We start from the raw sequence: 43,697 nt of genomic DNA on the forward strand, positions 1-43,697 counted from the left end.
ACAACTCTCCGATATTTCGCTGGACACACCAAGTGATACATCAATACAGAAACATTGTGGCTTTTATGTATGTACTGACTCATTCCTCATCATATCAGATCGCAGCAGAGCTGCGGGGAATTAGACCCTAAGAGATTAAAAAACTGCTCAAAACGAACGAGCAAGAGGCAAAGTAGGAATAACTACTTATAAACCCTCTCAACCCTCTTTCCAATCGATGTAAGAACTTCATAAGGGATGGTGCCGATCTGGTCGGCGATGTCCTGCGCGGTGATCTTGTTTTTGCCTTTTGAACCTATCAGAATAACTTCGCTACAATAGGTCTTGAAAAATCCGGGTTGTCAGGCTAATATTACTACAAGGGGTTTGATAAATTTTTTGCAATATCGTTTCATACCCTTATAGACTTTAGAAACATCATGCTTTTTTAGTGGAGAAAATTATATATGCCAACCATTAGCATGTTTTATGGGATTCTGATTTTAATGTTTTTCAAAGACAACCGTCGTCATCACCTTCCGCATATTCACGTCCGTTACCAGGATAATAATGCGTCTGTTTCAATCGAAGACGGCAACATTCTTGAAGGTACGCTGCCTAATAAGCAACTCAAGATGGTTCAGGCATGGATAGAAATCCATAGAGAAGAGTTAATGGTTGACTGGCAGCTCGCGGTTAATGGCGAGGAGCCTTTCAGAATAGCGCCATTGCAATGAGGAGGAATAAATGCTGATTGATGTTGTGAGCGTCAAGCCCCAAAAGGATTTTTATCTGGAACTGGAGTTTAAAAACGGAGAGTTCAGACTTTTTGATATGCGTCCTCTTCTGGCGCTAAAGCCGTGGAACCGCATTGCAAATTTGCATTTATTCGAGTGTGCAAGGGTTGATTATGGGACTGTAGTTTGGCCGGGAGAAATTGATATTGCCCCCGAAACTCTCTATGACGATTCAACTCCGATAGAGAAATAAGGCCGGGATAGCATGGGGTTATTGACAAGGCAAGAACAACTACTTATAAACCCTCTCAACCCTCTTTCCAATCGATGTAAGGACTTCATAGGGAATAGTGCCGATATGGTCGGCAATGTCCTGCGCGGTGATCTTGTTTCTGCCTTTTGAACCTATCAGAATAACTTCGCTCTTCTGCGTAACATTCGGAATGCCGGTAACATCTGCCATGAATGAATCCATACAGACCCTTCCGGCAACCGGAGCGAATTTGCCGTTGATGATAACCTTGCCGATATTTGAGAGCCTTCTGTCATAGCCATCGGCATAACCGAAGGGTATAGTTGCAATGGTGCTTCTTCTCTTTGTGGTAAAAGTTCTGCTGTAACTTATCGGGGTTCCCTCAGGCACAGTTTTCACAAAGAGAACCTTGCTCCTGATGCCCATGACTGGCTTAAGCTTCTCATTCTCGCAGCAGCCGTATCCATAAAGCATGATGCCCGGACGAACCATATTGAAGTGAGATGACGGCAGCGTCAGAACAGCGGCGCTGTTTGCCATGTGAATGTATTTAAAAATTATGTGCTTCTCTTTAAGAGAGTTTATGACATGCTTGAAAAGTTTAATTTGTTGATTTGCAAACTGCTTGTCCTTAAGGTCTGCCTCAGAAAAGTGGCTCATGATACCTTCAAGCCTGATGTTGCTGAGGGCTGCGATCTTCGGGATATACTTCAGCGCGCTTTCCGGAGCAAAACCTACACGCCCCATGCCTGTGTCTATTTTGATATGGATCGGCACCAGCTTTTTCTTCCTTACTGCGGCAAGAGATATTTTTTTTGCAACGCTGAGGTCAAAGACGACAGGCCTGAGGTTATACTCAACAAACGCGTCAATGTTCTTTGTATCAAAGAAGACGACTATCGGCGCCCTTATTCCGGCCTCTCGTAATTCAACGCCCTCGCTTGCGCAGGCTACTCCGAGCATGGTGACTTTGTTCTTGAGGAGGTGTTTTGATACTTCCACCGCTCCGTGCCCGTAGGCGTCGGCTTTTACAACGGCAAGGATGTTTTGATCGCCTGTCTTCTCTCTGACAAGCTCTAAGTTACTGGAGAGGTTTTTGAGGCTTATTTCAGCAACGGCTTTTTGAAGCTTCACCTATTAATCTGTTTCCTCTTTTTTTGCGTCCTTGCTGTCTTTATCTTTTTTCGGTGTTACATCGATCTCATTAGGTTCGTTTACCGACTTTTTAAAGTTCCTTATCGCCTTGCCTATCCCTTCTCCCAATTGCGGCAGTTTTGCGCCGCCGAAGATCACAACGACTATAACCAGTATCACTATCAGTTCTGTTGCTCCAAGACCAAACATATTATCCTCCTTCTGACAATATCAATATTTGAGTTCAGTATATCCGATGATGTAAATAAAGGTTCACATCTTCAGGTGTATTAAGGTTAATAAATGACCTTGCTCCAGCGTCAAGCTTATTCACCTCATCGGAATTGATGTATTTTACCTTTTTGCCTGTTAAAAAATCTTTCAGCCCTTTTTTGCCGGTGAGAAGAGATTTCTCCATAGAAAACAGCAGGCTCCTCGAATAAAATGCAAATAGAGGCTCTGCGTAATTCCCCCCCTTAGCAAGGGGGGGATGGGGGGGGAAAGGAGATTCCGGCACCACGGCATCATGCTTCCCTCTCATCCCGGCCATGTATGTAATAAGCTCCCTGTTTATGAAAGGCATATCGCAGGCTGAGACAAATATCCATTGAGTTGATGAATTGAGCAGAGCCGTAAAGATGCCTGTCATCGGCCCTCTTATATCATAGATATCACCAAGCATGGGTGTGTCAAGATGCGCGTAGAATTCAGGCTGGTTAGTGACAATAAAATTCTTCTCAAAGAGCTTCCCGAGTGTCTGAATGTTTCCCTTAATAATAGTTTTCCCGTCAACCTCAATGAAGGACTTCAGAACAGGCATCCGGGTGTTCTCGCCGCCTGCGAGGATAACGCCTGTACAGTTATTGATAAATTCAGACAAAGGAGATCACTTTTTTAAGGCTTGTATTATATAGTGCGCAACTAAAGAGACTTTAGAGGTTTCACCGCTATCCATTGCTTTCAACTCGGCAATGCTGCTCTTTAGTTCATCTTCACCGATCACTATCACATTCTTTGCCTTGATGCGGTTGGCCTTTTTCATCTGGCTGCGGATTGAGGCTTGCTCGTAATTTATCTCGATCCATTTGCCCTTTTTTCGCAACTGATCAGCAAGCGCCAATGCTGCCTCAGCCGCTTCTCTGCCAAGTGTGCAGATGAATATATCAGGCCCTTCATGGGCTTCCATTGAATCTTTTATAAGTTGACCAATCCTCTCCATGCCTATGGCAAAACCAATGCCCGGAGTTGGGGGGCCGCCGAATTCCTTAACAAGCCCGTCATATCTTCCGCCAGCCGCGACGGCATTCTGGCTTCCGAGTGATTCGCTTGTTACCTCAAAGGCGGTCTTTGTGTAGTAGTCAAGCCCCCTTATAAGGTCAGGGTTGATCGTGTGCGGAACATTTAGCAGTTTCAGGTAATGTTTAAGATCCTTGAAATGTTCATTGCATCCCGCGCAGAGATGATCGATAACAGTAGGAGAACCTTCTCTCTCTTTTATACATGCCGGCACTTTACAGTCAAGGATCCTTAAGGGATTTTTATTAAAGCGCCTATTGCAGTCGTCACAGAAATTTTCCAATTTACCCTGTAGATGATCCTTCAGAGCTGCTATATAAGAAGGCCTGCATTGGGGGCAGCCTATGGAGTTAACCTGAAAATTCAGGTTTTTAAGGCCTATGCCTTCAAGTATCTGTGAGAGCATGGCGATTATCTCTGCATCTGCCTTCGGGTCCTCAACTCCGAGCGCCTCTGCCCCTATCTGGTAGAACTGCCTCTGCCTACCGGCCTGCGGGCGTTCATAACGGAACATCGGGCCCATGTAGTAATACTTTTGAGGAGCCGGCTCGTTGTAAAGATGGTGTTCAACATAAGCCCTGATAAACGGCGCTGTGCCTTCGGGCCTCAGCGTTACGCTCCGGCCTCCCTTGTCAGTAAAGGTGTACATCTCCTTCTCAACAATATCCGAAGTCTCGCCGATACTCCTTGTGAATATATCGGTCGGCTCGATTATCGGAAGCCTTATCTCGAAGAAGCCGTGGTTCTTAAATATGTCTCTGGATACAGCCTCTATCTTGTGCCAGATGAAGATGTCAGGCGGGCATACATCCAGAATGCCTTTAAGGCTTTTAAACTTCATCCGGCCTCTCTTCCTCGCGTTTCTTGTCAAATTCCAGCATGCTCATATGGCTTTCTATAAGCCGCCTGAGCTCTTCCTTAAAATGGGTCCTTACGCCTTTCAGGTCAGTGATATCCTCATGTATCTTTATTACGCCCTCCTGAGCCTTGTGAATCATCTCTTCCGCCCTCAGCTCAGCCTCTTTCCTTATCAGCTCAGCCTCTTTCCTGGCATTGTCCTGATAGTCTTCCACCATCTTCTGTGTTGCTATGAGAGTATCTTTAAGCGTGGTCTCAATGCTCTTATAATCTTTCAACTGCTTTTCATTTCTCTTTACATCTTCCCTCAGGTTGGCATTCTCCCTCAGAAGCTCTTCCATCTCTTCCCTTACATGTTCAAGAAATGCATCGACCTCTTCGATGTCAAAGCCCCTGAACTTTGTCGCGAACTGCTTTTGCTGAATATCAAGCGGTGTTATTCTCATCCAATTCCTCCGTAATTAAATCTCATATTATTTTTAACCTTTAAGCCTCATGGCTATATCAAAAAGCGATACTATCAGAAAACGCCTGATGAACATGATAACAAGTATTATGATCATCGGTGAAAGGTCTAAACCACCCATACCACCCATATGCCTTCTTATAGGATAGAGGACAGGTTCAGTTATTCTATACAAAAACCTGACAATAGGATTATACGGGTCAGGGTTTACCCAGCTCAAAAGCGCAGAGATAATTATCGCCCACATATAGAATCCCAGCGCTATGTCAGTAACATACGCTGCGGCATAAAGAAAGTTGCCTAATATAAACACCTAACTTTTCCTCCCGAGTTCTTCTGCCCTTTTAATCGCGGCATCGATCGCAGACTGCACGATGTCACGCAAGCCGCCGTCTTCAAAGACCTTCAGCCCGGCTGCGGTCGTCCCTCCGGGAGATGTGACCATCTCTCTTAATTTTGCAGGAGCCATTCCCGTTTCAAGCTGTCTGGCTGTGCCGAGAAGGGTCTGGTTCGCAAGTGTTGCGGCATCATCTTCGCTTAACCCGTTCCTGACCCCGGCTTGTATCATCGCTTCTGTGAATAGGGCGAAGAATGCAGGGCCGCTGCCTGAAAGCGCTGTGACCGCATTCATACGCTTTTCAGGTAAAGTGATGACCTTTCCGACAGACATGAAAATCTCCCTGACAATTGATATTTCATTGCCTGAAAAACATTCGCACATTGATAATACCGTCATCCCCTCCTGAACAAGCGCAGGCGTATTGGGCATCACTCTGATCAATTTTTCAGTCTTTAGTTTTGAAGCAAGGCAATCAAGCGTGATACCGGCTGCTATCGATACAACTGTTTTTGACCCGTCAATATCTCCGGCAACCTCATTCAGCACGCCTTCCATATTCTGAGGCTTTACCGCAAGGATGATTATATTAGAGGAAGCTGCGACTTCTCTGTTTGAAGATGAAGTAGTTATCCTGTATTTCTCTTCAAGGTACTTCCTTCTCTCTTCCCTCGGCTCTGATACGATTATATCCTTCATACCGCTGGAGGCCATTCCTTTTATCAGAGCTTCAGCCATATTCCCGCCGCCTATAAACCCGATCTTCATGTTATATCCTTAATAGTTCCTTTCCCCGAAAATTGCGGTACCCACACGAACCATTGTGGCTCCTTCTTCTATGGCAACCTCAAAGTCATTTGACATGCCCATAGAGAGATGATTGATGATGAAACCTCTTGCCCTTGCCTTTTCAGCAAGCCTTCTCAGCCTTGTGAAGTATGGCCTTGCCGCTTCAGGATCGTCAAAAAAAGGAGGTATGGCCATCAGTCCGTCCAGTCTAAGATAATCCATCCCGGATACTTTCTCAAGTAATCCCATTGCTTCTTCTTCCCTGATGCCGTGTTTGGCAGTCTCATCTGAAAGCTTAACCTGAACCAGCACCCTCTGAACCTTATTCATGCTGCCTGAATATTTATTTAGTTCCTCTGCGAGTGATACAGAGCCTACCGAATGAATAAGGTCGAATAATCCGACAGCGGCCTTTGCTTTGTTCTTCTGGAGGTTGCCGATAAAATGCCATTCTACCCCCCCTACTCCCTCCCTTAACAGGGGGGGGGTAGCTCTGAACTCTGTTATCTTGCCCGCAGCTTCCTGCACCTTGCTTTCACCGAGAATGGATACTCCGGCCCTCACCGCATCCATGATACTTTGTATGTCAACGGTCTTGGAGACCGCGACAAGCTTTATCTCATCAGGAGGCCTTCCGGCTTTGATCGCGGCATTAATGATTTTCTCCTGAACGTTATGCAGGGCATCAGCAATCCCCATGGTATAGAAGATTAGCATTTTCACCCTCTATTGGCAAGGCAGGCTTCATCTGGGAACTGCGTCATATTTGCAATATACGCAGAAAGTTTTTTCATAAATACTTCATAAGAAATGTGCTATTATTTGAACATGAAAAAGAGCAGGATACTGATAGTTGAGGATGAAAAAAAGATCGCCGAGATAGTGACCGCCTATCTGGAAAAAGACGGCTTTGACGTTACAGTTGCGGAATCAGGGCTGAAGGCCATCTCTTTACTGAAAAACGGCTATGACCTCGTTATCCTCGACCTTATGCTTCCTGACATGGACGGGGAAGAGATATGCAAGACAATAAGAAAAGACTCTGACCTGCCTATCATTATGCTTACCGCTAAAAGCGAAGAGGAAGACAGGATAAAGGGGCTTGGATTAGGGGCCGATGACTATGTTGTAAAGCCTTTCAGCACCAGGGAGTTGGTAGCAAGGGTGAAGGCGCTCCTGAGAAGGGCCGGAAGAAAGAATGTCCACAGATTTAATAACGGGAACCTTATTATTGACTCTGGAAAACTTCAGGTGACAAAGGACAATGCAAATGTAGTTCTCACACCTACGGAATTCAATCTCCTCAGGTGTCTTGCTGAAAGGCCTGAACAGGTATTTACACGGCTGCAGCTTGTAAATGTAATACTTGGATATGACTATGAAGGATATGACAGGACAATAGACGCGCATATCAAGAATATCCGGCACAAGATCGAGGACGACCAGAAAAACCCCTCCTACATAAAAACGGTCCATGGTGTAGGTTATAAATTTATCGGCCTGCCAGATGAGGACTAAACTTTTTCTCGCATTCACGCTTGTGATCTTTTTAGCCATTCTCTCCAATACCGTCTTCGAGAGGCTTATCATCAGTGATTTCAATAACTTTTTAAAAGGAACTGAGGAGGACAAGGTTTATTGGATGATGTCTTCTGTTGAAGGCAGTTATATGGATAACGACTGGAATATGGCTCACCTCAGTAATTCTATCCACTGGGGCATTATGTTAGGTTTTGAAACTTATGTGGAAGATATATCGGGCAGCAAGGTCATATCTTCCACTGATGTGCTCTCCCATCTGCCGCCCAACATGTCAAGGAGAATGAACTCATTTTTCAAACTGCCTGAAGGGACAGGCGAATTCATCTGGTATCCGCTTTACGTCGAGGGAAATGAGATAGGAAAGCTGTATATAAGGCCGCTGGAAAGGGTCGGCCTGCTTCCACATAAAGAGGAGATTTTCAGGGAAAGGGGAAAGAAGTTTCTTATCCTGTCATTTTTGATCGCGGGAGTGGGCGCGTTGTTCCTGTCCGTACTGCTTACTATTACACTTTCCAGGCCCATCAGACGTTTAACAAAATCTGCCGAGGATATCGCAAAGGGTGATTTCTCTGTAAAAGCGCCATACCGGCATAAAAAAGGGCTGCTCAGATACAACGATGAGATAGACAGGCTGACCGTCACATTCAACTATATGGCAGAGGCGCTGAAAAGAGAGGACGCATTGAGAAAGCACCTCACATCCAACATAGCCCATGAGTTGAGAACCCCGCTCACGATAATCAAGGGAAACCTGGAAGCGATTGAAGACGGCGTGATCTCTGACCCCCGTACAGTTATCAAAAACATCAATTCCGAGATACAAAGGCTCATCTCTCTTGTAGAAGGGATCAAGGATGTGACAAGCGCTGAAGCCAGCTTCTTTAAAAAGGGAGAGCTTCAGGAGGCCAACCTTAAGGAGATCATATCTTCAGTTACAGATGGAATGCGCAAGCTTATAGAAGGGAAAGGGCTTTATTTAGAGGTTGAGGGGCCTTCGATGACGGTCATGACATACCCTGACAAATTTCACATTATATTAAAAAACCTGTTAACTAATGCTTACAAATATACTGATAAAGGCGGCATTACTGTAAGCTGGGATCACTGTAAAGAGGCAGGCAAGTCCGGCTTTTACCTTACAGTTGAAGACACGGGCAGCGGTATCGCAGCGGATAAGGCCTCAAAAGTATTTGAGAGATTTTACAAAGGCAGGGATTCAGACGGAAGCGGACTCGGGCTCGCTATTGTTAAAGAGCTTACTGAGGTTATCGGAGGCAAGATAGAGCTTCAAAGCAGCCCCGGCATAGGTTCGCAGTTTACCATAAAATTTATCACCGGCTGAATATTCATATTTTATTCACCAACTTCATAGTATATATATACATGAATCTCGCACGTAAAAAAATTGTAATAGTATTTGCATCTGCTATAATTCTTTTGTCAGCCTGTTTCTCTTCTGCGTTTGCCTGGCATGAGGGGAAAGAGGTGACGCCTTATGGTGATTCCTGCCGGTTATGCACTGATTACGGCACATGCGACTCGCCAATGAGCAATGAAGGAGCAAAGAGGGCTATTATTGAGTACTACCATGCAAAAGGGCTCAACGTAATGATAGAGACGAACAGGGGACGGTTCATCAAGGCAAAGATAATTAATAAAAACGATGTAGTTGATGTAATAATCTTTGACCGCCGCACCGGCAGGGTCAGGTCTATTTATTAACAATATGCTTCAGTGATCCAGCCTATAAAAAATCTTTCTGTATCCCTGCCAGCTCAGCAGATGGTTTTGCAAACAGATAGCCCTGCCCGTACTCAACACCGATATCCAGCAGCATCTCATACTCTTCCTTCGTTTCAATGCCTTCTGCAATAAGCTGAGAGTTGATATTTTTGGCAAGATTGACGATGGCCTTGACTATCTCCTGCTTAATGTAGCTTTTATGGATAAGCCGGCTGAAAGAGATATCTATCTTAAGAAATCCGGGATTCAGCTCCATGATCCTCTCCAGTCCGGAGTACCCTGTTCCCATGTCATCGCCTGCATGGACGATACCGAGGTCTGAATAATCCTTCATCGCCTCCCTGAAGAGCGCGTAATTATCGATCGCCAGTTTTTCACTTACCTCAAATACCACATTTTCAGGTTTTAACTTCAGGTCATCAAGAAGGTCCTTAAGATAGACGCCGCGGAACTCAGGATCGTGAATGGTCATGCTAAGAGTGTTAATAAATATTTTTTTGTCAGTTTCGAGATGGCGCGCGCTCTGAAGTGCTATTTTCCGGCAGAGGCTGTCCAGTTCAAAAGAGAGCCCGCATTTTGTTGCCAGAAGAAAAAGGATAAGCGGGTTATAGAACTTTGAATTTTCCGGGCCCCTTGTAAGCGCTTCATAACCCAGAATATCCAGTGTCTTAAGATTTACGATAGGCTGAAAGACGGTTGAGAGGTTGTGCTCAACTATTATTTTCTGCAGTTCATACCTGCCTGTATAATCCTGCTTCATTGCCGTGAACTCGCCCATCTTCTTGGCGTTATTCACCAGCTGCATTATAAGGCGCATGTTATTGACCATGGGGTTCTGTATCTCAAGGGCATACCCGACCGTGGGGATGGAATATTCTTTAAGGTACGGGAAGAGCAGCGTAAAGACCGCCTCTTCCAATTTTATCCTGATCCGCTCCGCTATGTTCTCAAGATGGTATAAGAGATTGGTGCTGTCCTCGCGCGGAGAAGATAGGAAGATAACGAAAGTATCAACATCATATATATCAATAATGAATATGTCGGATTTCCGAAGTTCGCCTTCCCTAAGTTCTTTAAGAGTATTGGTAAGATGGTTGAAAGTATCGAGGTAGACGTTGCTCCCGTAGAGATGCTCTATCTTTCTGAGGTCCGGGATCTGAATTGTGATACAGGAGAGATACTTATATGCGACCAGCAGTTTCTCAATATTATCATATTCCTTGATGACCGTAGGAAGCGACAGTTTGCTGTTAAAATAAAAGTTCTCGTTTATCGAGACATTTATTTTTGAATTCTTAAAACCGCCATCATTATTGCCTGACAACTCTCTACCTCCGAAGATCAATCCCAATTGAATTCAAGGAATAGCTGATTGAGATTTTATATCTATTTGTAAAATCTGTCAATAAAAAACATTTGTTCTTTTATGCATCATATCTTCATTAAATATTCATGCTTCCTTCATCCTTTCTTCAAGTGTTTAAAGTAAATTATCAGTATGAAATCTGAAGAAACCAAAAAATGGAGGTGAAGAGTATGAAAAAACTTGTAGTTGGATTGGCATTAATATCATTACTTGCTGCCGGCGCTGTAGTTTATGCCCACGGCCCTGGTTCACGAGGCGGCCACATGATGGGACAGGGCTTTAATGGCGGAGATATGATGGGCAGAGGATGCGGCGGCGGCCAGTGCGGCGGTGAGAATGAAGAAAGCCGGAAGTTCCTTGATGAGACGTATTCGCTCAGGAAAGAGATGCATGACAAGAAGTTTGAGTACCGGGAAGCGCTGCGTAACCCGGACACGACTGTAGCAACCATCACAAAACTTGAAAGAGAGATACAGAGCCTCAAAGAAACTATCCGTGAAAAAGCGCCAAAAGATTCACATATGAAGATGGGCAGGGATGGAGGCTGCCGGCATTAATTACGCTGCAAAACAATAATCTTAAGGCAGCCGGAAGGTCCCGGCTGTCTTTTTTATAACATCTAATCTAAACCAGATATACAAAGTCAACCCTTTCTTAGAATATGTTATATTGACCTTATACCATATCTTTGTTAACATTCATACCCATGAAGAAAATAATTATAACAACATTGCTTTTATTGTCCTTTTACGGCAATGCTCATTCTGCCGCTGAGGAGTTACGCGATGATAACAGTGCAGGAGTGCACGAAGAAGTGCTTCAGAACGGGCTTAAGGTCTTTGCCATAAAAGATCCTAACGCTCCCCTTGCCGTCTTCCAGATCTGGTATGATGCCGGTTCTATTAATGAACAGGTCGGCAAGACAGGGCTGAGCCATCTGCTGGAGCATATGATGTTCAAGGGCACTCCTAAATACGGCGCCAAAGTATTTTCAAAAATAATACAAAGAGCGGGAGGGGTTGACAACGCCGGCACAAGCAAGGACTTTGTCTACTATTATCAGAAGCTTGCTCCTGACAGGCTTCACCTTTCCATTGAACTTGAAGCTGACAGGATGCGGAACCTGATCATGGAGCCGGAGGAGTTTCTTTCTGAAAGAGATGTTGTTATGGAAGAGCGGAGGATGCGCTATGATGACGACCCGCAGAACCTTGTTTATGAAGAAGTGCTGTCCGCTGCATTTAAGAACCATCCTTACAGATGGCCGGTCATAGGCTGGATGGAGGACCTGAAAACAGTAACGCGGGATGATCTCTGGGCATATTACAAAACACGTTATTCTCCTAATAACGCATTTATAATCGTCGCGGGCAATATTGATGTCGTATCCATACTGGAAAAGATAAGAAAAGAATTCGGAAGCATTACGAGAGGGACTGAGATCCCGGCTATGAATATAAATGAACCTGAACAGAGGGGTGAAAGGCGGGTATATGTTAAAAAGGAAGCAGAACTCCCTTACGTCATGAGCGCGTATAAAACGCCCAACATACTTAATGATGACAGTTATGCCCTTGATGTTCTTGCAGGAGTGCTTTCAGGAGGGAAGAGCGCAAGGATATACAGAAGCCTGATCGATGAACAGCGCATAGCGCTTTCTGCAGGCGCCGGTTACAGCAACCTGGATAAATTTCCTTTCTTGTTTTATCTGTACGGCACAGCATTGCCCGGGAAGAAGATAGAGGATGTTGAAAATGCATTATATGCAGAGGTCGGGAAGATAAAAGAAGCGCCTCCTACTGAACTGGAAATAATGAAGGCAAAGAACCAGATCGAATCGGATTTCATTATGAACCAGGATTCCATCTTTTATCAGGCGATGATCCTTGCGGAATTTGAAATGCTCGGAGACTGGAGATTGAAAGACAGGTATATTGAAGGGATCAGAAAAGTCAGCCCCGAAGATGTTCAGCGGGTCGCTAAAAAATATATTGTAGAAGACCAAAGGACGGTAGGTATATTGATACCGGTAAAGCGAGAAGTGAAGAATGAGAATTGAGAAATTGCGGAAAATAATTTTTATTGCATTAATTTTGTGTGTCTCATTATTGATCATCAGCCCTTCTTCGTTTGCCCTTGATGTCAAGAGAAAGATGCTTGAGAACGGCCTGACCCTGATGATCGTTGAAAGGCATAACCTCCCTGTTGTAAAGGTTTCCGTAGGCATCAGCGCAGGCAGTCTCTATGAGCCTGAAACAAAGGCCGGGCTTGCTGACCTGGTCGCGAACATGCTGAATGAAGGGACAAAGAACAGGACTGCTCAGCAAATCAGCGGAGAGATCGAGTTTGTAGGAGGATCGGTCGGCGCATCAGGCGGTGAAGATTATATAACAGTCAGCCTTTCTGTTCTAAAGAAAGATCTAAACCTTGGCTTTGACCTTCTTTCAGATATTATCCTGAATCCGGTCTTCCCGGAAGATGAACTGAAAAAGAAGATCGAACGTACCAAGGCCGGATTAATAGCACAGGAAGAGGATCCCGGATTTATCGCATCAAGGGATTTTAAAAAGGCGATCTTTGGCAGCCATCCTTACGGCAGGCTCGCTGCAGGTTCAGCTCAGACCCTTGATCATATCACCAGAGATGATCTCATTAGTTTTCACTCCGGATATTACGCCCCAAATAATGCGGTTATGGCTGTAGTTGGCGATGTTACACCTGAAGAAGCAGAAGCTATGATTAATAAATATTTCGCACAATGGAAAAACAGGAAGATAGCCCCCCCGTCTTTGCAGAGCATTGTTATGCAGACAGAACAAAAGATAATTACCGTAGACAAAGATCTCACGCAGGCAACTATTATTCTCGGGCATCTTGGAGTCAGCAGGGACAATCCGGATTATTATGTTTTATCAGTCATGAACTATATCCTGGGTGGAGGCGGTTTTGGCTCAAGGCTTATGCAGAACATACGCGAAGATAAAGGCCTTGTCTATGACATTCACAGTTTTTTTGAACCTGATAAATACAGCGGCAGTTTCCAGGTCGGCCTGCAGACAAAAAATGAATCAGCCAATACGGCTATCGAGGAAGTATTGAGAGAGATAGAAAAGATAAGGAAGGAACCGGTTTCTGATATGGAACTCTCTGATGCGCAGTCATTTCTTACCGGCAGCTTTCCGATGAAGATCGAGACAAGCTCACGCATAGCGGGCTTCCTCGTTGCTGTTGAATACTACGGCCTCGGGCTTGATTATATTGATAATTACCCTAACTTCATAAATAGTGTAACAAAAGAAGAAGTGCTGAGAGTCGCAAATAAATATCTCCATCCTGACAATTATACCCTTGTTGTAGTTGCGAAAGAGAAAGAAGCTGCAGTAAAGAAAAGGTTCGATAAATAACCCCACGCAGATAAATACCGTATTATCAAAAGGTTGTAATAATAATTTGAAATATCTTGCATATTATGATAATTATTAAACATGAAATGTCATATAAACAAATCACGCATTAAACACAACCTGCAAGCAGAAATCTTTCATGGCTAAGATAGATAAATATTTTAAAATCGTTCTACAGAATGAAGCCAGCGACCTGCACCTTGGTTCCGGCGCCAAGCCGACCATGAGGAAGGAAGGCGAGCTTATAGCGATAGAAGATGAAATATTGCTAAACGATATTCTTCAGGAAATGCTTTTTGAGATTATTACCGCAGGGCAAAAAGAGCTTTTTATTAAAAGAAAAGAGCTGGATTTTTCTTTTGAGGTGCCTTCAGGCCCAAGATTCAGGGTGAATTATTATATCGGAAACAAGGGAATTTGCGCGGCGTTCAGGATCGTGCCTGTACGCATACCTTCTGTCAAAGAGCTTGGGCTCCCTGAACATATCCTGAAGTTCGCGGACATGAGCAACGGCCTTGTGCTTGTAACAGGCCCCACAGGCTGCGGTAAATCCACTACACTCGCTTCAATAATAGACCATATAAATGAGACCAGAAAGGATCATGTTATTACCATTGAGGATCCTATTGAGTTTGCCTATAAAAACAAGAATTGCCTTATAAACCAGAGAGAACTTGGCGCCCATACAAATTCTTTTGCAAATGCGTTAAAGGCATCGCTGAGGGAGGATCCTGATGTTATCCTTGTCGGCGAGATGAGGGACCTTGAAACGATCGAGCTTGCGATAACAGCTGCAGAAACAGGACAACTGGTATTTGCTACCCTGCACACACCTTCCGCTGCGCAGAGCGTTGACAGGATCATTGATGTCTTTCCTGAAGGGAAGCAGGCACAGATACGCACAATGCTCGCAGATACACTCAAAGGTATAGTTGCTCAACAGCTCCTCAAGAAAGCTGATAAGACAGGAAGGATCGTTGCTGTTGAAGTGCTTTTTGTAAACTATGCGGTCTCAAACCTTATCAGGGAAGGCAAGACATACCAGATCCCTTCTGTCATGCAGACCTCAAAGCAGGAACAGATGCAGATAATGGACGAAGAGATAATGAAGTATTTACTGCATAAAATCATCACGCCTGAAGAGGCTTATCTGAAAGCAAATAATAAGAAGCTTTTTGCTCCATACCTCACCGGCGATAGCCATAGAGGAGGCGCACAATGAGAGAAAGAAGCTTTTATAATAACATCCTGTTTATCACGCTTTTTTTAGCATTATTTATTGCGATAGGCAGCAGTACGGCTAAGGCAATAGAGAATGATCCGGAGCTTAAGACAGTTTCCACCGGGCTTGATGATCAGGTTGGAATGTCCCTTACTGTTTATAACGTTAACCTGGGGCTTGTTAAAGATGTGAGGGAACTGACACTTGATAGGGTGATAGGAAATCTCAGGTTCATGGATGTGGCTTCAGGCATTATCCCGACAAGCGTATCAATAAGATCGCTGATAGACGCAAACAGCCTGGGCATACTTGAACAGAATTACGAATATGACCTGCTTAATCCGCAGAAGCTTCTGGATAAGTACGTCGGAAAGAAGGTGAAGATATTCAATGAAAACCCTTATACCGAAAGAGAGGAGATCATAGAAGCCACGCTTCTTTCAAATAACGGAGGAGCAATATATCAAATAGGTGATGAAATAACATTCAACTATCCCGGCAGGGTCATATTCCCGGAAGTACCCGATGACCTTATCTCAAAGCCAACACTGGTATGGATGTTTGAGAACACGCTCCCTTCAAAACAGAAGGTCGAGGCGTCCTATCTTACAAACGGCATCAACTGGCGCGCGGATTACGTGGTAACGCTTAATGATAAAGATGATATGGCTGACCTGTCAGGATGGGTAACGATAGAAAACATGAGCGGCACGACTTATAAAGATGCAAAGCTGAAGCTTGTTGCAGGTGATGTGAACAGGGTCAAAGATGAGCATGAATATGATGAAAGAATGATGTATGCGGCAAAGGCGATGGCAGCAGACGAACAGTTCAAGGAAGACGCGTTCTTTGAATATCACATATATACACTTCAGCGAAATTCAACTATCAAGAACAACCAGACAAAACAGATAAGCCTTATCACTGCTGATGATATCCCCGTGAAAAAAGAGTTCATTTTTCAGGGAGCGGCATATTACTACCGCACACAGTATGGGCAGCCTTTATCAAACCAGAAGGTAGGAGTTTACGTTGAGATAGCCAACATGGAAAAGAACAATCTTGGAATCCCTCTGCCTAAAGGCACGATCAGGATATACAAGAACGATAATGAAGGGAGCCTCCAGTTCGTTGGTGAGGACTCTATCGACCATACCCCGAAAGATGAGAAGATAAAAGTGAAGCTTGGGGATGCATTTGATATTGTCGGCAGCAGAAAGCAGACAAGCTGGGAAAAGACAGCTTATGATACTTATGAAGCCGGATATGAGATATCGCTCAGGAACCACCAGAAAGAAGATATTGTTGTAAAAGTTGTTGAACCTATTCAGGGGGACTGGAAGATGGTAAGCTCATCCCATGATTACAATAAGACAGAAGCATTCACTGCAGAATTCAATATCCCGGTTCCCAAAGATAAAGAGGTTAAGCTCAATTATAAGGCAAGAATGAAGTTCTGATAAATATTTTGCCGATTTTTTGGACTGCTGTTAAATTACCTCCCCTGTCAAAGGGGAGGTAATTTATTTTATCGGATGCTTATGTTATTTATTTGTAACGGTAATTGATTGCGCCGTATTGCTGTCTCCTGCTTCTTTATAGCTGGCGGTAACCTTGTCTCCGACCTTTATATCGCCGATTGACGCGCCTTCATTACATTGGGCGACCTTTGTTTTAGCGTCAGTATTTAGAATGATCAATGCGTCTTTCTTTTTTACCGTAACAGTGTTGTTAGCTGCATTGACTTCTGAAACACTTCCGGTGATCTGCTTTGCCGCGGAAGCCGATTTGTCAGAAGCATTGACTGAAGCTGTAAAAAACATTATTACAACCACTGTGATGAGTGCTGCCGTTAACTTTTTCATGCTGTGTTACCTCCATATGATTTTATGTTTGTTCGTCTTAAAGACGAATGAAGTCAGAATTAATCGAATGCAAGTTCACTTCCTTTTTATGATTAGATATATTGATCTCCTTTTTAACCCGAATAATGTTGCGATCCCGCTGAAAAACAAAACTGCTGAAGAAGGTTCAGGTGCCATTGAAGGTATAGAGTCGCCATCCCGCACTGCCCAGGCATATCGGTTCAACGCTTTACCACTTGTCCCCTGAGTGCCGTATTTGAAGCTGTAACGCCATGCCTGAGAAGGGTCTTGAACATACTCAGTTGACGACCAGTACATGAATGGCCTTACGTTTATAAAAGCTCCCGGAGAATCTGATGTAATACCATCTGATACGTATAAATGTCCCATCTCGCTGCCTGAACAACCGGAACCTGAACAACTGTCCGAATCAGGAAGTCTCCAGTCGTCAAAGCTTTGGAAGATAAGGCCTGCAGCCCAGGTGTTGGCCTCATCCCAGGTCAATGTTCGGCCTGAATAATTTGCATCCTGCAGCCAGGTTATATTAAGCGCATCATCGTAAATTAAGCCGTTCCCCCTGTCTCTAAGAGCTGCTTCAGATGAAACGGCAATGAACAGGAATGCTGCTGTCACAAATATAAATGAACTAATTGTCTGCATGATATTTCCTGGTTTTATTAGCCGGTTCTTGGTTCATTCTTTATTTAATAGTTTTTTTGACAGGGAGTAACCGGTCATTGCGTTAATATTAGCAGTAAGCTCTTCAAGTCTAAGGTTCTTTTCCATCTTCTCCCATACCAATGCAGGAGGATAAAGCAGTATTTCAATCTGGAGCCTGCGTCTTTCGTAATATAGCCTTGTTACATCGTTCAGTACATCATCTCTAAGCTGGGTCATCAATCTTGATCTCGTATCTATAGATGTTTGGTCGTTGTTCCATATCAGATCCCCTAATTCCCAGGTCATTGAGATCGACCACCCGTCGTCTTTTCCATCTGTGACATCATCGTCTTTGTACTTCTCAGTGGATGTGCTGTAAAAATATGTGCTGCTCTGCCAGTTTTGCCCTGTGCCATAATCTATTTTCAGATCAGGGAGCCAGGCTTTTTTTGCAGCAGCGGAACTCCATTCCGTTATCTTATCCGGATTTACCCCGGCATATTGGATTGCTGCTTTCTGAACCTCTTCTATGTCCGGCTCATTGTCAAAATAAGAAAGAAAGTTATCTGAGGTAAGATTTTTATCCTCATAAAACAAGTGTGCTTGTTTGCGTATGGTCTTATATACACCCTTATCAGTGGCTGCCCATAATGTCATGTAATCATTAGGGGAAGACGGGACAATCGCCAGATGATTTATAACAGTAGCCTTGATCCCTTTGTAAAGTTCTTCCCATCTGTCGGATTTTTTTGAGTATTGGAATACTCCTCTGCCAGTAGCAGAATAAATGATGTCTGCATCATAAGGGTCAATGATAATGTGGTTAATGTCTTCGCTTAATAGTCCAAATTTGCTAACATCGCTCCAAGTTTCTTCTTTATCATCGCTCTTCAGCAAGCCTTTTGAAGTGACAATATAGATCACATTTCTTTCATTAATGCTAAGTGCTACTGATTTAATCAATCTTGAATATAGAATATCTATCTCAATTGCATCGTCCTGACCTGATAATTCAAATTCGCCGCTGCTTTTTTCTGTGTAATAGCCGGTTCTGTAAATCAAATCCCAGTTTATGCCGCTGTCTTCACTTCTGTATAGGTCATTCCCTGATACGGCATATATGATATTTGGATCAATATTATGAATGGAGATGATTGATACGCCATTTCTGGATGGCAATGATACTATCTTCAACCAATCTTTCCCCTTATTATCAGTTCTGAAAAGGCCTGCTTCAGTCCCAATAAACATGATCTCATCATTGTCCGGATGGACGGCAACAGCTAAGACAGAATTTTCGAGAGTTCCGCCTCCTGTAAATAAGGTTTCCCAACTGTAACCTTCATTTTTGCTTCTATAAAGTCCATTATTTGTTCCTATATAAATGATCTGCGGATCTGCAGCGGATAGCGTGACAGAATTTATAGTATTGCCTGTACCTTTAAACGATAATATCTCTTTCCAACTCAACCCGTTGTCATGAGTTATGTAAATGGAATCATATGAACTGACAATGACTTTATTTGGATTGCCCGGCGCTATCAATATATTCAGCAGCTCGGTGTCGTTAATTCCATAACTTGAATATTCCCATATTACATCAGAGGTTATATCATCTCCAAAGCTTATCGGAGGTGATATAAATATGACAATAGATAAGAAAATTGAAAATATTATGTTAGCCATATAGTAATAAATTCACACTTTATTCACAAAAAAAACATACAATTTACACAAAGCATATTTGACTGCCTGATTGAATAGAACTAACATTTAACTTATAAAACAGCCGGTGAGAGGCGATAAATTGACACTCTCACCGTTTTGAAAAGAAACATCATAGACAATTCGAGTTGATATGATGCTTCTTACAAGGTATTAAAGTGATTATTAAAACGGATACTAATCATGCAGCCTTTTCGCTGTCAGGCCACAGTTCTTCCACTTTTTTACCTAATTCTTTAGCTATCGCCCATTTAATGCGCTTTGATTCGCAGGAGCCTTTTATGACATTGCAAACTGCAACATTTGACACCCCTAGTTTTCTTGCTATGTCTGCCTGTTTTATATCTTTCTGGATTAGTAGAATTTTTATTACTTTTTTCATGATTCCATTAACCTTAATTAACATAAATCATTTCAATGAAGTGATTATAATCGCATAGATATAATTTGTCAAGGTAAATAATCATATGGGAAAAGATTTAGGTCAAAGAATAAAAATAGCACGTAAAGGGATGAAGCTTACACAGGAGAAACTCGCCAAAAAATTGGGGATAGCTTATCCTACTCTGAACAAGTATGAAAATGGCCACAGAACTCCTGATGCGGAACTTCTGTCAAAAATTTCAACTATTCTTGATTGCGACCCCGGGTGGCTTTTATCCGGAGGAGAGTCGAATCTTGAGAACCTGCCTAAACCAAAAGGGGTATCTGTCTTCAGGACTCCTGTGCTTAACAAGATATCTGCTGATTTTCCCAGGGACGCTTCAAAGGAGACAGTAAGCTATATTTGTTTGGAGGATATCCCTGAGCACGCTTATTCTCTGATCATGAAGGGAGAAAGCATGTCTCCAACAATGCGGGAAGGCGATTATATAATATTTTTGCCCAATGAGAAGATCCAGGATGGAGATATTGTTGTGGTTCTGAATGAATGGGGAGAATCCATACTGAAAAGGTACAGAAAAAAAGAAGAAGAAATCTATCTTATAAGTGATAACGCTGAATATCCTAAGATCACATTACAAAAAGAGTGCAGGATAGTCGGTAAAGTAGTCGGAGTTTTGAGAAGGATCAGGATTTAATAATTTTACCGCACAAAACTACATAACGATCTCTGTTCCGATACCTTCTTCTGTAAATATCTCTAACAAAAGCGCGTGAGGCAGCCGGCCGTCAATTATGTGTGTCTTTTTAACCCCGCCGTCCAGTGCAATCTGGCATGACTGAGTTTTGGGAAGCATCCCTCCCTTGATGATCTTTTTGGAAACAAGTGATTTTATCTTCTTTTCATCCAAAGCAGAGATCAGCTTATTATTCTTGTCCATTACACCCTCTGTGTCTGTAAGCAGAATCAGCTTTTCTGCCTTCAGAGCAGCTGCTATCATCCCTGCGACATAATCGGCATTGATATTTAGTGTCTCATTCTTATGTCCTGCGCTGATGGGCGCAATGACAGGTATGAAATTGTCCCTTTCCATGGATAAAAGTATCTTCGGGTTAACCATCTCAACCTCACCGACAAGCCCGATATCTATTATCTCTGAAACTCCAGTTTCAGGCGATATCTTTTTAATGATCTTCTTTTTTGCCTTAATGAGATTTCCGTCTTTTCCGCTTAAACCTATCGCATTCCCGCCGTGACTGTTTATCAGAGTGACTATCTGCTTATTGATCAGCCCGCCTAACACCATCTCAACGATGTCAATGGTTTCTTCGTCAGTGACCCGCTGCCCATGAATAAATGAGGGTTCCTTGCCCATCTTCTTCATGATACTGTTTATCTTCGGCCCGCCTCCATGAACAATGACAGTCCGTATGCCTATGAAGTTCATAAGAACTATATCCCGGGCAAACGCGTCCTTAAGCTTTTCATCCACCATAGCAGCGCCGCCGTACTTAATAACAAATGTCTTCCCGTAAAACTTTTTTATATACGGCAGGGATTCGATAAGAATATTTGCTTTATCAATAAGTTTTTTCATAACATTCCCTCAGATTATGTTCATTATACCAAACATGCATTTAAGATGTTTTCCCAAGAAGTTCTCTGATCTTTGCCCCTATATCCTGAGACTTCATAAAAGCAGAGCCTATAAGCATCGCATCCGCTTTGCTTCTTTCTAAAGATTCGACATCAGCCCTTGTCTCAATGCCGCTCTCGCTGACTGTGATCTTATCATCAGGAATATCTTTAAGAATATCAAAAGTAGTATTCAGGTCTATATCCAATGTCTTTAAGTTTCTGTTATTTATGCCTATGATCTCAGAGTTACAATAAAGAGCAGCATCAAGTTCGTTAAAGTCATGCACCTCAACCAGGCAATCCAAAGAAAGCTCTTTTGCCAATCCCATCAGGTCATGAAGCTGGGATCTTTCAAGCGCAGCAACTATAAGCAGTATTGCATCTGCGCCGTATGCCTTTGCCTCGTAGATCTGATAATCATCAAAAATAAAATCTTTTCTAAGCAGCGGCTTGTCTGTCTCTCCCCTGACGCTCTTCAGATAATCAATCTTTCCCTGAAAATAACGTTCTTCAGTAAGCACTGAGATAGCTGCAACATTATTTTTGTCGTAAACAGAGACTATCTCATGAAGATTGAAATCTTCCCTTATGAGCCCTTTGGACGGTGATGCCTTCTTGATCTCAGCTATCAGATTTACAGGGCCGCCTTTCTTCCGCTTAACAGCAGACCTGAAAGACCTTGTCTTGCTGATATCATTTGCAATGGCCTTAAGCTCTGACACAGGAATGGCGCGCTTTGCCGCCTTTAAATCCTCGGCCTTATATTGGATAATTTCTTTAAGTATGCTCATTAAAAATTACTTTCTCTCAACCTTCTTTGCCTTCTCTAAAACCTCTTTGACCATCTTCTTTTTGTAAGCCTTAAGCGCTTTAGCCAGGCCGGCGTTATTAAACTGCATTATCTGTGCCGCAAAGATGGCGGCGTTCGTTGCGCCTGCATTGCCTACCGCCATGGTAGCCACCGGAATGCCCGGAGGCATCTGGACAGTTGAGTAGAGGGCATCAACGCCTTTAAGCGGTGAAGAGTCGATCGGCACACCAATGACAGGGAGAGTTGTATGAGCGGCTATGACACCTGCAAGATGCGCTGCGCTGCCTGCCCCTGCTATTATTACTTCTATGCCATTACCTTCTGCTTCAACAGCAAGTTTGACTGCACGCTCAGGAGTCCTGTGCGCAGATGCGACAGTCATATTAAAAGGTATCTTGAATTCCTTTAAGAGCTTGGCTGTCCTCTCCATTACCGGCAGGTCAGAATCACTTCCCATGATTATGAGTACTTTTGCTTTCATCTCTTCTCTCCTGTCTGTTATCTGTTTATCGCCTTATCGCCTATATCTTTCCTGTAGTGCATGCCTTCAAAATCAATTGCCTTTACCGCTCTGTAAGCGTTCTCTTTAGCAGTCTTTATATCACTGCCGAGCGCAGTCACTCCAAGCACCCTGCCACCTGATGTAATTATATCACCTTTATCATTGCGGCTGGTCCCGGAATGAAAGACAAAGACGTCATCACGCCCCTTTAAAGAATCAAGGCCGTTTATCACCCTGCCCTTCACATATGAATCAGGATAACCCTCGGCAGAGAGCACCACGCATATGGATGTATCATCCTTCCAGGCAATATCTATCTCATTAAGCCTGCCCTGTGCGGTGGCCTTCATCAGATCGTAAAGATCTGTCTCAAGCCGCATAAGTATCGGCTGTGCCTCAGGGTCTCCGAAACGGCAGTTATACTCAAGCACATACGGCTTGCCGTCGCACACCATTATCCCGGCATACAGAACTCCCCTGTAATCAATCTCCTCCCTAATGAGCCCTTCCATGAAAGGAGCCATCACTGTATCCATGATCTGCTTCTGAAGTTCTTCTGTAACTACAGGCGCGGGGCTGTACGCGCCCATCCCGCCTGTATTGGGCCCTGTGTCATTATCAAATATTCTCTTGTGATCCTGTGAAGATGCAAGAGGAAGAATGTTTTTGCCGTCTATTAAGACCATGAAAGATGCCTCTTCACCTCTTAAACACTGTTCAATGATCACCCTGTTGCCTGCCTTGCCGAACTTCCTGTCAAAGATGATCATCTTTAACGCATCCATAGCTTCATTGACCGTCTCTGCGATGATCACGCCTTTGCCTGCGGCAAGCCCGTCCGCCTTTATAACCAGCGGTGCGCCTTTCAATCTTACATAATCTTCGGCCTCCGTCAGAGTTGTAAATGTCTTGTATTCAGCAGTCGGTATCCCGTACTTTAGCATGAAGTCCTTTGCAAAGACCTTGCTGCCCTCAAACTGTGACGCCTTTTTATTGGTGCCGAAGATCAGCCTTCCCTCTTTCTCAAATGCATCCACTATCCCTTTTGTCAGAGGGTCCTCAGGCCCTACAACTGTGAGGTCGATGCCTTCATATTTCGCAAAATTAAGAAGCGAGTCGATGTCATCAGCTTTTATATTTATACACTTCGCCTGCTGAGCTATCCCTGCATTGCCAGGGGCGCAGAATATCTTGTCCACTCTTGTGCTCTGTTTAAGCTTCCAGACAAGGGCGTGCTCCCTGCCTCCGCTTCCTACTACAAGAACCTTCAAATTATTTCCTCCTGAATAGATAACATGTTAATGCCTGAAATGCCTCATGCCTGTAAATATCATCGCCACATTATGCTCGTCAGCCGCAGCAATGGTCTCGCTGTCCTTTATCGAACCGCCGGGCTGTATGATCGCGGTCGCGCCTGCCTGAGCTGCAACATCTATCCCGTCCCTTGCAGGGAAGAATGCGTCAGACGCGACAGCAGAACCTTTAAGCTGGATATTGTAATTGCCCGCCTTCATCACGGCAAGCCTTGCTGAGTCAACCCTGCTCGTCTGGCCGCAGCCGATGCCAAGCGTCCTGTCCTTTGATGCGTATATTATCGCATTGGATTTCATGTGCTTGCAGACCCTCCATGCAAATGCCATTGCCGCATACTCTTCGTCAGTCGGCGCCCTCTTTGTGACGACCTTGCAGGATTTGAGCTCATTGATCATGCCGTTGTCCTTCTCCTGAAGAAGGAGCCCGCCCTGTATCTTTCTCATCTCAAAGCCCGTGACATCCTTTGATATGTCAAGCTCAAGAAGCCTGATATTCGGCTTTGTGCTTATCAGTTTCAATGCAGCATCATCAAAGCCCGGAGCTATAATAATCTCGATAAAGAGACTGAGTATCTCTTTTGCCGTTGCCTCGTCAACTTTTTTGTTCAGCGATATTACGCCTCCGAACGCAGAGACAGGGTCTGTCTCAAACGCCTTTCTGTATGCCTCGCTGAGCGTGTCAGCGGATGCAACGCCGCAGGGGTTGTTGTGCTTCACTATCACAGCGGTCGGCCTTTCATTGAACTCCTTTGCAAGGTCTATGACAGCGCTTGAATCAAGGTAGTTGTTAAATGACATCTCCTTGCCCTGAAGTATCTTTGCGTCAACAAGCGAAAGCCCGCTGTAGAGCGGTTCCCTGTAAACAGCCGCCTTCTGGTGCGGGTTCTCACCGTATCTCACATCAGATATCTTTCTGTAGCTCTTATTGAAATTCTGCGGGAATGTCTCAGTTTGTTCGCCCTGGGTGTTAAGGTAATTGGAGATGAGAGTGTCATACTGTGCTGTGTGCGAGAACACTTTCTTGGCAAGATAAAATTTTGTTTCATAACTCACCGCACCTCCGCCTGACTTCATCTCATCAAGAACCTTTGCATAATCAGCCGGATCAACAATAACAGCGACATCCCTGAAATTCTTTGAAGCCGCCCTTATCATTGTGGGCCCGCCGATGTCTATATTCTCAATCGCGGTCTCAAGCGACACGCCGGGCTTTGACACCGTCTGCTCAAATGGATAGAGGTTGACAACGACCATGTCTATGGATGAGATGCCGTGCTTCTCGATCTCTTCCTTGTCCTTTGCATTATCCCTTCTCCAGAGCAGCCCGCCGTGTATCTTCGGATGGAGCGTCTTAAGCCTGCCGTCCATCATCTCAGGAAATCCTGTGTGCTCAGAGACATCCTTCACCTTTATCCCTGCGTCCTTTAAAGTCTTAGCCGTGCCGCCTGTTGAGAGTATCTCAACTCCGCGCGCGCTTAACTCCTTTGCAAATTCAACAATTCCATTCTTGTCCGAGACGCTTAAAAGCGCCCTCTTTATCGCTGCCATTTCTCCTCCGTGTTTTTATTTATTTGAATAAAATATATCTGGCAATACACCCCTGCACCCCTCTTTTTAGAGGGGAAAAGATAAAGCAACCTTCTTTGGAGCAAAGCATCCCCTCTATCAAGAGGGGATTAAGGGGTGTGTTTATTTTTTGTAAAGAAAATTCCATAGTTACCCGCTCACTACAAAAAGCCGTCATTTTGAATTTATATACCCTTGCTCAAACAGGCTCAGATACCCGCTGTCTGAAATAATTATATGATCCAGAACCTCTATGCCGACGATCTTTCCTGTCTGTACCAGCCTCTCGGTAATTGTTATGTCGTCCCTGCTCGGTGTCGTATCGCCGCTTGGATGATTATGCAAAAAGAGCACAGAAGCTGACGCCTCTTTTATCGCGCTCCTGAATACCTCTCTCGGATGAACAAGCGAAGATGTCAGCGTGCCTTCAGATACAACCGTCTCCTTGAATATCCTGTTCTTCGTATCAAGCAGCGCGCAGAGAAACCGCTCCTTCTTAAGGCCGTAAAATTTGGGACGATAGTAATCAAACACATCACTGCTCTTCTTAAATGAAGGCTTGCCGGAGCCGTCCTCTGCCTCGCTTGACATCAGCCGCCGTCCAAGCTCAAAAGCCGCCTTAAGCTGTGCGAGCTTTGCGCTGCCGATTCCTTTTATCTTTGAGAACTCGGCCAATGAAGCGCCTTCTATCTCCTTCACACTATTGAACTGTGTCAGGAGTTCCCTCGCAAGCTCAAGCGCGCTCTTCTTCCTGCCGCCGGTTCTTAGAATGATCGCCATCAGCTGCGCGGTGCTCAACTCATCAGCGCCGAATTTCAAAAGCCGCTCTCTGGGCCTCTCATCCTCAGGCCAGCTCTTTATGCTTTTGTATTCCATAGAGATTAAAGGTCAGTATCCGGTGAAAAGCATTGAATTATAACTTATCATCAGGCAAAAAAGTAACTGCGTTTGTGGATACTCCGCTCGGCAAGATAGGCTTTGACGAGCGCGGTGATGTAGTGGGTATCGGCTTCTCTATGTATAAGGTTAATAAATGGTTTTATGAAAAAGTGAAGTAAGGCGGGGGTTATCGGCTATAACAACAGGAGTTATAACTCTTGTTCTTCAATTTCTGCCATTTTCATAATGGCTCGAAGCATGCCAGTTTTTAAATCCTTGTTGCCGTGAACAGGTACACTTATCCGTTCTTTTCTGCCCGCTTTCATATAAACATGATGGCTGCCGTGTACCTTTTTCAATTGCCAGCCTTTTCTCTCCAAAATCCTGCAAAAATCTTTTCCTGAAACACTTTTCATACAGCTATTTCCAACACCCTGTCCTCAGAGTTTAATACTATTTCCTCCGTGTCAACAGACAAACATGCCTCAATAGCTTCATAAATATTCTGCAGCAGTTCTTCCCACGAGTCGCCCTGAGTATGACAGCCTGGTATGGCAGGAACCTCTGCCCAATATCCGCCTTCTTCGGCATTATGTACAACAACTTTTATCTTCATATTATTACCTCCTTTCCTGATTGTTTTTATTTTACCCCTTTCCCTATACAATGGCAATTTGTGGATTATTTGTGGATTATATTGAAAATTATATCATGTGAGTGCTAAAAGCCATTACGCCGACTTTTCATAAATTGACACAGGAATAATCTGTGTGCTATTTTCTATCAAAGGAGAAAGACCATGGCAACTCGTGAATTGACAATAACCCTGTCTGATACTATTTTTGAAGAAATTGAAAAGTATAAAAAAGCCTCGCACAAAAGAAGCACAAAAAATGCTGTTACTGAATTACTTAAGTACGCTTTAACATTGCCTCCATACTTCAGGGATTTTGACTGGAAAAAAGCCGAAGCAGAAGCTGACAAAGAAATAGCAGCCGGAAAAACCAGATCATTCAAGTCAGCAGAAGATCTCATTTCAGACCTCAAAAAATGAACATCCTCCGCACCGAAGGCTTCAAGGTGGATTTCAAACAACTCCCCAAACTTACGCAGGAAAAGTTTGCTGCCAAAATCAGGCTCTTCATAAACGACATTCATCATCCTTCCCTCAGGGTCAAAAAGATGAAAGGGCATAAAAACCGCTGGGAAGCAAGCATTGCCTTACACAAATTACTCCTGCAAATTCCTCCTCAGTTTTATCACAGTGCTTAAGTTGCAATGAGCTTCTCTCTTTCCTTCTTTACAAGTAGCTTGGCTCTCTCGCCGTTATCGATGTATTCCTGAGAGTTTTCAAAGATATTGAGCATTTTCTCGCGAGTTGAATCAAGTATCGAAAAAGGGCATTCGCTCCCAAGGGTCGTATGATTATCTCGCATCAACCGTAACAGATTGTCGCGCCTTGGCACTGGTAATACTTTCCATTCAGAAGGCGTGATAAACCAATGATCCGTCTGATAAACCATCCAACTTTCGATAGCAGAGATGAGATCTAAACGACTGCCGAGATACTTGCAAACATAATATTCCAACATTTTGGTATTGCCAAGATCAGTTGCCACAATAACCTGCGTACCCGTAGGTGAAGGGAGCACACCTAAGAACAAAGTAGCTTCAATCAATTCTTGCTTCTCCGTATGCGCTTGTAAAGTTCCAATCCCTGACAAACAGACTGGCAAGATATCAGGAATATCAATGTGGAATAAAGCCAGTTCAGAGACTTGTTGATCCATATGTAATTATCCGGGGTTCATCCCTTTCTTCTCCACAACTCCGGAATCAAGACGTCCCGATTTCCCGACAATCCCGAACAGCCGTAACAAGTGGCAAGTAATAACTCGTTATCCCCAACGCCTAAGACTTATCCTTCAGCGCCTTCTTCTGAATGGCAATTAGCTCGCTGATGCCGGAATTGGCGAGGTGGAGCATCTTCTGAAACTGTTTGTTGTCAAACGGCTGTGTCTCTGCCGTGCCCTGTACCTCTATGAACTTGCCTGAGCCTGTCATCACGATATTCATATCCACCTCTGCTGCTGAATCTTCAACATATGAAAGGTCGAGTCTCGGCTCTCCCTCGACTATCCCAACACTGACAGCGGCGACATAATCCTTTATCGGATTCTTCTCTATCAGCCCTGTCCTGATAGCAAACCTGACAGCGTCCTTGAGCGCCACAAACGCGCCTGTTATTGAAGCGGTTCTTGTGCCCCCGTCAGCCTGTATCACATCACAGTCAAGCCAGATCGTCATCTCTCCAAGCGCGTCAACGTCAACGACAGACCGCATAGACCTGCCTATCAGCCTCTGTATCTCATGTGTCCTGCCGCCGACCTTGCCTTTAGATGATTCCCTGTACGTCCTTGTGGATGTAGACCTCGGGAGCATTGCATACTCTGCGGTGACCCATCCCTTGCCCTTGCCTTTGAGAAAAGGCGGCACCTTCTTTTCAATAGAGGCGTTGCAGATGACCCTTGTGCCTCCCATCTCTATCAGCACAGAACCTTCAGCAGCCTTTATAAAGTGTCTCCTCAGTTTGATCTTCCGCAGTTCATCAGCAGCTCTGTTGTCCGGGCGCATAATTATCCTCCAAGTTCAATTTTTGAAATGTTAAGTATATCCTGCTGCAAAAACCGCTCCCCTACCTTTATGAACCTCTCAGGCGCGTCAGTGACGTAAAACATCCTCAGCGGCGCGGAAGAATTGTTCTCTATACCGTATTGTACCAGCGCCTTCTTCACTTCGATCACTGTCTCACAGGCTGAATCAATGAGGGTAACATCATCACCCATGACCTGGGAAATAACTCCCTTCAGTAAAGGATAATGCGTACATCCCAGCACAAGGGTATCAATCGGTTCTCTCTTAATGCCTTCAAGATAATGGCCTGCGGTAAGAAGAGCAACATCATTGGATGCCCACCCCTCCTCTGCAAGCGGCACAAAGAGAGGGCATGCCTTTGTAAATATCGTGAGGTCATCAAGGCTGACCTCAAAGTACCTGTCAAAGCGTATTGTGCCGTGCTCTTTAATGACGATCGGCTTATTGCCGTAAAGCGCGTTTATCGCATGCACATAAGAGCTGCTTTTTACCGTACCCTCAGTGCCTATTATGCCTATCTTCTTTGCCCTTGTCGTCTTTATCGCCCTCTTTGCGCCGGGCTCTATGACACCTATTACCGGGATGTCAAACCTCTCCTTTATTGCAGGCAATGCAAAAGCTGAAGCGGTGTTGCAGGCGACGATCAGAAGTTTGATCCCCTTATTTACGAGGAAGTCAATCATCTCAAGAGAATACCTCGTAACTGTTTCAGCCGACCTTATGCCGTAAGGGACACGGGCTGTATCGCCGACGTATATGATGTCCTCGCCGGGAAGTTCGCTCATCACCTCTTTCATGACGGTGAGGCCTCCGACACCGGAATCGAATATGCCTATGGGCATGCTACTTGACAGCGGCTGCAATTCCTTCTCCTATCGGTTTTGATATGTCAATATGGCCGCCGAGGCTGTCAGCCTCTTTGCCCTGAATAAGTATCTTCATAGCTGTAAAGCCCGGAACAGCGGCCTTAAGTTTGGCGTAAAGGCCTGCGATCATATTGAACTCATCCAGCGCATCCCCTTTGAAGTTCTTTTGCAACCCGTCGCTGAAGTCAATATATATGACTCCTGCCCTGTCCACATAAAGATCCAGAAGCTGAGTGTTGTAAGGCTTGATGTAATCCCTTATCACATCCTCTGCAATGACAATAGCTGAACCCTCCCTGCCCCCTTCTTCTGAAACAGCAGAGGAACTCCCATTGTAGAGATTGCCCGGATCGGTATTCTCTGTTTCTTCAGATGTCTTACTCTTGCCGGAAGTTATGTCTGATATAAACGACGACTCAAATGAGAATTTCGGCTTGAAATAGAGAAAGCTCGCCCCTGCGGTTATGAACAGAACCGCTATCATGAGAATGAAAAAGCGCCATGACCCGCCCTCTTTTTTGCTGCTTTTATTTTTTTGCGGTTTCTTCATAAATAGTTATGCCTTTATAGATAGCCCCGGCTATTTCAGCCTCAAATTCATTTATGTATGAAGCATCTTCAAATGAAGGCAGCTCAACCATAATGGCTGCCGCCTCCACGTTAGAGAGAATGCTGTACGGAAGATGCCTTACGACAACCATGTCGCTGCTGAATTTTTCTGTAAAAGAGCTCTGCATCGCGTCAAGCAGGGCATTGGTCTTTGCCTGATAATCATACTGCCCCTTGTGCGCAAGATAAGGAAGGATATTTTCAGCAGGGATATCTGTCACAACAGGCACATAAAGCACTATCTCCTTATGATTGCCGACATGCAGGCTAACAAAGACATCAGCATTTTCACTCTCAGCCGCGTTCACCCTGTCACTTACCGATATGAAATTATCACCGGCTCTCGTCAGGGAAGATTTTAATTTATTTCCCTGTGCGAGAAGATTAATTCTCTTTGCGATATCAAGAACAACGTTCTTCTCATTGAACCCGCCTTTCACAATGCCGTAATCAGGCCCTCCGTGGCCGGGGTCGATCACAACGGTTTTGGACTTGTGAGAAAGACCTTTCTCATTACTGACCTTAGCCCCAATTTCTTGAGAAATATCGATCACGAGCCTGTCAGGGGATTTGAGAATAAATGACTTGAAACCGGTAAAATCCCCGAGTGAAAAGAGTATCGCATCATCGCCGAGCTTCTTATATGAAACGTCAACATTCTCCTCGGATATTTCAAATGCAGTTCCGGGGAAAGCAACATGAATGTTGTTTGTCCTCTGGTTCACTATAGACTTTGCTATGAGATTTTCAGGCCCTTCCAGAACTATCCTCAGAAAATCAGAATGGCGGCTCGACCTGAGCTTTAAAATATTCAGGTCATCAGCGCCTGTGTAAGATGAAAATAAGAGGAGGAAGAGTAAGGTTAAGAGCTTTTTCATGATGGGAAATTTTAGCATTTATTCATCTTTATATGCCATATAGATATAACAGTCTTTATAATTTCCAAAATCTGGTGTAAAGTATAGAAATCTTATAAATTCGAGTCTGGTTATAAACCCAACTTTTTGTCATTCCCGCAAGCAAAGCGCGTCGGGAATCCTTACTGGAGAAAGATTCCGGACAAGCCGGAATGACAGAAACGGGCAATTCATAAACAGATCCTAATTATACTTGATAAATTCATTCAGCAAGATAATATTTCATTAAAATAATAAGGAGGAAGAGCAATGTCATCAATACTTGAGAAGGTAAAGGGATGTGTCTCTGTTTCAGGCGGAAAGGTGGAGGTTAAAGATGCCAAAGCCGTAAGGGATATTATGGACGGCCTTATTTATGAGGCTGTCTTTGCCGCTGATGATGCGCGGAAGAAAGACCTTTTGAGGCTTGTCATCGAGATAGCCAAGAAGATGGGAGCTGTGCCGTCTTCTATCCAGTCGATATATGAAGAGATGGGAAGAAGCTATCCCGGTTTTACCGTACCTGCCATAAATATAAGAGGGCTCACCTATGACGTCGCTAAAGTGATCTTCAGAAAGGCAAACCAGATGAATGTCGGAGCCATGATATTTGAGATCGCCCGTTCAGAGATAGGCTACACAAAACAGAAGCCTCTTGAGTATTCGGCTGTTGTGCTTGCCGCAGCGGTCAAAGAGGGATATACAGGCCCGGTATTCATTCAGGGCGACCACTTCCAGCTCATAAGAAAAAATTACCTTGCCGACCCCAAACCTGAGACAGAGTATGTTAAGGGTCTTATCAAGGAGGCGGTTGAGGCGGAATTCTACAACATAGACCTTGATACTTCCACACTTGTTGACCTTGACAAGAAAGACCTTAAGGAAGAGCAGAGGCCGAACTTTGAAGCTGCCGCTGACCTTGCGGCGCATATAAGAGGGATCGAGCCTGCCGGCGTTACAGTTTCAATAGGCGGCGAGATAGGAGAGATAGGCGGCAAGAACAGCACATCTGAAGAATTGAGGGCGTATCTTGACGGCTTCAAAGAGACGATGAAGGCAGGCAAAGGTGTAAGCAAGCTCAGCGTTCAGACAGGCACATCCCACGGCGGGGTCGTGCTTCCTGACGGATCGCTCGCGCAGGTAAAGATCGCTTTTGAAACACTGAGAGAGATGTCTGATGTCGCGAGAAAAGAGTACGGGCTTTCAGGCGCGGTTCAGCACGGCGCGTCAACACTGCCTGACGAAGCATTCCACATGTTCCCTGAGACAGGCACTTCAGAGGTCCACCTCGCAACAGGTTTCCAGAACATCATATACGACAGCCCTTCCCTTCCCGCTGCATTCAAGAATGATGTTTATGAATACCTGAAGACTGAATGCGCAAAGGAGAAGAAAGAGGGCCAGACAGAGGAGCAGTTCTTTTACAGCACCCGCAAGAAGGGATTCGGCACACTAAAGAAGAAGTGGTGGGACCTTCCCGCAGAAGTAAAAACACCCATCATGAAAGAGCTTGAGGAAAAGTTCGACCTTCTCTTTAATAAATTGAAAGTCGGAAACACTAAAGATTACGTTAACAAGAACATGAAGATTGTTGCTGTTGAAAAGAAAGTGGCTGATAATGTTTTAGGGTAATTATGATAGATATTCCAGGCGCACTTACAGAATATTTCAGAAACAAAGAAGATATCTTTCTCGCCTTTGTTTTCGGTTCTGCCGCAAGCGGCCGTTTAACAAAAGAGAGCGATGTTGATATCGCTGTTTTATGCAGAAGGATGCCTGATTTCCATGAGGTTTTAAATATAACAGGCGAAGTTTCAGAGATTGTAAACAAAGAAGTTGATGTAGTTATTTTGAATGATTCTTCGCCTGTTATCAGAATGCAGGTTCTTAAAAACGGAAGATTAATCAAACGCAAGGATGACGCCATCTACAACAATTTCTATGTAAGAACAGTAAAAGAGTACGATGACCTGAAATATATAAGGAAAGAAGCGGAAGATAAAATACTGAGGGGAAGCATATATGCCTGACAAGGACATTATTCTTGCAAAGACAGGCAATATACAGAGATGCCTAAGGCGAATTAAAGAGACAACTAATCTCAACCCTGAGAGCCTCAATGATATTGATAAACAGGATATTTTCATTCTTAATCTTCAAAGGGCGACAGAAGCTGCAATTGACATTGCGGCACACATAGCGGCTTCAGAGGGATTAGGGCTCGCATCCGCAATAAAAGACAATTTTAGATTTCTGAACGAAGCAGGCATAATTAATGAAAGCCTTTTGAAAAAGATGCAGTCAATGGTGGGCTTCAGAAATATTGCGGTTCATGATTACCAGTCAATAAATGTGGATATACTCAAGTCCATATTGACCGGAAATCTCAAGGATCTGGAAGAGTTTTATACTGCTGTTTTGAAAAGATTTCCTTTAACAGAAAGATAAATGCCCCACGGCAATAAACCGTAGGGCATCTAAAAAAGTTCATCTATAATAACTATCAGCCTTTAATGCATCCTTTCTATCTCGCCCTTCTCTTCTGATACTTCAGGATTGTAAGCTTCCGGCTTCCTGCCAAAACAGACGCCGAGCGTCTCATAGAAAGAGACGATATCAAGGCTGACATGCCTCTGCTTAATTACCTCTGCTGTTGGCTTGTAAGATATCTTTGTTCCATTTACTTTAACGACCGTATTTCCGCCGAGTCCTTTTGTAAGAAGTATCACAGCGGCGCCTCCTGCCTCTTTGCCGAAGTTGGTGTCGTAGGCTGATGACGCGCCCGAACGCACCAGATGCCCCGGCGTCACCTCACGCACTTCAGGTATTTTATAAACGCCCGGAACGAACATGCCCGTCCTCTTCATAAACTCCTTGATCTCAGGGTCTTCCTTCATCCTCTTCTCAATCTGCTGCCTCACATACTTGCCTGCGCCTGCGAGTTTTTTATGCCCGAAAGCGTCAACGCCTGCTGACTCGTCATAAAGCAATTCCCCTGAAGCGGTAGTCACACCTTCCGCAGCTACGATTGAATATGTGCCTGCCTTTACATCGCTGCGTTCTATCCTCGCAAGGAACCTCTTCTTCACATGCGCGTATACGATATCAAAATCAACCGGTATCTCAGGTATCAGGATACAGTCAGCATCACCGCCGATGCCGCCTCTGAAGGCTGTATGCCCGGCGTACCTGCCGAACGCCTCAAACACGATAACACGGTTATGCGTATTGCCCGTGGTCTTAAGCTCCCTTACAAATGTCGCGATCCTGTTGATAGCTGAATCGCCGCCTACGCTGTAGGTCTGCAGGTCAAGATCCATGGTCTTTGGAGCATGCACGCAGGCGATCCCCTGAGCAGCAAGGTCAACCATCACACTTCCTGAATCATCGCCCCCGCTTATGACAAGCCCGTCTATTTTGAATTTTTCCAGACCCTTTTTGATCCTCTCATACTTATGCTCATCTTCGATCTTCTTGACCTTCACCCTTGAGTTCCCGGCTTCAGAACCGGCCATATCCGCCTGGATCAGATCAAGCCTCTCAGGTGTGAGCACAACGACCTTATCCATATCTACGAGATTGTAGAGCCCGGCATATCCATTAGGAATAATGACCGCCTCGATGCCCATTGAATTTGCCATCTGCGCCGCGCCCTTGATAACTCCGTTAATGCCTCCGCAATCTCCACCGCTTGTAAGTATGCCTATTCTTTTAATGCTCATATTGATGCTCCTTTCTTTAAGAGATTAATTCTGAATAATGCGTAAATTTTACCACATTACATTATCGTCTGCCAGAATTAATTTTTCATTGACCACTCGTTGAATATGTGCTACTTTTACTCAGTGGTTCAGATAATACATGGTTGCGTTGTAAATGGAGGCGATTGTGAAGTCTGTAACATCATATGAGAATTTCCCTTTTTCGATGGTTCTCTTCGCGGTCCTGGTGAATGTTTCGATCTATGCACTTGGTGTTGTCATACTTGTCGGCTTCGGAAATATTATGGCTGCGCTCTATCTTCTTTACTGTCTCGGCGTCGAGATCCATGTTATGAAAATGAGCTGTGTTGATTGTTACTACTACGGTAAATGGTGCGCATTCGGCAGGAGCAAAGCGGTCCCGCTCCTTTTCAAGCAGGGAGAGCCAAAAAGGTTTACTTCCAAATGTATATCATGGAAAGAATTGCTGCCTGATATTCTTGTTTCACTTATTCCGCTTGTCGGAGGGACTGCACTCCTGATCCGGGGTTTCTCATTGAGCATGGCTATGATGCTCGCGGCGCTGGTGGCGTTATCTTTCGGAGGCAATTACATTGTTAGGAGCAAAATAGCCTGCAAATACTGTAAGCAGCGTGAACTCGGCTGTCCCGCGGAGCAGTTTTTCAACAAACAGCAATCATAGTGGTTTTGAAGATGACTTGTCGGTTTTCTTTACAGCGTCCCTTTGGTCGAAGGCACGCCCTTTGTCTTCGGATGTATCTTGACAGCGGTTAGCACAATTGATAACATTACAAAATGACTGATATAAAGTATAAACCCGTTTCACATGACCATGAGGCTTTCCTCAAAAAGGCCTCAAAACGGAAAGGGTTCAGAAAAGCATACGAAGACCTGGAAGAAGAGTATCTGCTTACCCGTGAAATGCTTGCTGCTCGTTCAAAATTCGGCCTTACGCAGGAAGCAGTTGCAAAGTTGATGGGAACGACAAAAAGCGCGGTATCACGTTTGGAAGCTGCGGGTAAGCATGCCCCGTCTCTGACTACGCTCAAGAAGTATGCACGGGCAGTCGGTTGTCACTTGGAGATCAAGCTCGTTCCTAACGCTCAACTAACCAAGCGCTCAACTCGGCCCGTCAAAAAACAGGCGGCAGGTTAACTTCTCATTATGATAAATTTAAGCAAAAAAGCAGCCGATAGATTTAAGATGAAATGGCAGAGTTTACCTGAGCGTTCCGGCGATAATTGGAAAATAGATATCATAATGATCGAGCGGACTCCTATGCTGCTGATCATACATGAGTACACCCTTTTCACATTGGTTCGCCGCAAATCAGAGTTTAAATCTATTCCGGATATCGCAGAAGAAATCCGCAAATGCTGTCCATGGTATCGCTATACAGGAGAAATATCGATAGGTAAAAACAATGACCGGAGATTAATCGGCAGTATAAATGAAATAAAATTTCAAATAGAAGGGGAATTTTTACCGAATCAAATTAACGCAATGGAAATGCAAATCAATGATTGTCTCTATTCTTACTTATCGCCTCGCAAGCGTGATTACGGCAAACCATTTGAAGCAGTTGAGGAATATTCAAAAGGGCTTTGGCCGGAACAAACACTTGATGTGTCTTAATCCCTATCAATGTTTCCGCTTGTACAATGTATAGAATTGACAACGGGTGACGTTTGTGTACATAATATGATACACAAACGGAGGATACAACCATGAAGTTTTTGAGCGTCCGGGATTTAAGAGGCAAATCAGCGCAGATATGGAAAGAGCTGCCTGATGAAAAAGAGATGATCGTTACCAGCAACGGCCGGCCGATAGCGATTCTTGCGGCAATAACCGAGGCAAATCTTGAGGAATCGCTGTCGGCATTCCGTAGGTCGCGCGCCGTTGAGGCTGTTGTTTCTCTCCAGCGGAGGTCTGTAGAGAAAGGAACTGACAAGATTTCGATGGATGAGATCAATGCTGAAATTAAATCTGTCCGTAAAAAGCGTGCATGACGGACATTGTCATTGACACCAATGTTCTCGTTGCGGGTCTTTTATCGCCGTTCGGAACCTGCGGCGAAATCGTGCGCATGGTCTCAGCCGGTGAACTGACCCTCTCCTATGATGCAAGGATACTGTCAGAATACGACGAGGTGCTGAGGCGACCGAGGTTTGGATTTGAAGAAGAAAAGGTTGCCGTATTTCTTGATTATATCGTGCATCGCGGCCGGGCTGTTGCGCCCTCCCCTTTGCCGCGTCCGCTTCCTGATCCGGATGATGAACCGTTTCTCGAAGCCGCTCTTGCGAGTCAAGCTTTATGTCTTGTTACAGGAAATCAAAAACATTTTCCTGCTGAAAGATGCCGTGGCGTTAACGTCATTTCACCAAATGAGTTTCTGATCTTCTTCAAAAAGCAACAGGCAAAAAAGAAACACATAACAAAGCGCTCAACCCTAAAGCGCAAAAAATAGAGCGCCTGCCACTTTTTCTTTACAGAGACCCTTTGGTCGAAGGCACGCCCTTTATCTTTGGATGTATCTTGACAGCAGACTGAAGCGACCTGCCGAAGCCTTTAAATATAGCTTCAAAGATGTGGTGAAGGTCGCGGCCGTAGCTGAGATTTATATGCAGGTTCATGCCTGCCGCATTTGAGACCGACCTGAAGAAGTCCTCGAACAGAGAGACATCTATATCCTTTATCTTCCTGCCGCCTTTCGGAAGCTTGACGTTGTATACAAGATAAGGCCTGCCGCTCAGGTCGATAGCTATCTGCGCGAGGCACTCATCCATCGGGGTAAGTGATTCGCCGTATCTCCTGATACTCTCTTTGTTTCCAAGCGCGTCTTTTATCGCAGCACCAAGAACAATTCCAAGGTCTTCTATGAGGTGATGATAATCAACATCAATGTCGCCTTTTGCCTCTACAGTGAGATCCAGATGGCCGTGCTTTGACATAAGGTTCAGCATGTGGTCAACAAAAGGGATCGATGTGTTTACTTTATAAGTGCCCTTGCCGTCAAGATTAATGCTCGCCTTGATATTCGTCTCTTTTGTCTTTCTCTCGACCTTTGCTTTTCTCGCCATTATATCCCCCTAATTAAATTCGTATATTCTCTGTTTTTATAATTCGTCATTCCGACTTGTTCGGAATCTTCCCCTCTAATAAGAGGGGTTAGGGGTGTGTTTATCTCAACATCCCCCTGTATCCCCCTTTTCTAAGGGGGAATTTCAAAAACTAATTTTATTGTGATAACTGCTTTAAATTTTTAAGAAAGAAATTATTCTCTTTTGGAGTCCCGACAGTCACCCTGAGACAGCCGTCAACAACGCCATGCATGTTCCTTATAAGTATGCCGCTTTTAAGAAGCATCCTGTGGACCGTATCTGAATCCTCAACCTTAAACAAAATGAAATTGGCATCAGAAGGAAAAGGCAGAACGCCGTCTATCTTCTGCATCTCTTTAAAAAGCCTCTTTCTCTCTGAGACGATCAGCTTTATCTTGGAGCCTGTGATCTTATCGCCCTTCAGCGTCTTGACCGCCATTTCCTGAGAGAGCGAGTTGAGGTTGAACGGAAGCCTGACCTTGTTCACCTCATTAATGATCTCTGTGTCAGCTATCATGAAGCCGACCCTTAGTCCTGCAAGTCCTATCTTGCTCAATGTCCGAAGGATGATAAGGTTTTTGTATTTATTGAGCAGAGGAATAAAACTTTTTTTGTCTGAGAAATTCCCGTATGCCTCATCAACAATGACAAGCCCTTTTGACTGCCGGATGATCTTTAATATCCTGTCGGATGAAAACGCATTGCCTGTCGGATTATTAGGTGAGCTTAGAAAGATGAGTTTCGGATTTATCTTCTTGACCGCTTTGAGCATCTCTTTTGTATCGAGGTCGAATTTATCATCAAGAGGAATACCCGCGCTCTTTTCTCCCTGCGCCTGAGAGATGATACGGTACATAGAGAATGTCGGCGTCGGGAACAAGACCGGGCCTCCGAAGGTTGTGATAAGGCACTGGATAAGTTCGTCAGAGCCGTTTCCGTGAAGGATGTTCTCAGGATTTACCTTGAACTGTTTTGCGAGAATATCTCTTAACGCCTTTGCCTCAGGGTCAGGATACCTGTTAGTCTTTACAGAATTTAAAACCTTTACGCCGTAGGGGCTCTCATTTGCGTCAAGCTTGACCCGGCATGGGATATCTTCTGCCTGATAAGCGCGGAGTGAACGGATGTTAGGTTTTACGAGTTTTTTGATATCCATTCTAAGGTATTACTTTGTTAAGCGGATATTCTATAATCCCTTCTGCTCCGGCAGATTTGAGCTTCGGTATAAGGTCGCGGACGGTCTTCTCTTCGATCATGACCTCAAGCGCGACCCAGCCCTCATCTGAAAGCAGCGACAACGTGGGGGAGTGCATGGCAGAGAGCAGGCTCATGACCTTCTTGAGCGACTTCTCAGGAACATTCATCTTCAGCCCCACCTTCTCCTCAGCCGCAAGGGCGCCTTTGACAAGAAGCACGATATTCTCCATCTTCTGCCTCTTCCATTTATCCTTCCAGGAATTTTTATTGGCAATGAACCTTGTGCTTGATTCAAGTATCGTCTCAATTATTCTAAGGTTGTTGGCTTTGAGCGAAGTGCCGGTCTCAGTAAGTTCGACAATAGCATCGCAAAGATGAGGAGGCTTCACCTCTGTAGCTCCCCATGAGAAATCTATTTTAGCCTTGATGCCTTTGGACTTAAGATATTTTGTAGTGTAGCCCACAAGCTCGGTGGCTATGCGCTTGCCCTGCAGGTCTTGAACCTTCTTTATCTTTGAATCATTAGGCACCGCAATGACCCATTTGACAGGCCTCAGCCCGCCCTTTGCATAGTTAAGCTCGGCAACCTCTTTTACATCAGCGCCCTGCTCAAGCACCCAGTCCAGGCCTGTAAGCCCAGCATCAAGCACGCCGTCATCAACATACTTTGCCATCTCCTGCGCCCTGATAAGAAGCGCCTCTATCTCAACATCATCAAAAACAGGATAATAAGAACGCGCATCGATGGAGATATTGTACCCCGCCTTTTTGAAGAGCTTAAGTGTTGATTCCTGTAGGCTGCCCTTTGGAAGCCCGAGTTTCAGTACCTTTTTCATTGCGATTTTTCCCTATTTAATAATCCATGATTAAATTTATAAAGTGATTTTCGTATTATAATACAGGCAATACAGTAAATATTCAAACCCCGGCAATCAAAAATAAAGTTTTCTAATTTATCTATTATTAATAATACCTTGACATAAAAGTCACCTGTTAATTTATAATTAGACCTATGTTTTATAAATACCGTAAGACTTGTAAGTCAATTTGTCATTCCCGAGGTTTTAATCGGGAATCTATATATTATTTGATTCCCGCTCAACAGACTGCGAGAATGACAGAGAACAGTTAATTTCACAAAAAATATTTAAAGGAGGATTAAAATGAAAAGAACTTTTTTACTCATCTTTTTCGCGGCTATTTTGCTGATGCCCTTTTCAGTATTTGCTGAACCGGCTGCGACAATAGATGAACTGGTAGCGCCGTATGATTCATCCAAGTGCGTTGACTGTCATGAAGACATCCATAACAACTGGGCGAACTCATGGCACGGCAAATCAATTGTAGACCCGAGGGTATTAAGGACTTTCAGGACCTTTATCCTAAGCGGCCTTGATAAATCACAGGGCTCAAGGAAGGATCTGAAAGATGTTTGCCTTCCATGTCATGCTCCTATGATACAGAATGCGTCTGAAGCACTCACGGTTCAGATCTCCAATCTGATAGTAACTGCTGTTGATGATGTAGACGTCACCAAGAGGGCCGCAGCAGTAAAAGAGCTCTCAAAACTTAACGTCAACTGCCTCGGCTGTCACAACCAGAAAGGCACGCCTGACGGCAAACCTGCTGATAAGACCATTTACGCACCGGGCATCTCGACAGATACACCTCCACACAAGGAAGAGTTCGGGTACGAGACGGTAAAGACCGACTTTCTGAAGAAACCGGAGTTCTGCGCAACCTGCCACCACGGATGCGGAGATCTTCCTTCATCACAATGTCCCACTCTCTATTCAAGCTATAAGGAAAAGTACCTGCCTCACGGCGGGGACAAGACCTGCCAGCAGTGTCATATGAAGGGCGTGGATGAGCAGAGCCACAAGTTCCCCGGCATATATGAAAAAGATTTCGCAAGCGAGGGCATAGATATAAAGCTCACAACAACACCTACACAGATGGTGAATCACCTCGATAACAAGTTCGTGCCTACTGTTGTGGTCAACGTCCAGTTGACCAATCTATCAGGGCACGGCATGCCGCATGGGTGAATATACATGCCAAAGACGGCACTGGATGTGACCGTTAAAGACGAAAAAGGCAATGTAATATTTTCAAAGAATGAAGAGTTCGCCATCTATGACCTGCACCTGCCTCAGAATAAAGACGGCTATCTCGGCCTGAATGACTGGGACATTACAGCCATGACGCATTTTGACCTCGGGCTGGAGCCGCGTGAAACAGAATCATATACATTTGTTGTGCCTGTAAATGAGGGCATTAATTCAGTGACCGTTGATGCCTCCTACAGCTACATCTACGAAGATGTCACAGGCAAATCTGCTGTCCTTAAATCAGTGACAAACAAGGTGGATTTCGCAAAGTAACGAATAGTTTTCCCAAGAGGGTTCCGGATGCAGATCCGGGGCCCTCTTTTTTTTATCTTCTAACGCCGTTTGAAAAGTATCGCCAAAAGATGTAAAATCTTCATCAGATGTATTCATGTTTTTTATAAGGGGAAAATGAAAAAGATATATTTATTACTGATGATCATGGCTCTTTTTACCGCAGGCTGCGGCAAAGATGAGGTTAAACCTTCCTATGACTCGGAAATTACACTGAACGCGCTTGAAGCTGTAAACAAGATCAAAGAGGCTTACATGGCAAAAGATACTGCAACCATCGGGGCAAGCATGAACAAGGATATCTATGACGAGATATCAGGCAAACTCGCTTTTGAGAAAGCCGAACTCTCCTTCTCAACCCCGCGAATAGTCAGGATAAGCGACCCTGATGTAAAAGTACTCCTGAACTGGCAGTGTGAATGGACGGTCGGAGGCACTATGCTTCGAGACAGGGGCGTAAGCACGTTGATTTTTAAGATTGATACAATGAAGCTTGACCGCATTGAAGGTGCAAGCCCTTTTAATACGCCGGGGATAAAATAATAGAAGTTAAAAGCCGAAGTGGTGGAATTGGTAGACGCGCCAGATTCAGAGTCTGGTAAGGTCAAACTTGTGGGGGTTCGAGTCCCCCCTTCGGCACCATTAACTTACCGATTTAATTTTGTTCTTTTCGTCTTAACAGTGCCTACAGTAAGCGACCCTATAATCCTGCTATTAACAATCAGGTTCCTTTACATTTTTTAGTTATTGAGAATTTTTTATTATCCGGCCAGTCTGATCTATGCCAGTAATATTTATCCGGTTCTTCAAACACTAAATTCCATACTGCAGTATTTCCGCTATCATCTTTTCTTGTTTCACCGATAAGACTCATTGTTAAAGTATCACCATTTATATTTATGATCTTATATTTATCAACAAGATTATTCGCATCCGCTGAGTAAACAGGTTTTTGAAAGATAAAAGCAGCTTCAGATTTATCACTATTAAATACGATACTATGAGAATTGTTATTGCAATCACTGTCAGAATATTCTATCCGGCTCCATACCCCGCCTGCTAACGTAGTGAAGAGGTTATCACTTTTCATTCTTCTGGCTAATTCCATAAAATCATGATACTTAATCTGTACATCAGGGAAGTCTTCAGCTTTAATTCTACTCATGTAAACAATTCCTGGAGATCCCCAACTTTTATCAATGAAGGTTCCTGTAATTTTATTTAAGCTTTCATCAATCTTATATATAAATTCATTTCCATTATTCGTTGTCCAACCAATGGATGAGTCATTAATAATTCTTGCTTTTAAGTGCCAATATAAGTTCTGTGGAATAATGTCAGTTTCTCCTGATTGACCAAGGCCAAACCCTACTTGAGCACTAACTGAATCAATTCTTTCAACAACCAAAACTGTATCTAATCTACTGTTCCAAATCCCTTCCCAAGCACCTGAAAAAGCAGCTAATTTAGGTGATGTCTCAGGTGAAGGATTATAAATATCTATTTGGGGAGGTAATGGAACTGTAGTTGCACAACCAGATAAGAGAAAAAGTAATATACAAGTTATTGTTTTATTCATAAGTTAAGAATCAATATAAGTTAATAGGCAGGTTTTGTCAATCAGTAATATTAGAATGTCAAGCCAATTTAGAAATGTCCTATTCTTACCAAAATAGAAATGTCCGGTTTTATACTATTGCCTCCAAAAGAGGATTATTCGTCTTTGCAGCTATTTTTTTGCATGTCCTGTTCCATGGGTGATCCTGTGGTGGTGTG

Annotated in this window: 54 protein-coding genes, 1 tRNA gene and 2 pseudogenes; 25 read left to right on the plus strand and 32 right to left on the minus strand. The window is 44.1% G+C overall.

Features of this window, described 5'->3' with window-relative positions:
* Positions 1-83, minus strand: an 83-nt coding sequence (locus HY807_07565) for an IS200/IS605 family transposase (GenBank protein ID MBI4826264.1), incomplete at its 3' end; no start/stop codon positions are given.
* A 99-nt stretch (positions 84-182) separates the two neighbouring features.
* Positions 183-305, minus strand: a complete 123-nt coding sequence (locus HY807_07570; protein ID MBI4826265.1) for a hypothetical protein — start codon at positions 303-305, stop codon at positions 183-185.
* A 141-nt stretch (positions 306-446) separates the two neighbouring features.
* Here HY807_07570 and HY807_07575 point away from each other — a divergent pair, with 141 nt between their 5' ends.
* Both HY807_07575 and HY807_07580 read left to right on the plus strand, forming a co-directional pair.
* Positions 447-716 (plus strand): DUF4160 domain-containing protein, encoded by a 270-nt coding sequence (locus HY807_07575; protein MBI4826266.1) that lies wholly within the window; start codon positions 447-449, stop codon positions 714-716.
* Between the two features lie 10 nt (positions 717-726).
* Positions 727-969, plus strand: coding sequence for a DUF2442 domain-containing protein (locus HY807_07580; protein ID MBI4826267.1), 243 nt, complete (start codon positions 727-729; stop codon positions 967-969).
* A gap of 39 nt (positions 970-1,008) precedes the next feature.
* Here HY807_07580 and alr read toward each other — a convergent pair whose 3' ends face one another.
* From alr to HY807_07620, 8 genes are read right to left on the minus strand one after another with little or no spacing between them, the layout of a single operon-like run.
* Positions 1,009-2,103 carry an alanine racemase gene (alr, locus tag HY807_07585; protein ID MBI4826268.1) on the minus strand — a complete coding sequence of 365 codons (1,095 nt, stop codon included), beginning with the start codon at positions 2,101-2,103 and terminating at the stop codon, positions 1,009-1,011.
* A 3-nt stretch (positions 2,104-2,106) separates the two neighbouring features.
* Positions 2,107-2,313, minus strand: coding sequence for a twin-arginine translocase TatA/TatE family subunit (tatA, locus tag HY807_07590; GenBank protein MBI4826269.1), 207 nt, complete (start codon positions 2,311-2,313; stop codon positions 2,107-2,109).
* 34 nt (positions 2,314-2,347) lie between these two features.
* Complete coding sequence (locus HY807_07595; protein MBI4826270.1) at positions 2,348-2,983, minus strand: molybdenum cofactor guanylyltransferase; 636 nt, start codon at positions 2,981-2,983, stop codon at positions 2,348-2,350.
* Positions 2,984-2,989: 6 nt separating this feature from the next.
* Positions 2,990-4,240 carry a histidine--tRNA ligase gene (locus tag HY807_07600; GenBank protein MBI4826271.1) on the minus strand — a complete coding sequence of 417 codons (1,251 nt, stop codon included), beginning with the start codon at positions 4,238-4,240 and terminating at the stop codon, positions 2,990-2,992.
* The gene (locus HY807_07605) at positions 4,230-4,703 is read right to left on the minus strand and encodes a DivIVA domain-containing protein (GenBank protein ID MBI4826272.1); all 474 of its coding nucleotides are present in this window, start codon (positions 4,701-4,703) and stop codon (positions 4,230-4,232) included. Before HY807_07605 ends, HY807_07600 begins: the two co-directional genes overlap by 11 nt.
* A 33-nt stretch (positions 4,704-4,736) precedes the next feature.
* A complete protein-coding gene (locus tag HY807_07610; protein ID MBI4826273.1) occupies positions 4,737-5,036 on the minus strand; it encodes a YggT family protein in 300 nt (99 codons plus the stop codon).
* Positions 5,037-5,828, minus strand: a complete 792-nt coding sequence (gene proC / locus HY807_07615) for a pyrroline-5-carboxylate reductase (protein ID MBI4826274.1) — start codon at positions 5,826-5,828, stop codon at positions 5,037-5,039. It lies immediately after the preceding gene.
* Between the two features lie 9 nt (positions 5,829-5,837).
* Complete coding sequence (locus tag HY807_07620) at positions 5,838-6,548, minus strand: YggS family pyridoxal phosphate-dependent enzyme (GenBank protein MBI4826275.1); 711 nt, start codon at positions 6,546-6,548, stop codon at positions 5,838-5,840.
* A 129-nt stretch (positions 6,549-6,677) separates the two neighbouring features.
* Between HY807_07620 and HY807_07625 the strand changes: the two genes are divergently transcribed.
* Genes HY807_07625 through HY807_07635 form a run of 3 tightly spaced genes read left to right on the plus strand, consistent with a single transcriptional unit; the run spans position 6,678 to position 9,113 of the window.
* Positions 6,678-7,367, plus strand: coding sequence for a response regulator transcription factor (locus HY807_07625; GenBank protein MBI4826276.1), 690 nt, complete (start codon positions 6,678-6,680; stop codon positions 7,365-7,367).
* The gene (locus tag HY807_07630; protein MBI4826277.1) at positions 7,357-8,733 is read left to right on the plus strand and encodes a HAMP domain-containing histidine kinase; all 1,377 of its coding nucleotides are present in this window, start codon (positions 7,357-7,359) and stop codon (positions 8,731-8,733) included. Before HY807_07625 ends, HY807_07630 begins: the two co-directional genes overlap by 11 nt.
* 41 nt (positions 8,734-8,774) lie before the next feature.
* The gene (locus tag HY807_07635; protein MBI4826278.1) at positions 8,775-9,113 is read left to right on the plus strand and encodes a hypothetical protein; all 339 of its coding nucleotides are present in this window, start codon (positions 8,775-8,777) and stop codon (positions 9,111-9,113) included.
* A gap of 22 nt (positions 9,114-9,135) precedes the next feature.
* Here HY807_07635 and HY807_07640 read toward each other — a convergent pair whose 3' ends face one another.
* Positions 9,136-10,458 (minus strand): EAL domain-containing protein, encoded by a 1,323-nt coding sequence (locus tag HY807_07640; protein MBI4826279.1) that lies wholly within the window; start codon positions 10,456-10,458, stop codon positions 9,136-9,138.
* A gap of 212 nt (positions 10,459-10,670) precedes the next feature.
* Between HY807_07640 and HY807_07645 the strand changes: the two genes are divergently transcribed.
* The 5 genes from HY807_07645 to HY807_07665 all read left to right on the plus strand — a co-directional run bounded on the left by HY807_07645 (position 10,671) and on the right by HY807_07665 (position 16,586).
* Positions 10,671-11,057 (plus strand): hypothetical protein, encoded by a 387-nt coding sequence (locus HY807_07645; protein MBI4826280.1) that lies wholly within the window; start codon positions 10,671-10,673, stop codon positions 11,055-11,057.
* Between the two features lie 149 nt (positions 11,058-11,206).
* On the plus strand, positions 11,207-12,559 hold the full coding sequence (locus HY807_07650; protein MBI4826281.1) for an insulinase family protein: 1,353 nt from the start codon (positions 11,207-11,209) through the stop codon (positions 12,557-12,559).
* 4 nt (positions 12,560-12,563) lie between these two features.
* Positions 12,564-13,904: an insulinase family protein gene (locus HY807_07655; GenBank protein MBI4826282.1), complete on the plus strand. Its 1,341-nt coding sequence runs from the start codon at positions 12,564-12,566 to the stop codon at positions 13,902-13,904.
* 139 nt (positions 13,905-14,043) lie between these two features.
* Complete coding sequence (locus tag HY807_07660; GenBank protein ID MBI4826283.1) at positions 14,044-15,126, plus strand: type IV pilus twitching motility protein PilT; 1,083 nt, start codon at positions 14,044-14,046, stop codon at positions 15,124-15,126.
* Positions 15,123-16,586, plus strand: a complete 1,464-nt coding sequence (locus HY807_07665) for a DUF4139 domain-containing protein (protein ID MBI4826284.1) — start codon at positions 15,123-15,125, stop codon at positions 16,584-16,586. The genes HY807_07660 and HY807_07665 overlap by 4 nt, the downstream gene beginning before the upstream one ends.
* Positions 16,587-16,670: 84 nt before the next feature.
* On the opposite strand, the gene HY807_07670 is transcribed toward HY807_07665, so the two are convergent.
* The 4 genes from HY807_07670 to HY807_07685 all read right to left on the minus strand — a co-directional run bounded on the left by HY807_07670 (position 16,671) and on the right by HY807_07685 (position 19,758).
* On the minus strand, positions 16,671-16,991 hold the full coding sequence (locus HY807_07670; protein ID MBI4826285.1) for a hypothetical protein: 321 nt from the start codon (positions 16,989-16,991) through the stop codon (positions 16,671-16,673).
* A 75-nt stretch (positions 16,992-17,066) separates the two neighbouring features.
* On the minus strand, positions 17,067-17,651 hold the full coding sequence (locus tag HY807_07675; GenBank protein ID MBI4826286.1) for a DUF1566 domain-containing protein: 585 nt from the start codon (positions 17,649-17,651) through the stop codon (positions 17,067-17,069).
* A gap of 33 nt (positions 17,652-17,684) precedes the next feature.
* Entirely contained in the window at positions 17,685-19,337 is a 1,653-nt protein-coding gene (locus tag HY807_07680) for a hypothetical protein (GenBank protein MBI4826287.1), read from the minus strand.
* A gap of 220 nt (positions 19,338-19,557) precedes the next feature.
* Positions 19,558-19,758: a helix-turn-helix domain-containing protein gene (locus tag HY807_07685; GenBank protein ID MBI4826288.1), complete on the minus strand. Its 201-nt coding sequence runs from the start codon at positions 19,756-19,758 to the stop codon at positions 19,558-19,560.
* A gap of 85 nt (positions 19,759-19,843) precedes the next feature.
* Between HY807_07685 and HY807_07690 the strand changes: the two genes are divergently transcribed.
* Entirely contained in the window at positions 19,844-20,458 is a 615-nt protein-coding gene (locus HY807_07690; protein MBI4826289.1) for a helix-turn-helix domain-containing protein, read from the plus strand.
* Between the two features lie 18 nt (positions 20,459-20,476).
* On the opposite strand, the gene argB is transcribed toward HY807_07690, so the two are convergent.
* The 5 genes and pseudogenes from argB to radC form a co-directional block, all read right to left on the minus strand.
* A complete protein-coding gene (gene argB / locus HY807_07695) occupies positions 20,477-21,358 on the minus strand; it encodes an acetylglutamate kinase (protein ID MBI4826290.1) in 882 nt (293 codons plus the stop codon).
* A gap of 40 nt (positions 21,359-21,398) precedes the next feature.
* Entirely contained in the window at positions 21,399-22,190 is a 792-nt protein-coding gene (trpC, locus tag HY807_07700) for an indole-3-glycerol phosphate synthase TrpC (protein MBI4826291.1), read from the minus strand.
* Between the two features lie 6 nt (positions 22,191-22,196).
* A pseudogene (gene purD, locus HY807_07705) lies at positions 22,197-23,983 on the minus strand (phosphoribosylamine--glycine ligase).
* A 27-nt stretch (positions 23,984-24,010) separates the two neighbouring features.
* Complete coding sequence (gene purH, locus HY807_07710; protein MBI4826292.1) at positions 24,011-25,573, minus strand: bifunctional phosphoribosylaminoimidazolecarboxamide formyltransferase/IMP cyclohydrolase; 1,563 nt, start codon at positions 25,571-25,573, stop codon at positions 24,011-24,013.
* 192 nt (positions 25,574-25,765) lie between these two features.
* On the minus strand, positions 25,766-26,467 hold the full coding sequence (radC, locus tag HY807_07715; protein ID MBI4826293.1) for a DNA repair protein RadC: 702 nt from the start codon (positions 26,465-26,467) through the stop codon (positions 25,766-25,768).
* Between the two features lie 65 nt (positions 26,468-26,532).
* Between radC and HY807_07720 the strand changes: the two are divergent.
* Positions 26,533-26,649, plus strand: a pseudogene (locus HY807_07720) (branched-chain amino acid ABC transporter substrate-binding protein).
* A gap of 30 nt (positions 26,650-26,679) precedes the next feature.
* Here HY807_07720 and HY807_07725 read toward each other — a convergent pair.
* Complete coding sequence (locus HY807_07725) at positions 26,680-26,886, minus strand: type II toxin-antitoxin system HicA family toxin (GenBank protein ID MBI4826294.1); 207 nt, start codon at positions 26,884-26,886, stop codon at positions 26,680-26,682.
* A complete protein-coding gene (locus HY807_07730) occupies positions 26,883-27,086 on the minus strand; it encodes a type II toxin-antitoxin system HicB family antitoxin (protein ID MBI4826295.1) in 204 nt (67 codons plus the stop codon). The genes HY807_07725 and HY807_07730 overlap by 4 nt, the downstream gene beginning before the upstream one ends.
* A 183-nt stretch (positions 27,087-27,269) precedes the next feature.
* Between HY807_07730 and HY807_07735 the strand changes: the two genes are divergently transcribed.
* On the plus strand, positions 27,270-27,524 hold the full coding sequence (locus HY807_07735; protein ID MBI4826296.1) for a hypothetical protein: 255 nt from the start codon (positions 27,270-27,272) through the stop codon (positions 27,522-27,524).
* A 214-nt stretch (positions 27,525-27,738) separates the two neighbouring features.
* Here HY807_07735 and HY807_07740 read toward each other — a convergent pair whose 3' ends face one another.
* The 5 genes from HY807_07740 to HY807_07760 form a co-directional block, all read right to left on the minus strand.
* The gene (locus HY807_07740) at positions 27,739-28,260 is read right to left on the minus strand and encodes a hypothetical protein (protein MBI4826297.1); all 522 of its coding nucleotides are present in this window, start codon (positions 28,258-28,260) and stop codon (positions 27,739-27,741) included.
* 121 nt (positions 28,261-28,381) lie between these two features.
* The gene (gene rph, locus HY807_07745; protein ID MBI4826298.1) at positions 28,382-29,104 is read right to left on the minus strand and encodes a ribonuclease PH; all 723 of its coding nucleotides are present in this window, start codon (positions 29,102-29,104) and stop codon (positions 28,382-28,384) included.
* 2 nt (positions 29,105-29,106) lie between these two features.
* Positions 29,107-29,967 carry a glutamate racemase gene (murI, locus tag HY807_07750; GenBank protein MBI4826299.1) on the minus strand — a complete coding sequence of 287 codons (861 nt, stop codon included), beginning with the start codon at positions 29,965-29,967 and terminating at the stop codon, positions 29,107-29,109.
* Position 29,968: 1 nt separating this feature from the next.
* Complete coding sequence (locus HY807_07755; GenBank protein ID MBI4826300.1) at positions 29,969-30,541, minus strand: GerMN domain-containing protein; 573 nt, start codon at positions 30,539-30,541, stop codon at positions 29,969-29,971.
* A complete protein-coding gene (locus HY807_07760) occupies positions 30,519-31,478 on the minus strand; it encodes an N-acetylmuramoyl-L-alanine amidase (GenBank protein MBI4826301.1) in 960 nt (319 codons plus the stop codon). The genes HY807_07755 and HY807_07760 overlap by 23 nt, the downstream gene beginning before the upstream one ends.
* Positions 31,479-31,766: 288 nt before the next feature.
* Between HY807_07760 and HY807_07765 the strand changes: the two genes are divergently transcribed.
* The 3 genes from HY807_07765 to HY807_07775 are packed head-to-tail and all read left to right on the plus strand — an operon-like array spanning position 31,767 to position 33,944.
* Positions 31,767-33,128 (plus strand): class II fructose-bisphosphate aldolase, encoded by a 1,362-nt coding sequence (locus HY807_07765; protein MBI4826302.1) that lies wholly within the window; start codon positions 31,767-31,769, stop codon positions 33,126-33,128.
* 2 nt (positions 33,129-33,130) lie between these two features.
* Complete coding sequence (locus HY807_07770) at positions 33,131-33,526, plus strand: nucleotidyltransferase domain-containing protein (GenBank protein MBI4826303.1); 396 nt, start codon at positions 33,131-33,133, stop codon at positions 33,524-33,526.
* Complete coding sequence (locus tag HY807_07775) at positions 33,519-33,944, plus strand: DUF86 domain-containing protein (protein MBI4826304.1); 426 nt, start codon at positions 33,519-33,521, stop codon at positions 33,942-33,944. Before HY807_07770 ends, HY807_07775 begins: the two co-directional genes overlap by 8 nt.
* A 62-nt stretch (positions 33,945-34,006) precedes the next feature.
* Here the strand turns inward: HY807_07775 and HY807_07780 are convergent, their stop codons facing one another.
* The gene (locus tag HY807_07780) at positions 34,007-35,212 is read right to left on the minus strand and encodes a 6-phosphofructokinase (protein ID MBI4826305.1); all 1,206 of its coding nucleotides are present in this window, start codon (positions 35,210-35,212) and stop codon (positions 34,007-34,009) included.
* Between the two features lie 172 nt (positions 35,213-35,384).
* Between HY807_07780 and HY807_07785 the strand changes: the two genes are divergently transcribed.
* From HY807_07785 to HY807_07805, 5 genes are all read left to right on the plus strand, one after another.
* Positions 35,385-35,900 carry a hypothetical protein gene (locus tag HY807_07785; GenBank protein MBI4826306.1) on the plus strand — a complete coding sequence of 172 codons (516 nt, stop codon included), beginning with the start codon at positions 35,385-35,387 and terminating at the stop codon, positions 35,898-35,900.
* A gap of 113 nt (positions 35,901-36,013) precedes the next feature.
* Positions 36,014-36,373 (plus strand): helix-turn-helix transcriptional regulator, encoded by a 360-nt coding sequence (locus tag HY807_07790; protein ID MBI4826307.1) that lies wholly within the window; start codon positions 36,014-36,016, stop codon positions 36,371-36,373.
* 9 nt (positions 36,374-36,382) lie between these two features.
* On the plus strand, positions 36,383-36,853 hold the full coding sequence (locus tag HY807_07795; GenBank protein MBI4826308.1) for a hypothetical protein: 471 nt from the start codon (positions 36,383-36,385) through the stop codon (positions 36,851-36,853).
* Positions 36,854-36,945: 92 nt separating this feature from the next.
* On the plus strand, positions 36,946-37,230 hold the full coding sequence (locus tag HY807_07800; GenBank protein ID MBI4826309.1) for a type II toxin-antitoxin system Phd/YefM family antitoxin: 285 nt from the start codon (positions 36,946-36,948) through the stop codon (positions 37,228-37,230).
* Positions 37,227-37,688 (plus strand): putative toxin-antitoxin system toxin component, PIN family, encoded by a 462-nt coding sequence (locus tag HY807_07805; GenBank protein ID MBI4826310.1) that lies wholly within the window; start codon positions 37,227-37,229, stop codon positions 37,686-37,688. Before HY807_07800 ends, HY807_07805 begins: the two co-directional genes overlap by 4 nt.
* Positions 37,689-37,707: 19 nt before the next feature.
* On the opposite strand, the gene hisB is transcribed toward HY807_07805, so the two are convergent.
* From hisB to HY807_07820, 3 genes are all read right to left on the minus strand, one after another.
* On the minus strand, positions 37,708-38,301 hold the full coding sequence (hisB, locus tag HY807_07810) for an imidazoleglycerol-phosphate dehydratase HisB (GenBank protein MBI4826311.1): 594 nt from the start codon (positions 38,299-38,301) through the stop codon (positions 37,708-37,710).
* Positions 38,302-38,458: 157 nt separating this feature from the next.
* A complete protein-coding gene (gene hisC, locus HY807_07815) occupies positions 38,459-39,478 on the minus strand; it encodes a histidinol-phosphate transaminase (protein ID MBI4826312.1) in 1,020 nt (339 codons plus the stop codon).
* A gap of 1 nt (position 39,479) precedes the next feature.
* Positions 39,480-40,355, minus strand: coding sequence for an ATP phosphoribosyltransferase (locus HY807_07820; protein ID MBI4826313.1), 876 nt, complete (start codon positions 40,353-40,355; stop codon positions 39,480-39,482).
* 327 nt (positions 40,356-40,682) lie between these two features.
* On the opposite strand from HY807_07820, the gene HY807_07825 reads away from it, so the two are divergent.
* The 4 genes from HY807_07825 (at position 40,683) to HY807_07840 (ending at position 42,563) form a co-directional block, all read left to right on the plus strand.
* A complete protein-coding gene (locus tag HY807_07825) occupies positions 40,683-41,567 on the plus strand; it encodes a hypothetical protein (protein ID MBI4826314.1) in 885 nt (294 codons plus the stop codon).
* A 6-nt stretch (positions 41,568-41,573) separates the two neighbouring features.
* The gene (locus tag HY807_07830) at positions 41,574-41,903 is read left to right on the plus strand and encodes a hypothetical protein (protein ID MBI4826315.1); all 330 of its coding nucleotides are present in this window, start codon (positions 41,574-41,576) and stop codon (positions 41,901-41,903) included.
* 135 nt (positions 41,904-42,038) lie between these two features.
* The gene (locus tag HY807_07835; GenBank protein MBI4826316.1) at positions 42,039-42,464 is read left to right on the plus strand and encodes a hypothetical protein; all 426 of its coding nucleotides are present in this window, start codon (positions 42,039-42,041) and stop codon (positions 42,462-42,464) included.
* Positions 42,465-42,476: 12 nt separating this feature from the next.
* Positions 42,477-42,563: transfer RNA gene (locus HY807_07840), tRNA-Leu, on the plus strand.
* 79 nt (positions 42,564-42,642) lie between these two features.
* Here HY807_07840 and HY807_07845 read toward each other — a convergent pair.
* On the minus strand, positions 42,643-43,500 hold the full coding sequence (locus HY807_07845; GenBank protein ID MBI4826317.1) for a hypothetical protein: 858 nt from the start codon (positions 43,498-43,500) through the stop codon (positions 42,643-42,645).
* Between the last annotated feature and the right edge of the window lie 197 nt (positions 43,501-43,697).

Source organism: Nitrospirota bacterium (assembly GCA_016207885.1).
Lineage (GTDB): Bacteria > Nitrospirota > Thermodesulfovibrionia > UBA6902 > UBA6902 > JACQZG01.

Excerpts from the sequence above, each read along its gene's own strand:
- HY807_07575 (MBI4826266.1), top strand. The coding sequence starts at position 447 with ATGCCAACCATTAGCATGTTTTATGGGATTCTGATTTTAATGTTTTTC.
- HY807_07580 (MBI4826267.1), top strand. The coding sequence starts at position 727 with ATGCTGATTGATGTTGTGAGCGTCAAGCCCCAAAAGGATTTTTATCTG.
- tatA (MBI4826269.1), bottom strand. The coding sequence starts at position 2,313 with ATGTTTGGTCTTGGAGCAACAGAACTGATAGTGATACTGGTTATAGTC.
- HY807_07600 (MBI4826271.1), bottom strand. The coding sequence starts at position 4,240 with ATGAAGTTTAAAAGCCTTAAAGGCATTCTGGATGTATGCCCGCCTGAC.
- HY807_07605 (MBI4826272.1), bottom strand. The coding sequence starts at position 4,703 with ATGAGAATAACACCGCTTGATATTCAGCAAAAGCAGTTCGCGACAAAG.
- proC (MBI4826274.1), bottom strand. The coding sequence starts at position 5,828 with ATGAAGATCGGGTTTATAGGCGGCGGGAATATGGCTGAAGCTCTGATA.
- HY807_07620 (MBI4826275.1), bottom strand. The coding sequence starts at position 6,548 with ATGGGGATTGCTGATGCCCTGCATAACGTTCAGGAGAAAATCATTAAT.
- HY807_07625 (MBI4826276.1), top strand. The coding sequence starts at position 6,678 with ATGAAAAAGAGCAGGATACTGATAGTTGAGGATGAAAAAAAGATCGCC.
- HY807_07630 (MBI4826277.1), top strand. The coding sequence starts at position 7,357 with ATGAGGACTAAACTTTTTCTCGCATTCACGCTTGTGATCTTTTTAGCC.
- HY807_07635 (MBI4826278.1), top strand. The coding sequence starts at position 8,775 with ATGAATCTCGCACGTAAAAAAATTGTAATAGTATTTGCATCTGCTATA.
- HY807_07645 (MBI4826280.1), top strand. The coding sequence starts at position 10,671 with ATGAAAAAACTTGTAGTTGGATTGGCATTAATATCATTACTTGCTGCC.
- HY807_07650 (MBI4826281.1), top strand. The coding sequence starts at position 11,207 with ATGAAGAAAATAATTATAACAACATTGCTTTTATTGTCCTTTTACGGC.
- HY807_07660 (MBI4826283.1), top strand. The coding sequence starts at position 14,044 with ATGGCTAAGATAGATAAATATTTTAAAATCGTTCTACAGAATGAAGCC.
- HY807_07665 (MBI4826284.1), top strand. The coding sequence starts at position 15,123 with ATGAGAGAAAGAAGCTTTTATAATAACATCCTGTTTATCACGCTTTTT.
- HY807_07670 (MBI4826285.1), bottom strand. The coding sequence starts at position 16,991 with ATGAAAAAGTTAACGGCAGCACTCATCACAGTGGTTGTAATAATGTTT.
- HY807_07675 (MBI4826286.1), bottom strand. The coding sequence starts at position 17,651 with ATGCAGACAATTAGTTCATTTATATTTGTGACAGCAGCATTCCTGTTC.
- HY807_07680 (MBI4826287.1), bottom strand. The coding sequence starts at position 19,337 with ATGGCTAACATAATATTTTCAATTTTCTTATCTATTGTCATATTTATA.
- HY807_07685 (MBI4826288.1), bottom strand. The coding sequence starts at position 19,758 with ATGAAAAAAGTAATAAAAATTCTACTAATCCAGAAAGATATAAAACAG.
- HY807_07690 (MBI4826289.1), top strand. The coding sequence starts at position 19,844 with ATGGGAAAAGATTTAGGTCAAAGAATAAAAATAGCACGTAAAGGGATG.
- argB (MBI4826290.1), bottom strand. The coding sequence starts at position 21,358 with ATGAAAAAACTTATTGATAAAGCAAATATTCTTATCGAATCCCTGCCG.
- trpC (MBI4826291.1), bottom strand. The coding sequence starts at position 22,190 with ATGAGCATACTTAAAGAAATTATCCAATATAAGGCCGAGGATTTAAAG.
- purH (MBI4826292.1), bottom strand. The coding sequence starts at position 25,573 with ATGGCAGCGATAAAGAGGGCGCTTTTAAGCGTCTCGGACAAGAATGGA.
- radC (MBI4826293.1), bottom strand. The coding sequence starts at position 26,467 with ATGGAATACAAAAGCATAAAGAGCTGGCCTGAGGATGAGAGGCCCAGA.
- HY807_07725 (MBI4826294.1), bottom strand. The coding sequence starts at position 26,886 with ATGAAAAGTGTTTCAGGAAAAGATTTTTGCAGGATTTTGGAGAGAAAA.
- HY807_07730 (MBI4826295.1), bottom strand. The coding sequence starts at position 27,086 with ATGAAGATAAAAGTTGTTGTACATAATGCCGAAGAAGGCGGATATTGG.
- HY807_07735 (MBI4826296.1), top strand. The coding sequence starts at position 27,270 with ATGGCAACTCGTGAATTGACAATAACCCTGTCTGATACTATTTTTGAA.
- HY807_07740 (MBI4826297.1), bottom strand. The coding sequence starts at position 28,260 with ATGGATCAACAAGTCTCTGAACTGGCTTTATTCCACATTGATATTCCT.
- rph (MBI4826298.1), bottom strand. The coding sequence starts at position 29,104 with ATGCGCCCGGACAACAGAGCTGCTGATGAACTGCGGAAGATCAAACTG.
- murI (MBI4826299.1), bottom strand. The coding sequence starts at position 29,967 with ATGCCCATAGGCATATTCGATTCCGGTGTCGGAGGCCTCACCGTCATG.
- HY807_07755 (MBI4826300.1), bottom strand. The coding sequence starts at position 30,541 with ATGAAGAAACCGCAAAAAAATAAAAGCAGCAAAAAAGAGGGCGGGTCA.
- HY807_07760 (MBI4826301.1), bottom strand. The coding sequence starts at position 31,478 with ATGAAAAAGCTCTTAACCTTACTCTTCCTCCTCTTATTTTCATCTTAC.
- HY807_07765 (MBI4826302.1), top strand. The coding sequence starts at position 31,767 with ATGTCATCAATACTTGAGAAGGTAAAGGGATGTGTCTCTGTTTCAGGC.
- HY807_07770 (MBI4826303.1), top strand. The coding sequence starts at position 33,131 with ATGATAGATATTCCAGGCGCACTTACAGAATATTTCAGAAACAAAGAA.
- HY807_07775 (MBI4826304.1), top strand. The coding sequence starts at position 33,519 with ATGCCTGACAAGGACATTATTCTTGCAAAGACAGGCAATATACAGAGA.
- HY807_07790 (MBI4826307.1), top strand. The coding sequence starts at position 36,014 with ATGACTGATATAAAGTATAAACCCGTTTCACATGACCATGAGGCTTTC.
- HY807_07795 (MBI4826308.1), top strand. The coding sequence starts at position 36,383 with ATGATAAATTTAAGCAAAAAAGCAGCCGATAGATTTAAGATGAAATGG.
- HY807_07800 (MBI4826309.1), top strand. The coding sequence starts at position 36,946 with ATGAAGTTTTTGAGCGTCCGGGATTTAAGAGGCAAATCAGCGCAGATA.
- HY807_07805 (MBI4826310.1), top strand. The coding sequence starts at position 37,227 with ATGACGGACATTGTCATTGACACCAATGTTCTCGTTGCGGGTCTTTTA.
- hisB (MBI4826311.1), bottom strand. The coding sequence starts at position 38,301 with ATGGCGAGAAAAGCAAAGGTCGAGAGAAAGACAAAAGAGACGAATATC.
- hisC (MBI4826312.1), bottom strand. The coding sequence starts at position 39,478 with ATGGATATCAAAAAACTCGTAAAACCTAACATCCGTTCACTCCGCGCT.
- HY807_07820 (MBI4826313.1), bottom strand. The coding sequence starts at position 40,355 with ATGAAAAAGGTACTGAAACTCGGGCTTCCAAAGGGCAGCCTACAGGAA.
- HY807_07825 (MBI4826314.1), top strand. The coding sequence starts at position 40,683 with ATGAAAAGAACTTTTTTACTCATCTTTTTCGCGGCTATTTTGCTGATG.
- HY807_07830 (MBI4826315.1), top strand. The coding sequence starts at position 41,574 with ATGCCAAAGACGGCACTGGATGTGACCGTTAAAGACGAAAAAGGCAAT.
- HY807_07835 (MBI4826316.1), top strand. The coding sequence starts at position 42,039 with ATGAAAAAGATATATTTATTACTGATGATCATGGCTCTTTTTACCGCA.
- HY807_07845 (MBI4826317.1), bottom strand. The coding sequence starts at position 43,500 with ATGAATAAAACAATAACTTGTATATTACTTTTTCTCTTATCTGGTTGT.